This is a genomic window from Alloprevotella rava (assembly GCF_014195585.1).
GTDB lineage: Bacteria > Bacteroidota > Bacteroidia > Bacteroidales > Bacteroidaceae > Alloprevotella > Alloprevotella rava.
In genome coordinates this window covers 115343-173013 of record NZ_JACICA010000004.1, presented here as the reverse complement: position 1 = coordinate 173013, position 57671 = coordinate 115343, and the positions used below count along the sequence as shown (strand labels likewise).

General features: G+C 43.3%; 52 protein-coding genes and 5 tRNA genes (1 of these 57 cut by a window edge). 21 read left to right on the top strand and 36 right to left on the bottom strand.

The window, feature by feature from the left end:
- A protein-coding gene (locus FHS60_RS05535; protein ID WP_183696139.1) for a Gfo/Idh/MocA family protein crosses the window boundary here: on the top strand, positions 1–153 show its 3' end. 966 nt of this gene lie to the left of the window's left edge; the window shows 153 of its 1119 coding nt (coding positions 967–1119); its start codon lies off the left edge, out of view; the stop codon is at positions 151–153.
- A gap of 46 nt (positions 154–199) precedes the next feature.
- Here the strand turns inward: FHS60_RS05535 and FHS60_RS05530 are convergent, their stop codons facing one another.
- From FHS60_RS05530 to FHS60_RS05505, 6 genes are all read right to left on the bottom strand, one after another.
- The gene (locus FHS60_RS05530) at positions 200–1105 is read right to left on the bottom strand and encodes a DMT family transporter (RefSeq protein ID WP_183696135.1); all 906 of its coding nucleotides are present in this window, start codon (positions 1103–1105) and stop codon (positions 200–202) included.
- 5 nt (positions 1106–1110) lie between these two features.
- Positions 1111–1848 (bottom strand): tRNA pseudouridine(38-40) synthase TruA, encoded by a 738-nt coding sequence (gene truA, locus FHS60_RS05525; protein WP_183696131.1) that lies wholly within the window; start codon positions 1846–1848, stop codon positions 1111–1113.
- Between the two features lie 122 nt (positions 1849–1970).
- On the bottom strand, positions 1971–2495 hold the full coding sequence (gene rplI / locus FHS60_RS05520; protein WP_183696127.1) for a 50S ribosomal protein L9: 525 nt from the start codon (positions 2493–2495) through the stop codon (positions 1971–1973).
- A 19-nt stretch (positions 2496–2514) separates the two neighbouring features.
- Positions 2515–2784, bottom strand: a complete 270-nt coding sequence (gene rpsR / locus FHS60_RS05515; protein WP_009346786.1) for a 30S ribosomal protein S18 — start codon at positions 2782–2784, stop codon at positions 2515–2517.
- 19 nt (positions 2785–2803) lie between these two features.
- Entirely contained in the window at positions 2804–3130 is a 327-nt protein-coding gene (gene rpsF / locus FHS60_RS05510; protein ID WP_183696124.1) for a 30S ribosomal protein S6, read from the bottom strand.
- 230 nt (positions 3131–3360) lie between these two features.
- Positions 3361–4329: an ROK family protein gene (locus FHS60_RS05505; protein WP_183696121.1), complete on the bottom strand. Its 969-nt coding sequence runs from the start codon at positions 4327–4329 to the stop codon at positions 3361–3363.
- A gap of 262 nt (positions 4330–4591) precedes the next feature.
- Between FHS60_RS05505 and FHS60_RS05500 the strand changes: the two genes are divergently transcribed.
- From FHS60_RS05500 to FHS60_RS05485, 4 genes are read left to right on the top strand one after another with little or no spacing between them, the layout of a single operon-like run.
- Entirely contained in the window at positions 4592–5263 is a 672-nt protein-coding gene (locus tag FHS60_RS05500; RefSeq protein ID WP_009346789.1) for a LysE family translocator, read from the top strand.
- 11 nt (positions 5264–5274) lie between these two features.
- Positions 5275–5817, top strand: a complete 543-nt coding sequence (locus tag FHS60_RS05495) for a DUF4924 family protein (protein ID WP_183696118.1) — start codon at positions 5275–5277, stop codon at positions 5815–5817.
- A gap of 1 nt (position 5818) precedes the next feature.
- Complete coding sequence (rfbD, locus tag FHS60_RS05490; protein ID WP_183696116.1) at positions 5819–6673, top strand: dTDP-4-dehydrorhamnose reductase; 855 nt, start codon at positions 5819–5821, stop codon at positions 6671–6673.
- 30 nt (positions 6674–6703) lie between these two features.
- Positions 6704–8272: a peptide chain release factor 3 gene (locus FHS60_RS05485; RefSeq protein ID WP_009346792.1), complete on the top strand. Its 1569-nt coding sequence runs from the start codon at positions 6704–6706 to the stop codon at positions 8270–8272.
- A 187-nt stretch (positions 8273–8459) separates the two neighbouring features.
- On the opposite strand, the gene FHS60_RS05480 is transcribed toward FHS60_RS05485, so the two are convergent.
- Positions 8460–10205 (bottom strand): BspA family leucine-rich repeat surface protein, encoded by a 1746-nt coding sequence (locus FHS60_RS05480; RefSeq protein WP_183696113.1) that lies wholly within the window; start codon positions 10203–10205, stop codon positions 8460–8462.
- 1317 nt (positions 10206–11522) lie between these two features.
- On the opposite strand from FHS60_RS05480, the gene FHS60_RS05475 reads away from it, so the two are divergent.
- Genes FHS60_RS05475 through fmt form a run of 3 tightly spaced genes read left to right on the top strand, consistent with a single transcriptional unit; the run spans position 11523 to position 14932 of the window.
- Positions 11523–12164 (top strand): L-threonylcarbamoyladenylate synthase, encoded by a 642-nt coding sequence (locus FHS60_RS05475; RefSeq protein WP_476726926.1) that lies wholly within the window; start codon positions 11523–11525, stop codon positions 12162–12164.
- Positions 12165–12182: 18 nt separating this feature from the next.
- Positions 12183–13964, top strand: coding sequence for a chloride channel protein (locus tag FHS60_RS05470; protein ID WP_183696107.1), 1782 nt, complete (start codon positions 12183–12185; stop codon positions 13962–13964).
- Positions 13965–13966: 2 nt separating this feature from the next.
- Positions 13967–14932, top strand: coding sequence for a methionyl-tRNA formyltransferase (gene fmt / locus FHS60_RS05465; protein WP_183696104.1), 966 nt, complete (start codon positions 13967–13969; stop codon positions 14930–14932).
- A gap of 199 nt (positions 14933–15131) precedes the next feature.
- Here the strand turns inward: fmt and pyrF are convergent, their stop codons facing one another.
- The 6 genes from pyrF to FHS60_RS05435 all read right to left on the bottom strand — a co-directional run bounded on the left by pyrF (position 15132) and on the right by FHS60_RS05435 (position 21746).
- On the bottom strand, positions 15132–15959 hold the full coding sequence (pyrF, locus tag FHS60_RS05460; RefSeq protein WP_183696100.1) for an orotidine-5'-phosphate decarboxylase: 828 nt from the start codon (positions 15957–15959) through the stop codon (positions 15132–15134).
- Positions 15952–17694 (bottom strand): DUF4153 domain-containing protein, encoded by a 1743-nt coding sequence (locus FHS60_RS05455; RefSeq protein WP_183696097.1) that lies wholly within the window; start codon positions 17692–17694, stop codon positions 15952–15954. The genes pyrF and FHS60_RS05455 overlap by 8 nt, the downstream gene beginning before the upstream one ends.
- A gap of 29 nt (positions 17695–17723) precedes the next feature.
- Positions 17724–18833 (bottom strand): peptide chain release factor 1, encoded by a 1110-nt coding sequence (gene prfA / locus FHS60_RS05450; protein ID WP_183696094.1) that lies wholly within the window; start codon positions 18831–18833, stop codon positions 17724–17726.
- A 60-nt stretch (positions 18834–18893) separates the two neighbouring features.
- Complete coding sequence (locus FHS60_RS05445; protein WP_183696091.1) at positions 18894–20057, bottom strand: AIR synthase-related protein; 1164 nt, start codon at positions 20055–20057, stop codon at positions 18894–18896.
- A 24-nt stretch (positions 20058–20081) separates the two neighbouring features.
- Complete coding sequence (locus FHS60_RS05440; RefSeq protein WP_183696088.1) at positions 20082–20690, bottom strand: LemA family protein; 609 nt, start codon at positions 20688–20690, stop codon at positions 20082–20084.
- Between the two features lie 93 nt (positions 20691–20783).
- The gene (locus tag FHS60_RS05435) at positions 20784–21746 is read right to left on the bottom strand and encodes a TPM domain-containing protein (protein WP_183696086.1); all 963 of its coding nucleotides are present in this window, start codon (positions 21744–21746) and stop codon (positions 20784–20786) included.
- A 234-nt stretch (positions 21747–21980) separates the two neighbouring features.
- Here FHS60_RS05435 and FHS60_RS05430 point away from each other — a divergent pair, with 234 nt between their 5' ends.
- On the top strand, positions 21981–23693 hold the full coding sequence (locus tag FHS60_RS05430; protein ID WP_183696082.1) for an endonuclease: 1713 nt from the start codon (positions 21981–21983) through the stop codon (positions 23691–23693).
- Between the two features lie 383 nt (positions 23694–24076).
- Here FHS60_RS05430 and FHS60_RS05425 read toward each other — a convergent pair whose 3' ends face one another.
- From FHS60_RS05425 to FHS60_RS05405, 5 genes are all read right to left on the bottom strand, one after another.
- Positions 24077–26893, bottom strand: coding sequence for an outer membrane beta-barrel protein (locus tag FHS60_RS05425; RefSeq protein WP_183696079.1), 2817 nt, complete (start codon positions 26891–26893; stop codon positions 24077–24079).
- Positions 26894–27025: 132 nt separating this feature from the next.
- On the bottom strand, positions 27026–27769 hold the full coding sequence (locus FHS60_RS05420; RefSeq protein WP_183696076.1) for a shikimate dehydrogenase family protein: 744 nt from the start codon (positions 27767–27769) through the stop codon (positions 27026–27028).
- On the bottom strand, positions 27766–28500 hold the full coding sequence (gene ubiE / locus FHS60_RS05415) for a bifunctional demethylmenaquinone methyltransferase/2-methoxy-6-polyprenyl-1,4-benzoquinol methylase UbiE (protein ID WP_183696073.1): 735 nt from the start codon (positions 28498–28500) through the stop codon (positions 27766–27768). Before ubiE ends, FHS60_RS05420 begins: the two co-directional genes overlap by 4 nt.
- A 133-nt stretch (positions 28501–28633) precedes the next feature.
- The gene (locus tag FHS60_RS05410) at positions 28634–29575 is read right to left on the bottom strand and encodes a phosphoribosylaminoimidazolesuccinocarboxamide synthase (RefSeq protein WP_183696070.1); all 942 of its coding nucleotides are present in this window, start codon (positions 29573–29575) and stop codon (positions 28634–28636) included.
- Between the two features lie 67 nt (positions 29576–29642).
- The gene (locus tag FHS60_RS05405; protein WP_183696067.1) at positions 29643–30638 is read right to left on the bottom strand and encodes a PhoH family protein; all 996 of its coding nucleotides are present in this window, start codon (positions 30636–30638) and stop codon (positions 29643–29645) included.
- A gap of 151 nt (positions 30639–30789) precedes the next feature.
- Between FHS60_RS05405 and FHS60_RS05400 the strand changes: the two genes are divergently transcribed.
- The gene (locus tag FHS60_RS05400; protein ID WP_183696063.1) at positions 30790–31605 is read left to right on the top strand and encodes a DUF5715 family protein; all 816 of its coding nucleotides are present in this window, start codon (positions 30790–30792) and stop codon (positions 31603–31605) included.
- A gap of 513 nt (positions 31606–32118) precedes the next feature.
- On the opposite strand, the gene FHS60_RS05395 is transcribed toward FHS60_RS05400, so the two are convergent.
- Positions 32119–33510 (bottom strand): glycoside hydrolase family 125 protein, encoded by a 1392-nt coding sequence (locus tag FHS60_RS05395; RefSeq protein WP_183696060.1) that lies wholly within the window; start codon positions 33508–33510, stop codon positions 32119–32121.
- A 43-nt stretch (positions 33511–33553) separates the two neighbouring features.
- On the opposite strand from FHS60_RS05395, the gene FHS60_RS05390 reads away from it, so the two are divergent.
- On the top strand, positions 33554–34195 hold the full coding sequence (locus tag FHS60_RS05390) for an HAD family hydrolase (protein WP_183696057.1): 642 nt from the start codon (positions 33554–33556) through the stop codon (positions 34193–34195).
- Positions 34196–34197: 2 nt separating this feature from the next.
- Here FHS60_RS05390 and FHS60_RS05385 read toward each other — a convergent pair whose 3' ends face one another.
- From FHS60_RS05385 to FHS60_RS05360, 6 genes are all read right to left on the bottom strand, one after another.
- On the bottom strand, positions 34198–34935 hold the full coding sequence (locus FHS60_RS05385) for a Crp/Fnr family transcriptional regulator (protein WP_183696054.1): 738 nt from the start codon (positions 34933–34935) through the stop codon (positions 34198–34200).
- Positions 34932–35954, bottom strand: a complete 1023-nt coding sequence (locus FHS60_RS05380) for an FAD:protein FMN transferase (RefSeq protein WP_183696051.1) — start codon at positions 35952–35954, stop codon at positions 34932–34934. Before FHS60_RS05380 ends, FHS60_RS05385 begins: the two co-directional genes overlap by 4 nt.
- 100 nt (positions 35955–36054) lie before the next feature.
- Entirely contained in the window at positions 36055–36756 is a 702-nt protein-coding gene (locus tag FHS60_RS05375; RefSeq protein ID WP_183696048.1) for a DUF6048 family protein, read from the bottom strand.
- Positions 36710–37213, bottom strand: a complete 504-nt coding sequence (locus tag FHS60_RS05370) for a DUF6452 family protein (RefSeq protein WP_183696044.1) — start codon at positions 37211–37213, stop codon at positions 36710–36712. Before FHS60_RS05370 ends, FHS60_RS05375 begins: the two co-directional genes overlap by 47 nt.
- A 40-nt stretch (positions 37214–37253) precedes the next feature.
- Positions 37254–38207, bottom strand: a complete 954-nt coding sequence (locus FHS60_RS05365) for a glycosyltransferase family 2 protein (protein WP_183696041.1) — start codon at positions 38205–38207, stop codon at positions 37254–37256.
- A 34-nt stretch (positions 38208–38241) separates the two neighbouring features.
- Positions 38242–38835: a DUF4199 domain-containing protein gene (locus FHS60_RS05360; RefSeq protein ID WP_183696038.1), complete on the bottom strand. Its 594-nt coding sequence runs from the start codon at positions 38833–38835 to the stop codon at positions 38242–38244.
- A gap of 325 nt (positions 38836–39160) precedes the next feature.
- Here FHS60_RS05360 and FHS60_RS05355 point away from each other — a divergent pair, with 325 nt between their 5' ends.
- On the top strand, positions 39161–41281 hold the full coding sequence (locus tag FHS60_RS05355) for a putative porin (protein ID WP_183696035.1): 2121 nt from the start codon (positions 39161–39163) through the stop codon (positions 41279–41281).
- Between the two features lie 253 nt (positions 41282–41534).
- Here the strand turns inward: FHS60_RS05355 and FHS60_RS05350 are convergent, their stop codons facing one another.
- Genes FHS60_RS05350 through yihA form a run of 3 tightly spaced genes read right to left on the bottom strand, consistent with a single transcriptional unit; the run spans position 41535 to position 44282 of the window.
- The gene (locus FHS60_RS05350) at positions 41535–42416 is read right to left on the bottom strand and encodes a homoserine O-succinyltransferase (protein WP_183696032.1); all 882 of its coding nucleotides are present in this window, start codon (positions 42414–42416) and stop codon (positions 41535–41537) included.
- 14 nt (positions 42417–42430) lie between these two features.
- Positions 42431–43660: a sensor histidine kinase gene (locus tag FHS60_RS05345; RefSeq protein ID WP_183696027.1), complete on the bottom strand. Its 1230-nt coding sequence runs from the start codon at positions 43658–43660 to the stop codon at positions 42431–42433.
- 7 nt (positions 43661–43667) lie between these two features.
- On the bottom strand, positions 43668–44282 hold the full coding sequence (gene yihA / locus FHS60_RS05340; protein ID WP_183696025.1) for a ribosome biogenesis GTP-binding protein YihA/YsxC: 615 nt from the start codon (positions 44280–44282) through the stop codon (positions 43668–43670).
- Positions 44283–44348: 66 nt separating this feature from the next.
- Here yihA and recR point away from each other — a divergent pair, with 66 nt between their 5' ends.
- The 5 genes from recR (at position 44349) to FHS60_RS05315 (ending at position 47165) form a co-directional block, all read left to right on the top strand.
- Positions 44349–44960, top strand: a complete 612-nt coding sequence (gene recR, locus FHS60_RS05335; protein WP_183696023.1) for a recombination mediator RecR — start codon at positions 44349–44351, stop codon at positions 44958–44960.
- Positions 44957–45340 (top strand): hypothetical protein, encoded by a 384-nt coding sequence (locus FHS60_RS05330; protein WP_183696020.1) that lies wholly within the window; start codon positions 44957–44959, stop codon positions 45338–45340. The genes recR and FHS60_RS05330 overlap by 4 nt, the downstream gene beginning before the upstream one ends.
- Positions 45337–46500, top strand: a complete 1164-nt coding sequence (locus tag FHS60_RS05325; RefSeq protein ID WP_183696017.1) for a glycosyltransferase family 2 protein — start codon at positions 45337–45339, stop codon at positions 46498–46500. The genes FHS60_RS05330 and FHS60_RS05325 overlap by 4 nt, the downstream gene beginning before the upstream one ends.
- The gene (locus FHS60_RS05320) at positions 46493–47002 is read left to right on the top strand and encodes a GNAT family N-acetyltransferase (protein ID WP_183696014.1); all 510 of its coding nucleotides are present in this window, start codon (positions 46493–46495) and stop codon (positions 47000–47002) included. The genes FHS60_RS05325 and FHS60_RS05320 overlap by 8 nt, the downstream gene beginning before the upstream one ends.
- Before the next feature lie 89 nt (positions 47003–47091).
- A tRNA-Asp gene (locus FHS60_RS05315) sits at positions 47092–47165 on the top strand.
- Between the two features lie 159 nt (positions 47166–47324).
- Here the strand turns inward: FHS60_RS05315 and FHS60_RS05310 are convergent.
- From FHS60_RS05310 to proS, 3 genes are read right to left on the bottom strand one after another with little or no spacing between them, the layout of a single operon-like run.
- The gene (locus FHS60_RS05310) at positions 47325–49346 is read right to left on the bottom strand and encodes a M13 family metallopeptidase (RefSeq protein WP_183696011.1); all 2022 of its coding nucleotides are present in this window, start codon (positions 49344–49346) and stop codon (positions 47325–47327) included.
- 27 nt (positions 49347–49373) lie between these two features.
- Positions 49374–51305, bottom strand: coding sequence for an ABC-F family ATP-binding cassette domain-containing protein (locus FHS60_RS05305; protein ID WP_183696008.1), 1932 nt, complete (start codon positions 51303–51305; stop codon positions 49374–49376).
- A 4-nt stretch (positions 51306–51309) separates the two neighbouring features.
- Complete coding sequence (proS, locus tag FHS60_RS05300) at positions 51310–52794, bottom strand: proline--tRNA ligase (RefSeq protein ID WP_183696005.1); 1485 nt, start codon at positions 52792–52794, stop codon at positions 51310–51312.
- 102 nt (positions 52795–52896) lie between these two features.
- On the opposite strand from proS, the gene FHS60_RS05295 reads away from it, so the two are divergent.
- Positions 52897–53613, top strand: a complete 717-nt coding sequence (locus tag FHS60_RS05295) for an OmpA family protein (RefSeq protein ID WP_183696002.1) — start codon at positions 52897–52899, stop codon at positions 53611–53613.
- A 156-nt stretch (positions 53614–53769) separates the two neighbouring features.
- On the opposite strand, the gene FHS60_RS05290 is transcribed toward FHS60_RS05295, so the two are convergent.
- From FHS60_RS05290 to FHS60_RS05270, 5 genes are all read right to left on the bottom strand, one after another.
- Positions 53770–53844, bottom strand: a tRNA-Val gene (locus tag FHS60_RS05290).
- Positions 53845–53874: 30 nt separating this feature from the next.
- A tRNA-Val gene (locus FHS60_RS05285) sits at positions 53875–53949 on the bottom strand.
- A 30-nt stretch (positions 53950–53979) separates the two neighbouring features.
- Positions 53980–54054: transfer RNA gene (locus tag FHS60_RS05280), tRNA-Val, on the bottom strand.
- An 18-nt stretch (positions 54055–54072) separates the two neighbouring features.
- Positions 54073–54147, bottom strand: a tRNA-Val gene (locus FHS60_RS05275).
- Between the two features lie 76 nt (positions 54148–54223).
- Positions 54224–54958, bottom strand: a complete 735-nt coding sequence (locus FHS60_RS05270; protein WP_183695999.1) for a copper homeostasis protein CutC — start codon at positions 54956–54958, stop codon at positions 54224–54226.
- Between the two features lie 128 nt (positions 54959–55086).
- Between FHS60_RS05270 and FHS60_RS05265 the strand changes: the two genes are divergently transcribed.
- The 3 genes from FHS60_RS05265 to FHS60_RS05255 all read left to right on the top strand — a co-directional run bounded on the left by FHS60_RS05265 (position 55087) and on the right by FHS60_RS05255 (position 57104).
- On the top strand, positions 55087–55851 hold the full coding sequence (locus tag FHS60_RS05265) for a dihydroorotate dehydrogenase electron transfer subunit (RefSeq protein WP_183695996.1): 765 nt from the start codon (positions 55087–55089) through the stop codon (positions 55849–55851).
- A 4-nt stretch (positions 55852–55855) separates the two neighbouring features.
- Complete coding sequence (locus tag FHS60_RS05260; protein WP_009346832.1) at positions 55856–56761, top strand: dihydroorotate dehydrogenase; 906 nt, start codon at positions 55856–55858, stop codon at positions 56759–56761.
- An 85-nt stretch (positions 56762–56846) separates the two neighbouring features.
- A complete protein-coding gene (locus FHS60_RS05255) occupies positions 56847–57104 on the top strand; it encodes a hypothetical protein (protein WP_040597214.1) in 258 nt (85 codons plus the stop codon).
- The last annotated feature ends 567 nt before the right edge of the window (positions 57105–57671 follow it).

The following is a 57671-nucleotide window of genomic DNA, read 5'->3' as shown; positions in this document are numbered from 1 at the left end:
CTCCCACTAGATATAGACGTATATGATGCGGCCGAATGGTCCTGCATTGCAGAGCTTTCACAAATCTCCGCACAGGAAGAAAGTCGTCCTGTTGAAATTCCAGACTTCACACGTGGTCGCTGGAAAGAAAATCCTCCACACAAATTCTTTTAAGAAGATATTCTAAAAAAGGACTCCAAACTACTCCATTTTATCACCATCAGCGCGTGCCTATATATAAGCATATCATACCAAGAAGAACGAGTAATAAATCAAAGGCTTTGGCTCGTAAATTCTTTTCATGAAAAATAAAAGCACCAAAAAGAAAGCTTACTAACACACTGCTACGACGAACCATTGAAACGATAGATATCATTGCACCAGGCAAGCTAAGTGCATAAAAGTAGGCCAAATCTGCAGCAGTAAGAAAGAGAGAGATGCAAACAATAGACCAACGCCAACGAAACGGCGTTGTACGTTTTCGCTGAGGTAGCCAGAGAAAGGCCATTACCAGCCCCATAAGAAGCATCTGATAGAAATTATACCATCCCTGCACAAAGAGCTTGTCAAGATGTATCGTGCTCATTAAATATTTATCATACATCCCACTAATAGCACCCAGAATTGCTGCTAAAACAAGAAGAAAAATCCAACGATTATGGCTGAAATTTATACCTTCTTTCTTACCACTCCTACTAAGAAGGAAAAAGGATAGAATTGCTAGTAAGACACCAGCCCATTGCCATAAGTTGAGGTTTTCTCCAAATACAAGCAAAGCACCAACAAGTGTCATAATAGGCCGCGTTGCATTTATAGGACCTACGATGGTAAGAGACAGATGTTTAATGGCATAATAACCACAGGTCCAACTGCTAAGCACAACAAACGCCTTTAGGATTACATAAAAATGAGCACGGCTTCCGAGCTCTGGAATGAAGAAAGATTCATCAGGAGTGATCCACCCCACAGCAGAGCTTATAATAAAAGGAAAAAACAGACAGTTGCACACCACTGTATTTATCACCAAAACAGGAATAACAGCATTGTTATGCAAAGAGAGCTTCTTGAAAACATCATAAAATCCTAACAATGCGGCGGAGAGAAATGCCAATAGAATCCAAAGCATTACAATCAGAGATAAGGATATTGAACATCAACAAGAAACAGTGCATTTCCAGGCACAGAATCAGCAGCTGCACAACGATCTTTACGAGCAATTACTTCTTCAAATTGACTCAGCGTCATACGCCCACGTCCCACTTCTATGAGTGTTCCAACAATGGCACGAACCATATTTCGCAAGAAACGATCAGCAGTGATTTCAAAACGCCAAAGATCTTCCCCCACTTGTTCCCATAAAGCTTTTTGAACTCGGCAATTATTCGTTTTAGTATCCGTATTAACTTTACTAAAACTAGTAAAATCAACAACATTGAGAAGCAGAGATGCAGCTTTATTCATTAACTTAAAATCAAGCGGACTAGTAAATCGAGCTGCAAAATCTCGATAAAAAGGATTTTTCTGCTGATAAATAAAATAATGATAGGTACGCGCGGTGGCATCAAAACGTGCATGAGCATTATCGGCAACAAGAACAATGCGTTGAATTGCTATATCTTCTGGCAAAAAACGATTGAGCTTATAAGACAACTGTACACTATCTATCTCACCAGCACAATCAAAATGTGCCCACATCATTTTAGCTGATACGCCAGCATCGGTGCGACCAGCCCCCGTCGTTAAGATTTCTTCCCGTAATATGGTGGATAAAGCATGATTGATTTCTGCCTGCACAGAATGAGCATTAGGCTGTACCTGCCAGCCATGATAATTGCGCCCATCGTATGAAAACTGTATGAAATATCTCATCTGAGAGTTATTGAAGAATAGGTATCGACTTATATTCGAAAGTTCAGCCGATAGTTTCCTAAAAAAGAAAGCCGCACCCGAGGGCACGGCTATTGTATTGGGAAATTTGTTTGGGGTTGAGATTAAGCTTCTGCAGGAGCTTCTGTAGCCTCAACAGTTTCAGCTGCAGGTGCGACATCTTCAACTGCAGGGGCAGCTTGAGCGCCTTCGGCAACTACTGTGAAGTTAACTTCTACTTCTACATCCTTGTGGAGCTTAACAACAGCTGTGTGAACACCAACCGTCTTAGCATCTTTCATAACGATGATCTTACGGTCGATTTCAAAGCCTTGCTTACCAAGTTCCTCAGCAATAGTAGTAGCATTTACGGAACCATAAGTTGAACCATTAGCACTTACCTTCATCTCAATAGAAATAGGCTTAATGTTGTTCAACTGTGCAGCCTGAGCCTCAGCGTCAGCCTTGATCTTAGCTATCTTCTTTGCACGCTGCTTGAGTTCTTCCTCAAGTACCTTCAAAGCAGATTTGCTTGCAATGACAGCCTTACCTGTAGGAATAAGATAATTGCGGCCATAACCATCTTTGACAGTCACAACCTCGTCCTTGTAACCAAGGCCGATAATATTTTCCTTAAGAATTACTTGCATAGTCTTGTTCCTCCTTAAATTATTTCATCAAATCTGTTACGAAGGGGAGCAGAGCCAAGTGGCGAGCTCTCTTAACTGCCTGAGCTACACGACGCTGATACTTCAGAGAAGTTCCAGTAATGCGGCGAGGCAGAATCTTACCTTGTTCGTTCAAGAACTTCTTGAGGAACTCAGGATCCTTGTAGTCAATGTACTTAATACCGCTTTTCTTGAAACGGCAATACTTCTTTTTCTTAACGTCGATTGACGGGGCGTTTAAATAACGGATTTCACTTTGTGCTTGTGCCATTCTTTAGTCCTCCTTTAATTTACTTGTTACGACGCTTTTCTGCGTACTGAGCTGCATACTTGTCAAGTTTCACCGTAAGATAACGGAGAACACGCTCGTCACGACGATAAGCAATTTCCAGTCTCTCAATTACCTCAGGTTCTGCTTTGAACTCGAGGAGAGTGTAGAAACCAGTGGATTTCTTTTGAATGGGATAAGCCATTTTCTTCATACCCCAGTTCTCTTCATTCAAGAGTTCTGCACCCTTCTCGGTGAGCAGTGCCTTGAACTTTTCTACCGTCTCCGTCATCTGCTGTTCAGACAACACGGGAGTCAGGATGAAGACGGTCTCGTACTGATTTGTCATACATTTAATAATTTAGTTAATTGATTTATGCTAAAAAGCGGTGCAAAAGTACAATATTCCTTCGACACTACAAAATATTCCCTTATTATTCCTACTTTTCTTCAAAATCCAAATACCATTTGAGCCAAAATAAAGAATCCCACACATGGACAGAACAAAGCCTGCATGTATGAGATTCTAAAAACTATATGAAAAAACAACTCTAAAAGAGCCAAAACTAAAGTGGGAAATTATTCCCAACCAAGAGCGGAAGCACCCAAAACTGCAGCTTCAGATCCATTCAAGGAACTAACGAGCAGACGAGCCTTACCGCGATAGGTCATCAAGCTATTCTCCTCATAAGCTTTTGCTATTGGATCCATGAGCCAGTGACCAGCTTTTGTTAATCCTCCAAAGAAGACAAAAGCTTCAGGAGCATTAAACAAGGCAAAGTTTGCACAAGCTTGACCTAAAATACGGCCTGTAAAATCAAAGATATCTTTTGCTACTTTCTCGCCAGCTTCTGCAGCTTTGAAGACTTCGAAGCTCGTAATATCCTCAGGTTTTAAATCCCGCAACATACTTGGTTCGTCTGTGCTTTCCAGCATCAAACGTGCTGTGCGAGCCACACCCGTGGCAGAACAGTAAGTTTCCAAACAACCATTACGTCCACAACCACACACACGAGCTTCAACAGAACGATCAACAATTGCATGACCTAATTCTCCCGCAAAGCCATCAGAACCATAAACGACATTCCCATCGACAACAATACCTGAGCCAACTCCTGTACCAAGGGTAATCATAATAAAGTTCTTCATACCACGAGCTACACCATATGTCATTTCACCCAAAGCTGCTGCATTTGCGTCATTTGTTACACGCGCTGGAACACCCAACGCCTCCTCAAAAAGAGAAGCAATAGGAATAACGCCTTTCCAAGCTAAATTAGGAGCATCTTCAATGTTTCCTGTATAAAAATTCGCATTGGGGGCACCAATTCCCATACCTTTCACAAACTCAATACCACCAATAAGATCTAACGCTGGCTGCAATGCTTCAACCGCAGCATTAACGTAATCATTAACATCAGGATAAGCTTTTGAACTAATTACTGTTTGAGCTTTTATAGTACCACGCTGATCAACAACGCCAAAAACAGAATTCGTCCCGCCCATATCAAGACCGATCACATATGGTTTCTCAAATTCCTCTGCCATAATTATCGTAGTATTTGGTTTGTTCAAATAAGAGTTATGTAATATTTACTTTGCAAAAGTACAACTTTTAAATAATCCACAAAATTTTTCTGCTCTTTTTTTAAGTTCTAATTTAAAAAAAATGCGACTCACTCCTTTTTCGATAATCACTATCAGCCACACATCACTTAACACACATCACTTAAAGAGTTAGTCATAATATATTAAGATACAATGATTAAATTTTGTGATCTGACTATATTGGACTAACTTTGCGCCCGCAATGGATATTTTTGCGGATTTCATAGGTATTTTTCAGTTAATGGTGAAGGGGCTACTTATTGGCATCTTCGCCTCTGCTCCTATGGGGCCAGTAGGTATTCTTTGCATCCAACGAACAATGCGAAAAGGAAGGAATTATGGTATTGTAACTGGAGCAGGAGCAGCGGTCAGTGATATTTTTTATGCACTCATGACAGGTTTTGGCATGTCGTTTATGATGGATTTCATTGACGACCAACGCAATCTTTTTTGGCTAAAACTTGTAGGCTCAATAATGTTATTACTTTTTGGCATCTGGACACTCCGATCAGATCCCAAGAAAATTGTTCGCCCACCACAAAGCAGTAAGGGAAAAGGGACGCTTTTCCATAATTTTCTTACAGCCTTCCTACTTACCATCTCAAATCCTCTTATCATCTTCTTGTTTATAGCACTCTACAATATGCTTACGTTTGTCATCCCTGACCAACCTCTAATGATGTGTGTGGGCTACATAAGTATTATGGTAGGGGCTATGATTTGGTGGTATGGACTAACTTATGTTATCACAAAAGCCAAGAAGAGTTTTGGTGTGCGCGGTATTATACGGCTCAATCAAACAATTGGATGGATTGTTGTTGTTGTTGCTGTCAGCTACGCTTGTATGACCATTTTCCATCTGTCGCTCTATTAAAATTCCCCATTATGATTATCGCCAACAAGCTCCGTTCTTCAAATCGTGCGGAATATCTACTTTATATGTGGCAAGTAGAAGACATTCTTCGTGCTTACCAGTGTAATATTGATCGCATCAAGAGCGAATACCTAAATCGCTTTACTCTACCCCCAGAACAAGTAAAAGAAGTTGAAGAATGGTACAGTAATCTTTGCGAAATGATGATTTGTGAAGAAAAACAGGGAAAAGGACATCTTCAAATAAACTGCAACACTCTGGAGGGACTCATAGAGATAAACGCTCAACTATTGCAATCTGAAAATTTTCCGTACTATAAAAGTATGTATTATCGAGTCCTACCGTATGTGATAGAAGTTAGAGCAAAAGGAGAGCAGAATGAAAAGAATGAAATAGAAACTTGTTTTGATATTCTTTACGGTACAATGCTACTGAGACTTCAGCACAAAGAAATTTCTGCAGAAACTCAAAAAGCTGTAACAGATATATCGACGCTACTTGGACAGTTGTCCGACTATTTTCTAAAAAATCAAAAAGAAGCAATAGATTTCTGATATGAACATATTAGTTACTGGAAGCAATGGTCAGCTAGGTAGTGAAATTCAACTTCAAGCACCACTCCACAAAGGCTGGCATTTCTTTTTTACCGATATTGAAGAACTAGACATTACAAAGCCTGAAGATATTCGGACGTTTATTCGGAAAAACAACATCAACTTTATCATCAACTGTGCTGCTTTTACAGCTGTTGACAAAGCAGAAAGTCAGGAGGAACTTTGTGACCGTCTAAACCATAAGGCTCCAGGCTTTTTGGCTGAAGCTATTCAAGAAGCAGGAGGTTCGCTCATCCACATTTCCACGGATTATGTCTTTGATGGAACCAACCAAATTCCATACAAAGAAAATGTCCCAACTTGCCCCAACAGTGTTTATGGACATACCAAACTAAAAGGAGAACAAGCTGTCACGGCAGCTTGCCCAAGTGCGGTCATCATTCGCACTGCATGGCTTTACTCCATTTTTGGTAACAACTTTGTCAAAACGATGATACGCCTAGGTAAAGAGAAAGAAGAACTTGGCGTCATCTTCGATCAAATTGGGACACCTACTTATGCTGCCGATTTAGCAAAAGTCATCTTAGAAATTATAAAAAAAAGTCCCATCCCAGGCATTTATCACTTCTCAAACGAAGGAGTCTGCTCTTGGTACGACTTTACAAAAACAATACATCGCTTAGCCGGTATAAATGATTGCCGTATAAAGCCTCTCCACACAGAAGAATATCCCACGCCTGCAAAACGTCCACATTATTCTGTTTTAGATAAAACTAAGATTAAAAAGACTTTTGACATAGACATTCCCTGGTGGGAGGAATCTCTCAAAATATGTATTGATAAACTAAAAAAATAACAGAGTACACAACGCACCATATATATAATAATGAATCAGGAAATTGAACGCAGGCGAACATTCGCCATTATTTCCCACCCGGATGCGGGTAAAACGACACTAACCGAAAAGCTTCTACTCTTCGGTGGCCAGATTCAAGTGGCTGGCGCTGTCAAGAACAATAAGATTAAGAAGTCTGCCACATCGGACTGGATGGAGATAGAGAAACAACGCGGTATCTCCGTAACCACTTCAGTGATGGAGTTCGACTATGAAGGCTACAAAGTTAATATCCTCGACACGCCGGGACACCAAGACTTTGCTGAAGATACATTCCGCACGCTCACAGCCGTTGATAGTGCAATTATCGTCGTTGATAGTGCAAAAGGTGTAGAAAATCAGACGCGTAAGCTGATGACGGTTTGCCGTATGCGCAAGACGCCAGTAATCATCTATATCAACAAGATGGATCGTGAAGGTCGCGACCCTTTCGATCTCCTTGATGAACTTGAACAAGAGTTGCAAATCAAAGTACGCCCACTTTCTTGGCCTATCAATCAGGGACAGAGGTTCAAGGGTGTCTATAATATCTATGAACAGAAGCTCAATCTCTTCACACCCGACAAGCAGCACATCACTAAAAAGGTAGAAGTAGACATCAATTCTGACGAACTCGAAAATCAGGTTGGAAAAATTGATGCAGAAAAGTTACGCGAAGATCTCGAAATGGTAGATGGTGTTTACGATGATTTCAACCGTACAAACTATCTTGATGCAGAGGTTGCCCCCGTTTTCTTTGGCTCTGCTCTCAACAATTTTGGTGTGAAAGAATTGCTTGACTGCTTTGTAGAGATAGCCCCCAGTCCACGCCCTACACAGGCAGAAGAGAGGCTGATAGTACCTGAAGAATCCAAGTTTACAGGCTTTATCTTCAAGATTACGGCAAATATCGACCCCAACCACCGCTCTTGTATTGCATTTTGCAAAATTTGTAGCGGCAAGTTCACACGAAACACACCTTACTTCCATGTGCGCCAAGGCAAAATGGTACGCTTCTCCTCCCCCACTCAATTCATGGCACAGCGCAAAAGCACCATTGATGAAGCATGGCCAGGCGACATTGTAGGTTTGCCCGATAACGGCATTTTCAAGATTGGCGACACTCTAACCGCAGGTGAAGATCTCCACTTCCGCGGCCTCCCCAGCTTCTCTCCAGAAATGTTTAAGTATATCGAGAATGCAGACCCCATGAAGACCAAGCAGCTCAATCGAGGCATTGAGCAATTGATGGACGAGGGCGTAGCACAGTTATTTGTAAACCAGTTCAATGGTCGAAAAATCATCGGAACAGTGGGACAACTTCAATTTGAGGTTATTCAGTATCGCTTGGAAAACGAATATAACGCAAAATGTCGATGGGAACCTATTTCGCTCTACAAGGCTTGCTGGATAGAAAGCGATGATGAAGCAGAACTTGAGAAGTTCAAACAACGCAAATACCAATATATGGCAAAAGATCGCGAAGGGCGCGATGTATTCCTTGCTGACTCAGGCTATATGCTCACTATGGCGCAACAAGACTTCGAACACATTAAGTTCCACTTTACAAGCGAGTTCTAAAACTTCCATTTTTATAGACAAAACACGGACGCGTCTTTGCATTGCGCCCGTGTTTTGTTTATAATAGAGAACACTTCTTGAATTCGAGCATAATATAAAATCACACACTATCATACAAATAAAAAGATTCCCTACGAATAGGAACTTCCTGCGATGTAAGTTCGTAGGGATTTCTTTGTAGAGAAGGCTATTTGCGCAGAATCTTCTGCGTAGTTCCGTTGCTCATGCGGACGATATTCAGCCCGCGCTGTAGCTCGTTGAGTCTGCGTCCGTTAGTAGAGTAAATCGCCTGGATGTTTGCATCGCCATCGAGGGTAGCGGTGGTAACTCCTGTACTTTCTTTCTTTGTGAAATATCCTGTTTCGGGATTCGCCATGGAGACATCAATCTTACTTGCATTGTAGGGTACAGCTCCTTGGAGATTTGTACAATTATAGAACATCTCACCAGAGTATGAGCATGTCCAAGTATTATTACAATAGATGGTTGTTAGAGAATTGCACTCATAAAACATTTCTCTCATATCTTGCATATTCTCCGTATTGAAGTTGGAAAGGTCGAGAGAACTTAAACTCGAGCAGCCTCTAAACATTGCTTCCATGAGTTTAGTATTCTTCGTATTGAAGTTGGAAAGGTTGAGAGAATTTAAACTCGAGCAGCCATTAAACATTCCGTTCATTGTTTGCACATTCTCTGTATTGAAGTTGGAGAGATTGAGGGAAGTTAAATTCTGGCAGCCATTAAACATTTCACTCATGTTTTGCACGTTCTCCGTCTTGAAGTTGGAGAGATCAAGGGAAGTTAAATTCTGGCAGCTCCTAAACATTTGATACATGCTCTTAACCTTCTCTGTCTTGAAGCTGGAGAGGTCGAGGGTGCTTAAACTTGAGCAGCCAGAAAATATTTTTCCCATTTTTTGAACATTCTTCGTATCGAAGTTGGAGAGGTTGAGAGAGGTTAAACTCTTGCAGCCATTAAACATTTCATACATGTCTTGCACCTTCTCTGTTTTGAAGCTGGAGAGGTCGAGGGATTTCAAACTCCGGCAGTCTCTAAACATTTCTCTCATGTCTTGCACATTTTCTGTCTTGAAGCTGGAGAGGTTGAGTTCAATGAGACTGACACAGTAAATAAACATTTTATGCATGTTTTGCACATTCTCTGTCTTGAAGCTGGAGAGGTCGAGGGAACTTAAACTTGAGCAGCCATAAAACATTTCTCTCATGTCTTGTACATTCTCCGTCTTGAAGCTGGAGAGGTTGATGGATTTCAAACTCTGACAGTCTTTAAACATTTCAGTCATGTCTTGTACATTCTCCGTCTTGAAGCTGGAGAGGTCGAGGGTGCTTAAACTTAAGCAGCCTTTAAACATTTCTCTCATGTCTTGCACCTTCTCTGTATTGAAACTGGAGAGGTTGAGGGCGCTTAAACTTGAGCAGCCTTTAAACATTTCAGTCATGTCTTTCACCTTCTCCGTGTTGAAGTTGAAAAGATCAAGGGAATTTAAGTTTATGCAACTATTAAACATCGAAAACATTGTGGTTGTTTCAGTTGTTTTGAGATTATCTAATCCATTGATATCCTTTAGATTTCTGAAACACTGAAACCATTTAGAAGTTGTGGTAGGGCGAAAATCCTTAAAAGACACATCGAAAAAAACTTTAGTAACCTCTTTTTCTGGTTGCCGGGATGTTCCAGCCCAAATAGGAATAATGTCTCCATTTTTTTTCGTTGTCTCGTTAATACCCCACACATTGCTCCCAGTACGGGATGATTTCTGGGTGTCGTAGTAGAAGGTGAGAGTTGTCTTATCGCTGCTTTTCACTACATAGGCCTCCTTGTCCTGTGCTTGGGCAGACTGCGGAAGGAAGAATAAAGCCGTGAACCATGTGAGGAATACTGCACATAAATTCTTGAGTAATTGTTTTCTCATAATTTTGCTTCCCCTTTATTTCCTTAGCGTCTTTCTGCTTTTTAGGAGTGCCGTATCGGGAAGTTGGGCTATTGTTAATAGTAAACTCAAATCATTCGATTAATATCTTGTACACCTTTCGAGTCTTTTAAAAGCAAAGCGACAAGTTTCTTTTATTAAATCTGTACTTTTTGCAAAGGTATGGAAACTTATTTAATAATGCAAAAAAAATCGTTGAGGGGAGTGGACGGATGAGCGTGGGTGCTGTGCGACGCTTCCTGCGTCGGAGGTTTGTGTCGTTGCCCATCCACGGGTTTCACCCTTCGGGCATCACCCGCGGTTACGCATGGTGTGTCCCCGCCGGGGACAGTGGGTGAGCACGAGGGAAGTCTATCTTACGCCTCCTCACACACATCGTAAAAAGTCTATGCACAGTCCGTGACCAACTCCACCTATAGCTCTGTCAATACTCCATCACTGCTCCGCTTCCACAGCCATAGTCATAGCAGCACAGAGTAACTGACGCCTCCTGCGGAAGCGCACCATGCTTAACCGCGGGTGATGCCCGAACGATAGTGAGGGTGAACCCGTGGACAGACAACGGCACTATCTTCCGACACCGGCGGTGTCGCACTGAAAGCGTTGAGGGAGTATTCTCCCTCTCTCCTCCTATAGAAAAAACTCGATTTTTGTTGTCACGTTGTCACGCGGGAAGAGAAGATGCTGATAGATAAGGACTTATGCGCGTGACAACAACTTTTTTTTGTTGTCACACCGTTGTCACGCGTCGTCACGCTCATAAAGTGTACATTCTCAATTGGTTATGTTCAAAGTGTGACAACGTGACAACGAAAAAATAACATATAGGGAGAAGGGGTATATTCATATCCTCTGCTTCACCGTTCCTATCTGTAGCTACAATAAGTGCCTCGGCTGACGCAATAAGGATGTCAGCTGATAGGCTTATTGTATCTGAAAACGCAATAAGGATATTCACGACTCGCTTTATTACGCTTGCACGCTCCCAAGAAATTTCTAAAAAAGCATCCAAAGCTTCCCATAGAGGATAATCCATTGCTCACTAATTTACTCAAAAGAAGAATACATAGAGAAATGAAGCGTTCTGAAAAATCTGAAGATCTTTTCAACTCCTATACGAGAGAGATATAACAGAAAAGAAGATTCTTAACACCTAATTGCAAAAAGCCTCCGATTGCATCAACTGTTATCTCGCATTTTATCATGCTGTAGAAGCCCTTGATTATGAGCAATAAATAATCATCCTACTTTGTTATATTGCTTTTTTAATGTAATTTCGCGCAACTACTTATGACTTCTATGAGTAACAAGAAATTTCAGAAAAAAACATCAGAAGAGAGAGTTCTTCCTGAACGCCCCAAACCTCTTCCCCGCGAATGGCAGGAAGATATTCGACAAGCCGTTGAAGTAATGAACCGCGGCGGTATCATTCTCTACCCCACTGATACCATTTGGGGATTGGGATGCGATGCCACCAATGAGGAGGCTGTCAAAAAGATATATGAAATTAAGCGCAGAACTGATTCTAAAGCACTCATCACTCTTGTCGACTCCGAAGCAAAAGTACAATTCTATGTTCGTGAGGTGCCTAACGTGGCTTGGGACATCATAGAACTAAGCACTAAACCCACAACGATTATTTACGACGGAGCGCGCAATCTTGCGGCTAATTTGCTAGCCGAAGATGGTAGCGTAGGCATTCGCATCACCAATGAGCCTTTTAGCAAGCAGCTCTGTTTTCGCATGAAACGCGCCATTGTTTCTACTTCTGCTAATATCAGTGGAGAGCCCTCCCCACACAAGTTTCGTGATATTCCTAACGAAATTTTAGAAGCTGTTGATTACATTTGCACCAGTCGCCGTGGCGAAAAAGGTAACCCGCCAGCCTCAAGTATTATCAAATTGGGGGCAGGTGGTCTGGTAGAAGTCATTCGCAGATAATCTTTTGCGCAGCCATTTATGGAAATCATCCTCAAACGCTTTAACATTTGGAGAAAGCAGCACCTCAGTGCTCGCCATTTTCTGCTCCTGCTAGCATTCCTTGCTGGCATAGGTGCGGCTTTGGCTGCGCAGTTCCTCAAGTGGCTTATCAGCGAAATAGAATTTCTACTCACCTATCAATTCGACACCACACGAGCGCAATGGCTCTACCTTGTCTATCCCATTATAGGTATCCTGCTAACGGCGCTTTTCATTAAATATGTCGTCAAAGATAGCATTGGGCACGGCATCACTAAAATACTTTATGCCATCAGTCGACAGCGCGGACACATCAGGCAGCACAACTGTTGGTCGAGTGTCATAGCTTCAAGTATCACCATTGGTTTCGGTGGTTCTGTTGGAGCAGAGTCGCCCATCGTGCTAACAGGTGCAGCGATCGGTTCAACCCTGGGAAACACTTTCAAATTGGATCATCGCACCTTGATGATCCTTGTGGGCTGTGGAGCATCAGCTGCTATCGCTGGAATTTTTAAAGCCCCTATTGCTGGCGTAGTTTTCACGCTCGAAGTCTTGATGTTGGACATGACGATGTCCTCCATTGTTCCGCTTCTTATCGCTGCCTTGACAGCAACTTGCGTCACCTATATTCTAACAGGTACGGAAGCGATGTTCAACTTCCATCTCAATGCTCCGTTTGTGGTAGAGCGCATCCCAACCTCGATATTGCTCGGAATCGTTTGTGGCTTGCTGTCGCTCTATTTCACTAGAGCCATGAGTTCTTTCGAGCAAGTGTTTGGACGCATCAAGAATCTATACTATAAGGTAGCACTCGGAGGTTTCACCTTAGCCATCCTCATTTATTTCTTTCCTTTGCTTTACGGCGAAGGCTATGAAACGATTGGGCACATCATCAATGCCAAGAGCCTAACGGATCTGGACAGATTGATGAACAACTCACTATTTTATGGACATCCGGAGCTATTATTACTTTATCTATCACTCATCATCCTCGTGAAAGTATTTGCCACCACAGCTACAAATGGCGGTGGTGGCTGCGGTGGTACTTTTGCTCCCAGCCTCTTCTTAGGCTGTTTAGTGGGCTTTGTTTTCTCCAGCATTTGGAATGAGTTTCATCTATTTGGCATATATGTACCATTCCAAAACTATGCACTTTTAGGTATGGCGGGACTCATGAGCGGCGTGTTTCATGCTCCTTTGCTGGGCGTGTTCCTTATTGCAGAGCTCACAGGTGGCTACGATATGTTTGTTCCGTTACTCATTGTGAGTGCGGTATCCTTCATCACTATCAACATTTTTGAGAAACATAATATCTATGCCATTCGCCTTGCCCGTAGGGGCGATTTGCTCACACATCATATAGACCAAAGTATCCTAACTTTGATGTCGTTAGAATCTGTTATAGAGAAAGAATGTCCTACGTTTTCTCTTGATACTCGACTGGGGCAAATGGTGCAAACTATCTCAACTACGGGCGGGGAAGATTTTGCTGTGACAGATCGAAAAGGTACACTATTGGGCATTATCAACTTGCGCAAAATCCGAAAATTTATTTTCCGCAGCGAGCTTTATCGCCTCTACACAGCAGAACAACTCATGCAACAACCTGTTGCTGTTCTAAATGTGGACGATACGATGCAAGTCGTTATGGATAAGTTTCAAGAAAATGACGCGGAAGTCCTTCCCGTTCTCCGAGCTAATCACACGTTTGCTGGTTTCGTATCGAAAACTCATGTTTATAGCTCTTACCGACAGCTAATCAAAGATTTCTCACAAGAATAATAATGACAAAAGAAGATTTAAGAATCGTATATATGGGTACTCCCGATTTCGCTGTGGAGAGCTTACGACGCCTTGTGGAAGGAGGCTATAACGTTGTGGGAGTTATCACTATGCCCGACAAACCTATGGGGCGTCATCAGGATCAACTCTCGCAATCGGCTGTTAAGAAATATGCCGTAGAGCACGGACTAAAGCTGCTCCAACCAGTGAAACTGAAAGATCCTGACTTTATTGAAGAACTTCGTTCACTAAAAGCCGACTTGCAAATTGTGGTGGCATTCAGAATGCTACCAGAAGTGGTTTGGGCGATGCCGCGCTTAGGAACGTTCAACCTCCACGCTTCTCTCCTTCCGCAATATCGTGGAGCAGCCCCCATCAACTGGGCTGTTATCAATGGCGACACAGAAACGGGTATCACCACCTTCTTCCTTCAGCAGGAAATTGATACAGGAAATATCATTCAGCAAGTGAAAGTTCCCATCCTTGATACGGACAATGTAGAGAATGTACACAACAAACTTATGATGCTGGGCGGTGATCTCGTGCTAGAAACTGTCGACAATATCATCGCCGATAATGTACGCCCAATTCCTCAAGAGCAATTCGCCTCTGAAGAACCTTTACGCCCTGCTCCAAAAATCTTCAAAGAAACTTGCCAAATTGATTGGGCGTACGGCGTTAAGCGCACCTATGATTTCATTCGTGGTCTCTCTCCCTATCCCGCAGCTTGGACAACTCTTGTGGCTAACGGAAAAGAACAGATGCTAAAAATCTTCAAAACCGAAAAAGAATTCTGCACTCCCACTGCTCCTGTTGGTACAGTCCTTTTGGACGGCAAAAAATCTATGAAAGTTGCCCTCAAAGATGGCTATTTAAATCTTTTAGAAATCCAACTTGCTGGTAAGAAGCGCATGCATATCGAAGATTTCCTCCGCGGATTTCATGCTGAAGAAGTTTGTGTGAGATAGAGTCGTAGTTTGCACAAAGCAAAGAAACAGACAACAAAGAATAATAAAGTCTGCAACCATTTTTCAAATTGCAGCCTTTATCATTTACGATAATGACTATATCAACTTTTTGATAGATATTTATAGCCCTCGAAAGTATTTTCTATCTTTCGAGAGCTATTATTAAGACGCGCACAATGGTGTGCTACTGCCTGATATATTACAATCCTTTTGCAGTTAAGAGTATATCCATTTGTTGCTGGAGCTCTTGAGCTTTTTGAGCTGCCACTTCAGCGTAGTCCTCTTCAGAACTAGCGTAGATGATACCGCGAGAAGAATTGACAAGGAGGCCACATTCGGAAGTCATACCATATTTGCATACTTCTTCGAGACTTCCACCTTGAGCTCCTACGCCAGGAACAAGCAGAAAATTGTTTGGCGCAATACGGCGAATATCCTCAAAGAGGCGACCTTGAGTGGCACCAACAACATACATCATACGATCGGCATCTGCCCATTGTTGACTAACACGGAGCACTTTCTCAAATAAACGTTCGCCATGGCTATCCTCCGTCAGTTGGAAGTCATGACTACCTTTATTACTCGTCAAAGCCAAAAGAACAACCCATTTATCGGGATACTGCAAAAAAGGAGTCACACTGTCCTCTCCCATATAAGGAGCTACAGTTAGGGCATCAACATCCATCTCTTCAAACATCCCACGAGCATACATTGCACTCGTATTACCAATGTCTCCGCGCTTAGCATCAGCAATGATAAAATGGTCGGGATACTCCATCTTGAGATACTTGATAGTTTTCTCCAAAGCCTTCCAACCTTCCAAACCAAAGCATTCATAGAAAGCTAAGTTTGGCTTGTATGCTACACAGTATGGAGCAGTAGCATCAATAATAGCTTTGTTGAAAGTAAAAATGGGATTGTCGCCTTTCAATACGCACGCAGGCATTTTCTTAAGGTCTGTATCCAAACCAACGCAAAGGAAACTACGACGTTCGCGAATCTGGCGAATGAGTTGTTGCTTATTCATTTTTGCCTTTATTTTTATAGAAGAGTAAATAACCATGCACAGATAGGTTCTTATCTTCAGTGTCTAATTTATTCGATCCAGAATAGAAAGAGAAATTAGTAATCAAAAGATCTACATTCTTATCCCGAGTTGGAACGATAAGAGGCTTAACAGGGGTTTGTAACTTCGACCATTTCTTAATGTCCGAAAGACGGAACGACACAAAGTACTCGTGTTCCTTTCCTGCTTCTTCCACTACTGAAGAAACAACCATTATATCTGTGGTACGAACGGAATCAGCAATATCACTACTATACACATCAAATGCAGCTATACGTTCTACCCCCGCAGGAATAGTGAAAACATCGTCCTCTACCTGGAAAACATAATTGAGACTCAAAGTATCGGCAACTTCTTTATCCCATAAAGTAACATCCTTCGTGATAAACTCTTTTACTGCCGAAGAACCAATATTATAATGAAGATAGCTCAGTTTATTCACCAATATACTATGTTGCTCATAAGGAAGCGTTTTCACATAGGTATCAAAGGTTTCATCATCCATTGGTAACTTTGGCTTCTTCACACTATTCTCTATGATTCCTCTCACCTGATTCGCCAATACACGCTGTGTTACGTTAACAAAATTCCAGGGGCCAACAGAGGAGAGCACAAAAAGAATGCTGAAGGATAGCAAAATGGCCTTGATTTTCAGCGAGCGCGTAAAGATGAGATACACACAGATGCCATAGCACCAAAAATTGAAAAGCAGGAGATAAAGGCGCATGTAAGTAATGCCGTAATCGTTTAGACGCTTCGCTATTCCCACCGTCATCAAAATAAGCAAAGGCAAGATAAGAAGTGGCATCCAACGACAGGACAACTTATCAAACTTATTTGGAGTTTCTTGCATCCGCGCTGGATAAAGCAATATGATGAGCAAGATTACGCCTACCACCAAAATGCTAACGGGAACGGAAACCCATCCAATAGGCAAAGTCCACGCCACAAGAATGCGAGCAGCATAAACATAAAGCACAACTGCGTAGACCATTAATAGTGGAGCCAACAAAAAGCGTGCAAAAATGTTCAGAATTTGAACGGAGTGCAACGTATAATTGTGCTTCTTCTCTCCATAAGGTTGTTGCAAGAGAAAAAGGAATACTGACAATAGCAGTGCTGTAATAATGGACGTATCAATATATACCTTCCAAGAGACATCTATATTGAATAGAATATCTAGCATCCAATAGAGCAAAGATACTCCTCCCTGAAGTACGCCACCAATAATTATAGATACGATAGCTGTAGCAAGCGTGTAAAGCGAGAAGTTCCAATATGGCAAATCATTCTTTGAACGAAAGAATGAACATACCAAAACGCTCAAGCCAAAAGATGTAACTAGTGAGAGATTACTCACAAAATGTTCTATGCTGAAGTCAGACACATAGTAGAGGTAGATAGCATTAACTACCCAAAGTGCTTGAAGAACTCCAAATACTGTCCAACGCAACCACTTGCGTCGTACCTCTTCGCCCCACAATTGTAGGGAAAGCGATAATATAGCTCCACTACTCAAGAAATAGACAGCAACCTGCCACCAACGCTGTGCGTCCAAATTTTCAATGTGAATTCCACATAAGAGTAGGACTGCCAACACACAAACTTCGAGTAATGGTAACCAGAAACGGTGCCACAAACGCAGAAGAGATTCGCCCGACAGCATATCCAAGTATTTGTTGATAAACTTAAACATTCCTGTATTTTTTATGGTTAATAATAAATTTACATTTCTGTTTCTTTCAAACGTTCTGCATTCTCCGCCACGATGAGATGATCAATGCAATCTTGAATATCTCCATCCATAAAAGCAGAAAGATTATATATGGTGTAGTTGATACGATGATCCGTGATGCGCCCTTGAGGATAATTATAGGTACGAATCTTGGCAGAGCGGTCACCCGTAGAAACAAGCGACTTACGACGATTGGCAATATCATCAACATACTTCTGATGCTCGTGATCGTAGATATAGGTACGCAAACGAGCCAATGCGCGTTCCTTATTCTTAGGTTGATCGCGCGTTTCTGTACACTCAATCAGTATCTCCTCCACTTCACCCGTGTTGGGATTCTTCCAGTTGTAGCGCAGGCGCACACCTGATTCCACCTTGTTCACGTTCTGGCCACCAGCTCCCGAACTGCGGAACGTGTCCCACTTGATTTCGCCTTCGTGAATCTCCACATCGAAAGGCTCTGCTTCTGGCAACACGGCTACCGTAGCCGCAGAGGTATGAACACGTCCTTGTGTCTCTGTGGCGGGTACGCGCTGAACGCGGTGCACACCGCTTTCGTATTTCAAAACTCCGTAGACATCTGCGCCCGTTACCGAAATAACAATTTCTTTGAAACCACCGACAGCTCCTTCTGAGGCAGAACTGACTTCAAAAGTCCATCCCTTTGTCTCGCAGTACTTAGAATACATACGGAAAAGGTCACCTGCAAAAAGTGCAGCTTCATCACCACCAGTACCAGCACGGATTTCGAGAATAGCATTTTTACCATCTTCTGGATCTTTTGGTACAAGCATCAGCTTTATTTGTTCTTCCAGCTCGGGTATCTGGGCTTCGCAGGTAGCCACCTCCTCTCGAGCCATTTCTTTCATCTCTGGATCGCTCTCATTGAGCAAGATATCCTTACTTTCTTCCAGATTCTCCAACAAATGCGCATACTTCTCACGTGCATTCATCAGATCTTCCAAATCCTTATATTCCTTTGTCAAACGAACATAGCGTTGCTGATCGGCAATGACATTAGGGTCGGTAATGAGTGTTGAGACTTCATCGAAGCGGCCACGCAGGCCGTCGAGTTTCTCAAGTATAGAATTATTTGACATAAGCTGTTATTAGAAAATCTCGGAAATCTAAATGCTCAGCCCCTCCGAGATGTTCGATAATCAATAGTTGAATGTGCCGAATTCGCTCTGAATAGTCAAGCTTCGTTTGCCTTCTTCGATGCGACCAACAACTTGGGCATCGATATTGAAGCTTTTGGAGATAGCAATAACCTTATCGGCATCCTCTGGAGCAAGATAAACTTCGAGGCGATGTCCCATATTGAACACTTTATACATCTCCTGCCATTCCGTTTGACTTTGCTGCTGAATAGCACGGAAGAGAGGTGGAACAGGGAACATATTATCCTTGATAACGCGACAATTTTCACCAACGAAATGCAACACTTTAGTTTGCGCACCTCCCGTACAATGCACCATACCATGAATACGCGGACGAAGCTCATCAAGCAAACGCTTCACAACAGGCGCATAAGTTCGCGTAGGACTCAGTACGAGTTTGCCAGCATTAACGGGTGCACCGTCCACTTCATCCTCCAAACGGAATTTCCCGCTGTAAACAAGTTCTTCAGGCACAGCATGGTCGTAGCTCTCGGGATATTTTGCAGCCAGATACTTAGCAAAAACATCATGACGAGCACTCGTCAAACCATTAGAGCCCATTCCGCCATTATATTCTTTCTCGTAAGTGGCTTGTCCGCAACTGCTCAAGCCCACAATAACATTGCCTGGACGAATGTTGGCATTGTCGATAACATCGCTGCGCTTCATTCGGCACGTTACCGTACTGTCCACAATGATCGTACGAACCAAGTCGCCCACATCTGCCGTTTCACCTCCGGTAGCATAAATACCTACGCCCATATCACGCATTTGTTGGAGAAGTTCATCAGTACCATTTATAATAGCACTTATTACCTCGCCAGGAATGAGCATTTTGTTGCGACCAATCGTACTGGAAACAAGTATATTGTCTACCGCGCCCACACAGAGCAAGTCATCCGTGTTCATTATGAGTGCATCTTGCGCAATACCTTTCCATACGCTCACATCGCCAGTTTCTTTCCAATACAGATAAGCCAAAGATGATTTGGTACCAGCACCATCAGCGTGCATGATGTTACAGTAGTCTGGATCGCCTCCTAAAATATCTGGAATGATTTTACAAAAGGCTTGAGGGAAAAGTCCCTTGTCGATATTCTTAATAGCATTATGTACGTCTTCTTTCATAGCCGAGACGCCACGAGCCATATAACGATTGTTCATATAATAAATGAAAACTTAGGAAAATTAGAACTCTACTTTCGGTGCATTTTGTGCAGCAGCATCTGCTTCAAACTTATTCTTTGTTTGGAAGCCACAAATATTAGCAATGAGGTTAGAAGGGAATGTACGAACCTTCACATTGTAGGATTGAACGGACTCATTATAACGTTTCCGGCTCTCATTGATACGATTCTCTGTTCCCTCCAATTGTGCTTGTAATTCCATAAAATTTTCGTTAGCCTTGAGTTGGGGATAGTTCTCGCTAACGGCAATGAGTTTACCGAGTGCACTTCCCAATTCGCCTTGCGCAGCCTGATACTCTTTGAGCTTCTCAGGCGTCAAGTTTTCTGGATTAACCGTGATTTGAGTTGCCTTTGCACGTGCTTCAACCACTTCTTTGAAAGTCTGCTCCTCATGCTTGGCATAACCTTTCACGGTGTTGACAAGATTAGGAATCAAGTCTGCACGACGTTGATACTGTGTCTGCACATTGGCCCAAGCAGTAGAGACATTTTCATCTTCTTGAACCAATCCGTTGCGCACTATGACTCCCCAAAGCAGGCCAAGGCCGATAATAGCTAAGAAAGAGAGCAAAACAATCATGCTCTTTGGTAAAACGCTTATACTTTTCATTTTTGTAATATTTATTTATCGAGTTAATAATTCTTTTGACACATCGGAAAGTTATGCTTTCGTGCAAGAAGGTGAAACTTTGCAGCAATCCTATCAGAAAGAGCCGCCAGCACCGCCTCCACCGAAAGAGCCACCACCAAAGGAACCGCCAGAAAAACCTCCGCCGCCTCTACTTCCTCCCCCTAAACCGCCGCTAAATAACGGAGGATAGGCTGAAGTGTTGCGGCCAATTCCGCCACCATTATTCGGTTCATCGTGTGTATATTTAGAATATCCACAAACAGAACAACGCCACAATGTGCGTATGCACCATTTTCCATTGACCTTTACATACGTTTGTTGAATCTTACGCAGCTGTCGTTTGCCGCATTTTGGACATCGCCGTTTAGGCTGAACTGCCGCAATGAAAGCAAACACAATAATCCCAACGAAAATGGCGATAAACGCTACAACAAGCGGATCTTCCTCTTCTTCTTTTTCCGCTTCAAGGCTCTCATCGCCATTCATATACCCCACTAAAGCGTCAACACTCTTCAGCATCGCATTGTCCCAGTCCCCTTGTTTCAAGAAAGGTTTCATTATGCGATTCTCAACGCGCGAGCAGATAGCGTCGGGTAGAGTACCTTCCAGCCCCTCACCAGTGAGGATATAGTATTTTCTATCTTTCGTTGCCAAAACGATAACAAGTCCCGTATTTTGCTTTTTACTACCAATGCCATATTTACGCGCTAAGTCCATACCAAACTGATAAGCATTGGCATCTTCAACACGTTCTACAGCCACGACTATAGCTTGCACGCCACGCGTTTGCTCAAGATCCACCAACTTTTGATTGATAGAATCTTCTATAGCGGGCGAAAGCACTCCATCAGGATTGCACACATGATGAAAAGCGTTCTGCAAATAAGGCATAGGGAGGTTTTCGGGCGTCCACACTTCAGCCCGACAGAAAAAAGGTATCAACAAAAAAAGTAAGAGAAGCCTACTTTTTATAGTTGCATAAAAGCGCAAGAAATGAAAAGTCCCTTGCGTTGTCGGTAGCTTTTGATAATCCATAAAATGGAATCTATTCTTTTTACGAGTGCTAAGATACGGGAAAATGCAAATACCACCAAATTTTTTTCGGCGAGCAGAGAGCTTTAGCAGGCGAAAAGAGGCGTTTAACAATACAACAATCATAGAAAGATATTGCGGTCTCTACTATTTTGCCTACCTTTGCGCCCCACTCACCTGTTTCGCTCTTGAAAACTTGGATGACTAATTTACAATTCATTACAAACATCATTATACATGAAAAAAACGTTTCTTTTTGCCCTACTATTAAGTATGGCAACAACGCTTTTGGCGCAAATCCCCAACGGCTACTACAATGCAGCCTCTGGAAAGTCGGGGCAAGAACTCAAAACAGCTCTCTTCAAAATTATTGGGCCACACACCGATGTAGGCTATAGTGGACTCTTCACTGTCTACCAGAAGTCTGACATTCGCCCTGATGGTAAAATCTGGGATATGTATTCTGGCACTACCAACTATTCCATCAACGACCACAATGGAGGTTATAGCAAAGAGGGAGATATGTACAATCGTGAACACAGCGTACCTCAAAGTTGGTTCAAAAAAGCTTCCCCCATGAAGAGCGACGCGTTCCATGTCGTTCCAACGGATGGATACGTCAATAATCGCCGCGGAAGTTTCCCCTTCGGTAATGTTTCTACACCTACCTACACCTCAAACGGAGGTTTCTCAAAGGTGGGTAGCTGCGCCAACCCTGGCTACTCAGGCACGGTGTTTGAGCCCAACGATGAATACAAAGGTGACTTTGCTCGTATCTATTTCTATATGGCAACATGCTATGAGAATCGTATCGGCTCTTGGGGCGGCGTTTTCGGAAAAGGCACTTATCCTGGCATTGCTCAGTGGGAGCTTGATGTTCTTATGAAATGGGCTAAGGAAGATCCTGTGAGCAAAAAGGAAATTGACCGCAACAACGCTGTTTATACGTTCCAGCACAACCGCAATCCTTATGTGGACTTCCCTGGACTTGAACAATATGTGTGGGGAGAAAAGATGGGCACAAACTTCGACCCTGCCAACTATAACGAATCAACTACGCCTTCTGATACAAATGCACCAGCTGCTCCAATCTTCAGTTTAGCAAGTGGCGAAGTAGCTGCAAACACAGTTGTGACTATATCTATTCCAACAGCAGGCTCTACACTCGTCTACACCATTAACGGAGGCAGCGAACAAACAACCACATCAACTGTTACACTAACCATCACCCAAGCTACAACGGTTTCTGCTTACACCGTAAAGGACGAGCATAAGAGTAATACCATCACGCGCAGTTGGACTATTGAGAGCACTACTCCTCCACCTACTGGCGAGAACCTTTGGGTACGCGTAAACAGTGCTTCTCAGCTCAAAGCAGGCAGCCGCTACCTCATTATTTGTGAGGGCGAAAGCCGAGCGATGAGTGCACAGAGTTCTAGAGACTATCGCACAGAGACAAACATCTCCATTGTTGATGGTACGATTCAGACAGAAGTAAATGCTTCGGGCAAGCCCTATGCCATCAAATTGGGAGGCCAGAACGATGCTTGGACACTCCTTGACGAAGTGGAAAATGTGTACCTCTCACTCGAAGTTAACAAGAACAAAATTAACACGAGCCAAAATGCAACAACCGCTTCAGCTCAGTGGACCATCACCTTCACTGGTGGCGACACGCGCATTGCCAACGTAGGCAACAATCGTCGCGAGATTCGGTACAATTCTTCATTTTCTCGCTTCTCCACCTACACGCAAGGTCAGCATCCCATTACGCTCTATGTTGAAAGCCCCACAACAGGCGTCAATACAATGAGCCTCAACACGAAAGAAGTAAATGTCTACGATACGACTGGCCGTTTGATTCTCCGCAACGTGAATCCTACACAAACCAACTTTAATCTCCCCGCTGGTATTTATATCATTGGTGGTCGCAAGATTATAGTTCGATAAACAGCGTTCTAAATTTTTCTCAAAAACAATCCCCACATCTTTCAGCCGCATAGGCTTTGGATGTGGGGATTTTCATTCTACAGAAAAGGGGAATACTCTCAATCAGAAAATCATATAACACTGATATACAACAACATAAGTAATGCTAAAAATATCCTTATTGCGTCAGCTGACACAATAAGGATGTCAGCTGATTTCCTTATTGTATTTTCAAATACAATAAGGATATTTTTAGTCAGAATAGAAGTATTGAAATTCCGCTTTCACCTGGTGAAAAAATAATCGGAAAAATCAGATTTAAACCTTGAGAAAAACGACTTTGATAGGCACACTTTCTTTCGCCTCACTAAAAAGTTCTTTAACAAAGTCTACTATATCTTCATCTATCTCAACGAACGATTGTACTTCTCACGTTCTCTCCCCTCTTTTGTTTTGTGCGCATCAAAATGATACGTAAATGTCAACGAAGCAAAATGGTGCATGGTTCCATAGATGGTTTCAGTACGACTATAAGCAGATATATCTGTAAAGAATCGACGTTGCTGATTGAGAATATCATCGACAGAGAGTTTGAGATGTGCCTTTCCATGCAAGAAGCCCCAATCTACGTTGGAATTCCAGATAAAGCGCGGACGATTCATAGCAGGAACAACATAGCCATGGTAACCTTGAACTCGGAAATTGGTCTGAAATGTCCAGTTGGGTATTTTATAGCGGGCTATAACGTTTGCAAAATAGGAATCTAAGCGATTGTTGTAGTTGAATGTCTCGCTATTGTTACGATAGCTAAAAGTATAAGCTCCGGCCAACTCTAAGAGCAATTTTTGGCCTTCATAAACCAAATTGGGATGGATGGTAAACTGCGTTTGCTGAGAACGATTCAAAGCAGGGGTAGGTGTCAGAGGAGTAGCCGTTAGGTAACCATAGCTACGAATCAGAGAAACACTGCTTCTTCCGCCCATTGTGAAATAGTCAGACAATGCACGCTGATAGCTACCGCTGAAAGTCCAGTTATAGCCTCCGCGCACATTGATGGGACAAGAGCGATAGACTCCCGTTGTAGAGTTGTAAGAAAAGAGAGTTCCGATAGGATTCACAAAGCGTCGGTAATCAGCCGTGAACTGAAAACTCTGTACAGAACGGGCAATATTTCCTAAAAACGAAAGCGAAACATGATGAGTGTAACTATCTTTCAAGTTCGGGTTGCCTTCCGTGATATACAGCGGATTTGTATTGTCTACCCAAGCTATTTGGCTAAGTTGGTCTGCGGGAGTAGCAGAGTATTCATAGCCTCCCTTCAACGTGACTCCTTTTCGAATTTTCCAATGTACGAAAAATTCTGGTCTAACATACCAATCACGACGTGTGGCAGTAGTATCCACTCTCCCGCGCAAATAGCTAAGTTGGCGGTGCAGATTCTGTACTTCGAGAGATGGAAAGAATTGGAATTTGGCCACATTCCACGTTGCGTCAAGACTGATTTTCTGCGAATTGCTGACATCGCGACGACGATAAGAATTGTTCACGTCACGAACCCGATTAAGAGAATCCTGAGGAAAGGGAGACAAACCATCATAAGAGGGCAAATCGCTCAGCCGATAAAGATCCTTACGAGCAAAACTGCGACCACGGTCGTACTCATATTTCGCCGAAAGTCTACAATTACGCCCAAACCAACGATCATAGCTCACAAATGTCTCTAAGTTTGAAGAATGGGACGGAGCGCGCCCATATTGTACCTCGCTAATAGGAGCACGTGACACATAGGATATGTCGCGATTGAGCGACTGACGAAGAACTCCGCTCTTACCTCCTGCATTCATACCGATTTCCAGCTTACTCTTGTCAGCGAAAAAATGTGTCCATTTGAGTTTTCCCTGTACGTTTGACGCATCCTCACATGTAGTTTGCCGTGTATCAGAGTTAACAGTTCTTATTGCCAATAGTGCTGGAAGATTGGAATGCAAAGGATTGTCGACAACTGCATAAGGGTCGGCACTATAAACGCCATAAAGCGTATTATCTATATGAGTTTCTTTACTATATCCTGCTTCAAACGAATAAGACAAAGAGTTGGCGGAATCTGGCTGCCACTCACCTTCCAGCATAAACTTAGGGTTAAATACATTCTTACGCACATAGTGATCTGTTAGCTGGAAAGTTCTATCTTGGTTAGGAAAGAATGTTTCTTCTGTTTCATGCGTATTCTGCCAAGTATCTGTCCGGCCGATATTCAGAAAAGGAGAAATATAACTGGCCTGCGAGTCCTCTCCTTTTTGATGTTTATAGCCCAAAGCACCAAAGAGCTGTCGGCCAAAAGGAGAATAAGAACCTATTGACGAATATCTGAAACTTCTTTCCAACACATGATTTGCCAAATTATCCCAGTTGAACACTGCTAAAACAGGGTCATGGATTGAAAGATAAGTGGCATCAAGATTCACCTGCGCCCGTTTGGGCGTTTGCCCTGTTAAAGAAGCCGTGCCATACCACTTATCAAGGAAACCAGGCTTAATAGTAATATCAAGAACATGATCTTCCGCTCCATCGTCCTTACCTGTGCGTTCCTTCATTTTTGAGGCTTTGTTATAAGCCTTGATATTCTCAACAGCTTCTGCAGGCAACTGTTGCGTCAGCAAATCATTGTTGGCCATCATAGGTTGCCCATTCATCAAAATGCGGATGGGCTTATCCATCCAATAGAGTTGCCCATCTTTGATGGTAACTCCCGGTAGTTTCTTTATGAGTTCCTCTAAGCGAGCTCCTTCACTTAGATTGAAAGCCGCGGGATTGAAGACAACTGTATCTCCACGCATTGTAAAACGCTTTGCATGGCCTTGAACCACAGCACTCTTCAATAAAATATCGGAAGGCTCTATGGCAATATCGCCTATATGTATGGTATCATTTCCTCCCAAATCTCCCGCCACAAATCGCCGAATAGTAGTTTTATACCCCACCATTGTAGCGCGGAGCGTGGCCATACCCATTGCATCAGAAGAGAAGTTCCCTAAACTATCAGTTAGCGCATTAATCACAAAAGATATTCTATCGACGTGTGATTCAACAGCTACAACTGCATCCTCCAAAGGCTGCTTCGTCAAGGCATCAATCACCCGGCCGACTACAACATCTGCTGCGGCAGACACAGATAGCATGGCCAACAGCATTACCATAAAGATTTTCCGTAAAGTTTTCATAGACTTTTATTTTGCGCAAAAGTAAGTTTTTTTTAAGAGAACAAGAAATCTGACAAAATAAAGACAGAATAGATTTATATTTTACTAAATAAGCAGATAAACATAAGCTCCAAAGGACAGCTAAAAGAGAAACTATCTTTCATGCCAGAAATCCCATGCCACAAGGGCTTGAATGTGGAGCATCTCAAGGCCATTCTTCACCATAGCTCCACGGGCTGATCCGCGAGTCATAAACTGTGTTTGCTCGGGATTATAAACCAAATCGTAAAGAAGGTGTTGAGGAGTAAGTGATGCGTAAGGAATGGCAGGCGCCTCATCTATGTGCGGAAACATTCCAACGGGAGAGCAGTTGACAATAACGGTATGCGCGGCCATAATAGCTGGAGAAAGTTCTTCATAAGTCAGTTGCCCAGATTTCTTACTCCGGCTAACGAAAGTAGAGGCAATGCCGAGTTGTTGAAGCCCATACACAACAGCTTTAGAAGCCCCGCCCGTTCCAAGAATCAGCGCCTGTTTATGGGAGGGATTGAGCAGCGGAGTAATTGATCGACTAAAACCCACGACATCACTATTATAGCCATAAAGATGAACACCATCGGCATCATGACTTACACGAATGACATTGACCGCCCCTATGGCTTTGGCTTCTTCTGATATTCTGTCGAGCATTGGCAGGACGGATTGCTTGTAAGGGATAGTGACATTCAAGCCTCGCAACTGCGGATCTTGAATAATGTCTAACAACTGCTCTGCCCTGAGTATTTCATAGTTTTTATAAATAGCTGCAATGCCCTCTTGCTCAAATTTCTCAGAAAAGAAACGAGCAGAAAAGGAATGCTCCAAAGGATAACCAATCAATCCGTAGTGCTCCTTCATTTCGTTGCAATATAGAGAGTGCTCAAACCAAAGGTAAAACGCTTAAACTGAACGTCTTTGAAGCCAGCCTTTTGCAGAATCTTTTGCATTTCCTCGCCTTGCGGGAATGCCTCCATAGAAGCGGGGAGATAGTTATATGCCTTTGTATCTTTCGATATGAACCGCCCAACCAGCGGCATGAGTACATGAGAATACAACCCAAATACTTGCTTCATCGGGAAAGAACGCGGTGTGGTAAGTTCGATGATAACAAGGCGACCACCTTCTCTAAGAACACGGCGCATCTCACAAAGTCCGCGGTCGAGATCCTCAAAGTTCCGGACGCCATAAGCCACTGTAACTGCATCAAAAGCATTATCGGGAAAAGATAATTGCAGACAATCTTCCTTTTGAAACTTTATGACATCAGACAGTCCTGCTTCCGCAACTTTACGACGTCCCACCTCCAACATTCCTTCACTAAGATCCACACCCAAGAGCTGCTCTGGCTTCAACCGGCGAGTAGCTAGCAAAGCAAAATCGCCTGTTCCCGTAGCCACGTCAAGAATCTGCTTGGGAGCATAAGGCAAAAGAGTGTCAATAGCTGTATTGCGCCAATAGCGATCAAGACCGAATGATAAGGAGTGATTAAGGAGGTCATAAGTAGGAGCTATATTATCGAACATTTTCTCAACTTGCTCACCTTTTCGGCCCTCTTCGCCGTAGGGTTTTATCTTCTCTTGCTTGTACATCTTCTTTAGAATGCGTTTTAGAATGGAGACAATAAAAATTAGAAAAGATTACGAGATGCGAGTAAAGGGTGTATGAGAACACTTTTCTTGCCTCGCACCTCGTAACCTTATGAATATGATTGAAGAAAGGGACTTACTTCAAGTAGGTCGCAACATTCTGCTCAATGCGTTCTGCAAGACCTTCGCTCTCGTCACCTTCGAACTTCTCACCTGTAATGTGTTCGTAAAGCTCTATATAGCGTTCACTAATACTACGAACAATTTCATCCGTCATTTCGGGAACTTGTTGTCCTTCCTTACCCTGGAAACCATTTTCCATCAACCATTCGCGAACAAATTCCTTAGAGAGTTGCTTCTGAGGCTGACCTACTTCAAAACGCTCTTCATAGCCTTCATTATAGAAATAGCGAGAAGAGTCGGGAGTATGGATTTCATCCATCAAATAAATCTCTCCATCATGAAGTCCGAACTCATATTTCGTATCTACCAGAATCAGACCGCGCTTTGCAGCAATTTCGCTGCCACGCTTAAACAATGCCATAGTGTACTTCTCCAAGATAGCGTATTCTTCTGGCATTGCCAGACCACGAGCCAGAATCTCTTCCTTAGAAATATCCGCATCGTGCTCACCTATCTCGGCTTTGGTAGTAGGAGTAATAATGGGCTCAGGGAATTTTTGGTTTTCTTTCATACCATCAGGTAGACGAACACCACAAATCTCGCGAACGCCACTCTTATAGGTACGCCAAGCACTACCGCAAAGATAACCACGAACAATCATTTCAACGGGAAAGCCTTTACAAAGAACGCCAGCCGTAACCATAGGATCGGGAGTGGCTAACTTCCAGTTTGGACAAATATCCTTAGTGGCATCTAAAAACTTTGCCGCAATCTGATTGAGAACTTGCCCCTTAAAAGGAATACCTTTGGGAAGTACAACATCGAAAGCAGAGATGCGATCCGTTGCAATCATTACCAACAGCTCGTCGTTAATGTTATAAACGTCACGAACCTTTCCGTGGTAAACTCCCTTCTGACCTGGGAAATTAAAATCCGTTTTTGTTAAAGCACTCATTTTGTTTATAGATTTTTTTGTTGACTTTCCTGCTGTCGGCAGCAAAGCCAACAGCAAAATTGCCTTGTTAGCTTTTTGGGATTAAAGATGAAGCAGATTGAGACTTTATTTCACGCTTTATTTTCCGTTCTTTTTCGTCGGACTCGTAGGCTTCAACTATACGCGTGACAAGCTTGTGACGCACAATGTCCTTCTTCGTCAACTCTACAAAGGCGATACCAGGAATTCCTTTCAAGATGCGCTGCGCTTCTTTCAGACCGCTTTTCTGACTCAACGGTAAATCTATCTGCGTTAAATCGCCTGTAACAATCATCTTTGTATCTTTACCCATACGGGTGAGAAACATTTTTATTTGAGCAGTAGTTGTGTTCTGCGCTTCATCAAGAATAACGATGGCATCATTCAGCGTTCGTCCACGCATAAAGGCTAGAGGAGCAATTTGAATGATTTTCGTATCCATATATTCTTGCAGCTTTGCTGCGGGAATCATCTCTTGCAGTGCATCATAAAGCGGTTGGAGATATGGATCTATCTTTTCTTTCATATCTCCAGGTAAGAACCCCAACTTTTCTCCAGCCTCCACAGCAGGACGGCTCAAGATGATTTTACGAATCAACTTATTCTTAAGCGCACGCACAGCCAAGGCTATAGCCGTATATGTCTTTCCTGAGCCAGCAGGCCCTATGGCGAAGAGCAAATCGTTCTTACCAAAATTTTCAACAAGTTTGCGTTGATTTTCAGAACGAGCCGTAATGGGACGTCCGCCTGTACTGTAAACTATGACATCCTCTGCAATCTCATTCTTTGTAGTTTCACCACGAGTTATATCAATGATATTTTCTTCAGTGAGTGTGTTGAACTTAACACAATGTTCAACAAGCGCTTGAAAAGTCTCTTCAAAGGCAACCATTTCTACTTCATCCCCCATCACTTTTAGGATGTTGTCACGCCCTATTATGCGAAGCTTGGGATTAAGTGCCCTTATCAAGCGTAAATTAGCATTCCCTGCACCATAGAACACTACAGGGTCTGCTTCTTCAATAACGTAATGTTTCTCTATCAAATTGGTAGTGAATAAATAATGGCTCCACGGCTAGAAGGCTTATAGGAGCAGATGTTATTTTCCTGCAAAAATAATGAAAGCAAAGGATAATCTCGCGTTTTTTAGTACTTTTGTTAACGACAAATTCAAAAGCTATTAGCAAATAAAATATATGCGATTCACTCGACTTCACTTTCTAGGTTTATTCTTTACTATCGTCTTCATACTACTCATTATAAAATGCACAAATCCGAACCTTACGCTCTCACATAGCCTTAATGCTGTGGATTCCGTTCTTACGCCCAACCAAAAATGGAATACGGATTCTATCTTAGTGCAAAGTGCAAAAGTCGACTCCATATTCCTTCGTACACGCGCAAGTATAAAACTAGTAACGAATGATGGGCAACCTGTGAAAAACCGCGTAGTCAGTGTACCCACTTTTGCTGATGCGTTTCCAGACATGAATGATGTACAGCTAGCTACAGCTCAACGGCTGGGATTGGCAAGTGTGATTGCTAACCGCTCAGAGGCCATAAAACACTCAGACAAGCTTGTTTATATTGGCGACAATCCGTTCTACAAAGTTGAACGCCTGCACCAATCTATCCCCTATCTTGTTCCCCGCGCAGCGACCTTACTCAATGAAATCGCTCGCTCCTTTATAGATTCTTGTGCAAGTAAGGGCGTAGGATTCCACAAGATTGTTATCACCTCCGTCACCAGAACACAAGAAGACGTAGAAAAACTACGCCGCTTCAACTCTAATGCATCCGAACAAAGTTGCCATCTATATGGAACTACTTTTGACATTGGCTACAACAAATTTGAGCGAGTTAATGATCCAGATGGAACACAACGTCCCACAGAATGGGGAACGCGCTTGAAAAGTATCTTAGCTGAGGTTCTAAACGATCAACGCAGGTTAGGAACCTGCTATATCAAATATGAATACCGCAAACCGTGTTTTCACATAACGTGCCGATAAGCCTTGATTGGTAATTTCTCAAAACATTTATAAGAATTTTACTGTAAAGTACTATTAGCTAAAAAGAAAGCTCTCATTTATTCAAGTATAAATGAGAGCTTTCGTGATTTATATCCGCGTCTATACACCTTATTCATAGCCCTAACAAAAAAAATCTCCCTAAAATTTTTCATTTCATGAAGCATTTCAACTTTTTAATATGTTAGAAATGAAACTTCAGAAGCTTTTTTACAACATTTCCTATAGAGAAGTACAAAGAGCATAAAGGGAATCGCAAATATCCTTATTGCGTTTGAAAATACAATAAGACTGTCAGCTCACATCCTTATTCTGCCAGCCGATTCCCTTATTCTATTTTCAAACGCAATAAGGGTATTTGAGAGCTTCAAAAAGGGAAAGCACAAAGCTGTTTGTCCATATAAATACAAGACTACCTGCAAGCTCTCTTTACTTTATAGCAGAGTGAAATGCTTGCAGGTAGCCAATAAGTCAAACGATTGTTCGCTCAAAAATTTATTGGAGCGAATTTAAAAGTTCTAGTTGATTGTTATCAATAAGATGTAAAACTAATTCGCCAAAGAGCGTATTAGCCCAGGCAAACCAAGTGCGTGTAAACTTCGAAGCATCTTCTTGGCGGTAAGCTTCATGAATAAAATTCGTTCCAGCATCTGTGGTAATGAGGCGCTGTAGAGCTGCTTTAATTTCAGTAGAGTTGGTAGAAGTCATAGCCAGCATAATGTCAGACATTGGCCAGATATAGCCAATTCCTTCATGAGGCCCACCAATGCCTTCGCCGGCTTTTCCCGAGAAGAAATAAGGATTGGATTTACTCCATACGAAGCGACGCGTATTTTGATAAATGGGATCATCAACAGAAACGTCAGCAATGTAGGGAAGAGAAAGCAAAGAGGGGATATTTGCATCATCCATCAGTAGATGAGAGCCAAAGCCATCTACTTCAAAAGCATAAACCTCACCAAAATCAGCCGTTTTCACCACCGCATATTGCTTGAGAGCAGCTTGCACCTGTTCGGCCAACGCTTGGCAACTATCTGCCAAAGCCCATTCTTTGTTCACATCACGAAGAATAGTAGCCGCCTTGCGAAGACAACTCACTGCAAAAAAGTTTCCGGGAATGTTATAAGGAAATACTGTACAGTCGTCGGAAGGGCGAAAAGAAGAAGCTATAAGGCCGCAAGGTTTCCCTGGATGCCCGTAGCCACTATTAGATTGCGTGTCGTGCATTGCGTGTGTACGACGCATAAAAAGATACGGAGAAGTGCCATCCATACGCTGCTGAGCATGCAGAGTGGTAAGCACTTCTCGGATGCAGTCTACCCAAAGTTTATCGAAAACTGTTTTATCTCCCGTTGCTTTCCAATAGCCATAAGCCAGACGAATGGGATAGCAGGGAGAATCAAGCTCATACTTACGTTCAAAGACGCCCTTCTTCATTTCGGTGATGTCGCCCGTCCAGTTGGTGCTCATCGAATCAGGAGATTCCATGAAAGCATTGGCATAAGGATCGATAAGCAAACTTCGGAACTGGCGGCGCAATACACCTCGAATCAAACGAGCCAACTTTGGATCTTTTGAAACCAAACGTAGGTAAGGCCACACTTGAGCACTACTATCACGCAACCACATAGCAGGAATATCTCCCGTGATAACAAACGTGTCGTCGTCACCATCTGATGTTTTTCCATAACGAACCGTGGTATCCAAGGTGTTGGGAAAACACTGCGCAAACATCTCACGCACTTTGGGCTGAGTGATACGTGCAGAAACAGTTTCAATACACTTCTCCACGGCAGGAGAACTAAAATTACGCTGTGAAAGTTCTGGGCGCTGGGCTGAAACCGACAGCGACAAAAAGGCTGCAAGGCCAAACAAGTGATATTTCATAAGAGATTCTTTATCTTTGCATTTGCAAATATAAATAGAAATAATGATAACAACAGTCATATTTGATTTAGATGGAACTTTGCTTAACACGCTACAGGACTTAGCGGACAGTGTGAACTTTTCCCTTTGCGCTCACAACTTCCCCAAGCGCTCCCTTTCTGAGATTCGTATGTTTTTGGGCAATGGCTATAAATATCTCATCTCACACGCCGTGCCAGAGAATACGTCAGAAAGCAAAATTGCTGAAGTTTTAGACACTTTTAAGTCGTATTATCAAGAGCACTGTTTTGACACAACCAAACCTTATGCAGGCATTTGGGAAATGCTCCAAGAGTTAAAAAAGAAAGGTATAAAGATGGCCATCGTTTCCAATAAGGGGAACGATGCTGTGCAAGAATTGACCCAGCGCTTCTTTGAAGAGCTCATTCCCATTGCCGTAGGCGAAAGTGCAAAAGTGCGGAGAAAACCCAGCCCTGATACCGTATGGGCAGCCATGCAACAATTAGGGAGTGAAAAAAGCGAGAGCGTCTACGTTGGCGATAGCGAAGTAGATTTTGAAACAGCAAAAAATGCGGGCATTCCTTGTATTTCCTGCTCATGGGGCTTTCGCGACGAAACCTTTCTGCAAGAGATTGGAGTCACCACGATTATTCACCAGCCCGCCGAACTACTAACATCGTTATAGCTCTAGCTATTAACGAGTTGTTCAAAAGCAGGAATCGTGATTCTCTGCCTGTTGCTTTCCAAGAGTCCTTTTGTTTCTAATTTGCGCAACATAAAGGAAACACTTAGGCGCGTTTCTCCGAGTTCTTCGGCCAAACGCGTCATTTTTATTTTCAGCTCTTTTTTGCCAGCAGGGCGTTGTGAGCGATGCAGCACAAACTGAATGAAGCGTGCTTCTATAGTTGTAGCATAATTTTCCCAAAGCCTACGCATATATTGCTGCGACTGCCAGCAGGAAATATTTAGAAAGTTGATGCGAAACGTTGGGTAGTCGAACAGAAAATCACGCACCGCAGATTTTGCAATCTCAAGCAGTTGAACCTTTCCCGCAGCATAAACGCTACGAAGATAACGCGTCTGAACGCCAAAAAGACATTCTGGTTGAATTACATGAGGAAGATTTATCCATTCCGTTAGCTGATAGCTACGATCTGCACTCGATGTAAGAGTGCAAACCTCCCCTTCTACTACAAAAATAAGACTTTGACAAACGCTCCCTTGCTCCACAATGCAAGAGCCTTTCTCTTTTTTCACAAAGCCAATCTTGGCCTGTCCTGCAATGGTCAACACATCAGCGCGTCCCATTCCTTGCAAGAGAGGAAGTTGTAAAAGTTTGTCGAAAATAAAACTCTCCGAAGGCGAAGAGGACGAGTCTTTCCTATGAGGTTGCGACTCTTTGCCTGTTTGTTTTTCCATCATCATTCTACTATATTTTTTTCCAAGCCTGGCGACATCCAGACTTGTAGTTTCCCGTTCTGCTCATAAATCAAATAGGCCTTCAGTTCTGGATGCTTACTCAGCACTTCCTTTGCTCCATCCAGACCTAAGACCATAAAACTTGTGGCGTAGGCATCGGCTGTGGCACAATCGGATGCGATAATAGAAGCCGACAGCAAACTATGCTGTACAGGATAGCCCGTGCGAGGGTCTATCGTGTGGGCATAACGACGCCCGTTCTTCACATAAAAGTTACGATAGTTTCCACTCGTTGCCAATGCCTTTTCTTGAAGATGCATCACCGACAGAACCTCATCTTCTCCTGCTACTGGACGTTGAATGCCGATCGTCCATTGCTTTCCTTCAAAGTTTTTCCCATGCGTCCGTACCTCTCCGCCAATCTCTATCATATAGTCCCGGATTCCCAAACGATCAAATAAGCGTGCCACACAATCCACGCCGAAGCCCTTAGCAATAGCTCCGCAATCGAGCATCACGCGCGGGTCTGTTTTCTTCACGGTTGTTCCATCTAGGTTCACCTTGCTAAAACCTACCAACGAGCGCAAACTATCCACTTGCGACTTTGTGGGCAACTGCTGAGTTTTGAAGCCAAATCCCCACGCATTCACCAAAGGCGCCACAGTAATATCAAAAGCTCCGTTTGTTTCCTTCGATATATTTTTTGCCAAGGAAAAGACCTCTCGGAAAAGCTCATCGGTCTTTGAGTCTGTCCCCGCATTGATTTTCGAGATTGTAGAAGTGGGATTAAAAAAGGACATAGAATTATCCACGCGGTTCAGTTCCGCAAGAATCTCTTTATTAAGATTGCGTTCGTATTTATACTTAATATGGTACACTGTCCCAAAAATAGGGCCTTCGTCGTACTGCGGAACAGCTGAGTTCGACTTTCTAAGAATAAAAATCGTTGCTACAGCGAGTGCCAGAAAAAGGACAACGCCCCATTTGCTATGCCAAAACTTACCTAAGGGAAAAGGACCAATCATTATCTCAAATATTAAAATAAAAGTTCTTTTACCGTTGCAAAACACCTCTTCTGCACACATCGCAACCGTAAGAAAAATGCTGTGCAGAAACTTTTGTACCCTAAATATCAAAGACTACATTGAAACTACCTCCCAAGCCATTGGATCCATATCTACCATAGCCAGGGACATACCATGCATTATCTACTTCCGTCTTACTTTCATGGAGCCGCAACTTATAGCGAACCGACCAGCCCACATGAAAAAACTTCCAAATCTTAGCCTCTACGCCAAACATCACCTCACTCCACAGCATATTTCCTTTAATGCCTGTCAGATTGAAAGGAACAGTTGTCCCATAAATAGGGTCTTTCAAATCAGGAGCTGAGAGATCAAACTTGTAAGAAGTATAAGCAAAACGAATACCTCCAAAGAGACGATTTTCAGAATGGCGATCTTTCAAAAAATTATAGTCTACTCCTAAGCGGAGATAAGGAGAAGCGGTCTTATACTTAATGTTTGATGTTTCATCCGTATGATTGCTAACGCCTAGACCTAATTCAGCCGTTGGGAAGAAGCGCTTTTTGAGATTTACCCGAAACATTCCCTCGTATTGCCCAAAGGGAGTGGCCAAGGCCATCACAGTTCCGCACACATCGAAGCCTACACTGCATCCAGCCAAAAGAGGCTCTTTTTTCGTGGCAGGCTCCAACGCAATCGGGCGTGGCTGTGTCTGAATCGTATCACGAACCATTGCTGCCGCCGAAAGGGCACAACTACTGAGCAGTACGCAAGAAAATACGAAGATTCTCAATATTCTCATAATTCACTATAGGTCTAACTAAGCTCACACTATCTATCGTCACAGGCATCACAGAGATATCGTGCGATGACCAGCGCACCGTTTGCAGCGTATGGAAGATACTTAACGGACAATCTGAGCTTTCAAAATGCTTTTGGTTTGTCTTCCCAATCCAGAGAGTGTCTGTTGCACTCTGCCCTTCTGCATTCGAGAAGCGGAACAACAATGTGTCCACATCTCCAGCATAGCTCAACGGAAGAACAAAGGAACTAACATTTTGCGCCCTATTGAGCAGTACACTATCACTATGAAGCGGCATAACTGTCAGCGTATCAGTCAGCTTTAATGACGTTTTCTTCTCGGCAGAATACAAGCCGCACGTCATTTCCACTACGTTATCCAATGGACAATCTATATTGCTACACGCTCCTAATATAAACAAGGAAGCGATGAAAGGAAAAATCTTACCTATGGTCATCGTTTGAAATATTTAGAGCAGTAAGGTGTCCCAAACCTTACTACATTTCTTTCTCTATCTGATAGTTGTTGCGGCCTTCTGCATTGCGAGAGATGAGTTCGCCCAAGAAACCGGCCACAAAGAGCTGTGTTCCAAGAATCATCATAGTCAGAGCAATGTAAAAGTAAGGAGAATTTGTCACCAAAGGAGCAGGAACGTTCTGGCAAATAGCCACCAATTTCACGCCACCTACAACTAACACTGCAATAAAACCAAAAATAAACATCAGACTACCTAAGAAGCCAAAGACGTGCATAGGTTTCAAACCGAAACTATTGAGGAACCACAGACTCAGCAAATCAAGATAACCATTAAAGAAGCGATTCCAACCACCAAATTTAGTTTGTCCAAACTTACGAGCTTGATGCTGTACCACCTTCTCTGCAATCTTATCGAAACCAGCATTCTTTGCCAGCCAAGGAATATAACGATGCATCTCGCCATACACCTCAATATTCTTCACCACATCCCGACGATAGGCTTTTAAACCGCAGTTAAAATCGTGAAGGTTCTTAATGCCACTCACTTTTCTTGCGGTAGCGTTGAAAAGCTTTGTAGGAAGCGTCTTAGAGAGGGGATCGTAGCGTTTCTGCTTATAGCCAGAAACGAGATCATATCCATCCTCTGTAATCATCCGATACAATTCTGGGAGCTCATCTGGCGAATCTTGGAGATCAGCATCCATCGTGATAACAACATCTCCTTGCGCCTTGCGGAAACCACAAAATAATGCGGGCGACTTACCATAGTTTCGGCGAAACTTAATACCATGGACGTTGGCATCTTCCTTCGAGAAATTCTCAATTATATTCCATGACTCGTCCGTACTACCATCGCTAACGAAGATAATCTCGTACGTGAAATTATGTTCTTTCATTACCCTGACAATCCAAGAATATAAGTCGGGCAAACTTTCAGCCTCGTTAAAGAGAGGTACTACTACTGATATATCCATTATTATAATATGTGTTACGTTAGGATTTTATGAACTACACCTCCATACCGCGACGCATGGTGAATAGTCCAATAAAAATAGAAATTACGGGATCAACAAAGAATGTTAGAGAAAGCACCGACGAAGCCCAAACTGAAGCCGGCAAGATGCGGAAAGCATCAGCCAACTGCTGTGGAGTTGTAGCGCCAGTAAGTTCGTAGAGATTTACCAATCCGCCTTGTTGTTGCATTTCTTGCAAAAATAGTTGGCTCTGAGGCTGACTAACAGCACACAAAAAGGCATCAGCAAATGCGCCATTATCAAGAAATGCAAACCAGATGTACAGACACATTGCTATCAGTATACCAGCATAAATACCCATTAACAAACAATGAACATAGCCTTTTCCAAACGAAAACGAAGCATTACGCTCAGTGATTGTCTCCCTGAATCTGATACAAAGAAAAGCAGCAACGAAAGGACTGGAAAGAACAAGCAAGAGTCCCAACATAGAAACTTGCGAATAGCGTAGACCAACGGCATAAATCACCAAACTAAGGAATCCATAGATTCCTAACAGCGCCCCATTTTGAGCAGCAAAGGCATTTATTTGCCGCCAATCCCAGTCGTTTTGCTTATCTTCTAACATGATTTTGCAAATTTAATGCAACAACTGTGAACTACAAAATTTTACTCTGTGAAGGAAAAAGATAAAAACACCAAGGAAAACCAAGCATTGAAGCAATTATATTCAAAATGAATAGTTCATAAAATATCATGCGCTATTAAAAATCAGCAGCACATCTTATGCTCCTTTTCAAAAGGTGCAGCCTTTAGAGGAAATCTTCAAAAAGCAGGAAGAAATATGACAATCCGTTCTCACAAGAGGGCCATTGGACAGCACAAAATCTTTGGCCGCTATTATTTCATGAAAAATGTATAACTTCGCACCTCAATAGAAAAGGCTTATTAGAATGTATATCAAATATTTTTTCGTTATTGCCCTATGTCTGCTGCTGAAGCCTCTTGGCGCTCAGAACCTCCAGCAAAACACTGACACACGCGAAAATCATTTTGCAACCGACTCTGTCGAAAAAGAGGACGTCCCCGAAGGCATTTATGCTTGGACCATTGATAGCCGCTTCGGTTCTGTACGCCCCGCAAACTATGACACCATCCCCCATCTCTTTCCAAATGAAGCTTTCACAGAGGGGATAAGAGGACACTATAATTTTACGGGTAATTTAGGAGCTCCACGCTTGAGCCGCATCTTCACAGATCGCACGGAGAATAGTTTTCGCGATGGACAATTTCTATTTTCTCAGCCTTTTGATTTCTTTCTTCGTCGTCCCGATCAACTCTTATTCACGAATACCAAGTCGCCTTTCACCAACCTGACTTATCACGAATGTGGCAATAAGCAGAATGGTGAAGACCGCATCCGTGCTCTTTTTTCAACCAATGTAAATAAGCGTTTGGGGTTAGGCTTCAAGCTCGACTATCTCTATGGGCGTGGCTACTACGACAGCCAAGCCACGTCAGCATTCAATGGTACACTCTTCGGCTCATATCGTTCCGACCGCTATTCACTCCATTCTTTCTTTGCTGCCAACCACCTGAAAAATCGCGAAAATGGAGGTATTGAGACGGACGAATATGTGACAAGTCCAGAATCGTTTCCCACTCGTTACGACACTGATGATATGCCTGTTAATCTAAGTCGCACTAACAGCAAACAGCAAGACAATATACTTTTCTTCACGCACCGATATAGTATTGGTCTTACACGGTGGACGGACAAAAATGGAAAAATTGTTTCAACACAAGCCGACCGAGCGGCAACAAAGGTTTCGACGGTAACAGACTCTACCCAGATGAGCGCGAGTACTGACTCGCTAAAACTTACTCCGCATTTTGTACCCGTGACAAGCCTTATCCACACGCTGCGAATGGATTTCAACAACCGCCGCTTTATCAGCAGTGCTGCCAATGGTGGACGTAATTTTTTCAACGACTATTATCTAAACAATGATTCGGCTCGCGATAAGACAGACTATACTCATGTGGAGAATTTAGTGGCATTAGAAATCAACGAAGGCTTCAATCGCTGGGTCAAAACTGGTATGCGTCTCTTTGCAAAACATGAATACTATCGTTTTACCCTGCCCGACACCACGGCAAGCGGCACGCAGTATGAACAAAAATACTCGAATCATTACCTCACTTTGGGCGCGCAACTGATGAAAAAGCAAGGCCGCGTGTTCCACTATGATGTATTGGGCGAAATCCGCAGTAATGGTTCTAATTGGGGAGAATTTAACATTGAGGGCACAGCAGATGTCGACTTGCCGCTCTGGAAAGACACGGTGTCTGTACGCTTGGATGGTTTTATTCGCAATGAGCAACCCAATTTCTACTTACGCCATTTCCACGCACGCAATGCCTGGTGGGACAAAGATCTCGACAATCAGCTGACAGTACGCCTTGGCGGTAGTCTTTCTTGGAAGAATACACATCTTTCCTTCCACCTCCAAAACATTCAGAAGTTGGCCTACTTCGCTGAAACCTTAACTCCGTCGAACTTTACCAACAATGTGCAACACTACACTCACAGCGTTGGTGTGCGTCAAAATAGTGGTAGCGTGCAACTCCTTACGGCTTCCTTACGCCAAGACTTTCACCTGGGCATTCTGCATTGGGAGAATGAACTTATCTATCAGGCCACAACCGACAAGGACAGTTATCCTCTCCCTGCCTTTTCCGTTTGGACCAATCTCTATTTGAAATTCCGCCTAGCTCGTGTTCTGCAAACAGCATTAGGCGCGGACATGCGCTATTTTACCAAGTATTACGCACCAGCCTACTCGCCCATCATTGGGCAATACGCCATGCAGGATCCAAACTACCGCATACAGTTGGGCAACTATCCGGTGATTAACGCCTACGTTAATTTTCATCTCAAGCGCACGCGCTTCTATGTAATGGCAAGTCACGTGAATTATTCTAGCGGTACGGGCAACCCATTCCTTGTGCCTCACTATCCACTCAACCGCTTGGTTCTGCGCCTCGGAATTAGCTGGAATTTTATCAACTAACGGCACTTCCAGCTCAACAAACAAAGAAAAAAAAGGCGACCGACGCCCTGCTTTATGACTCAGCAACTCGCTGTTTATGAACGTCATAAAGCGGGGCGTCGGCTTCCTTATTGTATTTCAAAATTCCCTTATTGCGTCAGCTGACACAATAAGGCTGTCAGCTGACGCGCTTATTGTATTTTCAGACAGATTAAAGCCCCTATTAAAGCAGCTTTAAATGGCATAAAAAAGAAAGAGAAAAGAGAGGACTAGATTAAAGATCCAACCAATTCCGATAGAACTGACGAGCTTTTTCTTTCCATTGCCATAGGATTGGCCCACTAGGGTCATCAGCTTCATAATAATGTTCTGGCGGCAGGATTGACAGACCTTTGGTCAAGTCCCGCTTGTATTCATTTTCCAACGTATGAGGCTCATATTCCAAATGACCAACAATGAACGTGCTCTTATGTGCCGCATCATAGACCACCCCCACCCCACTCTCTTGACTTTCCGCTACAATCTGCAACTGAGGTGCAGAAAAATCAGAACATCTCACTTCTGTGTGTCTACTATTGGGCATGAAGAACGCAGGCGAAAGTCCGTGCATGAGAGGGCACTTATCATCGAGTACTTTTTGACTAAAAATACCGAAACACTTTGCAGACTTATCATACTTTGGAATACCATAATGATGATAAAGGCCAGCTTGTGCGCCCCAACAGATATATAAAGTATTAAGCCGCTGGCGGAAAGCCCAGTCCATAATCTCACAAAGTTGTGGCCAATACCGCACTTCCTCAAAAGGTATCTGCTCAACAGGAGCACCTGTAATGATGAGTGAAGGAGCAGAAGAAAACTGAAGTTTATCGGACAAAATCGTTTCTATATCAACATAATACGCCAGGATATGTTCAATCGGCGTAGTCTTATAGGTCTGTCCGGCTATACGCACAGGCAGCAAAAGCACGTCAGTATCAGGAAACGACAGCGCACGAGCAATGTCCAGCTCCGTCACAGCCTTTTGCGGCATGAGATTGAGGAGCAAAACCACTCGGGCATCCGTTGGAACAGCACAGAGGTCATATTCTGCCACTGCGTGTCCTTCGGCTCGCAACACTTCTGCAGCAGGCAATCCTTGAGGAAGTCTCAGCATTTTCTATTTAGTTTTTATGTATCCTGTAAATCCGCTTTCAACTGAAGGCAGAAGGTAGTCCCGTGGTTGATTTCGCTTGCTTTCACAAAGATATGTCCTTCGTGATATTCTTCCACAATACGCTTGGCAAGCGACAATCCCAATCCCCATCCTCGCTGTTTCGTAGTGAAACCAGGCTTGAATACACGTTTCCAACGCTTCTTGGATATCCCCTTTCCCGTGTCTGAAACCTCTATGTTTACCATGGCTCCACGCTGACGCACACATATATTTATATGTCCGACACCTGCCATGGCGTCGATGGCATTCTTACACAAGTTTTCAATGACCCATTCAAAAAGTGGAGCATTAACACGAACGAAAACAGAAGAAGAAGGGAAATCGGTGGTTATCTGTACTTTATCGGAAGTTCTGCGCCCTATATATTCTACTACACGCGGTATGATTAGGCGCAAATCCTCACTGTCCAAGGCTGGAGCAGAACCAATTTTTGAAAATCGTTCAGCAATCAGTTGTAAGCGTTGTATATCTTTGTCCATCTCTGGCACTAAAGCCTCATCTGGATAAAGATCTTTGAGCATTTCCACACCTGCCATGAGCGAAGATATGGGAGTGCCCAACTGATGGGCTGTTTCGCGAGAAAGTCCCACCCACACCTTATTTTGTTCAGCCCGCTTACTGCTCAACAAGGCTAACAGAGCCACAACGATAAACAGGGCCACAACGCCCAACTGTATATAAGGATAGAGCGCCAAACGGCGTAGCATTAAAGAGGGTTCGTAGAATATCGAGAGCGTGGTTTGTACGCCCGCACCATCCAAATTCATCTTCATCGTGTAGCCCTCTTGCTGCATCTGCTCCACCTTCTGTTGCAACTTCAAGAGTAGCTGTTTGTGGGAAGCAGTATGCGGTTCGATGATGGCTATGTCTATGGAATCCTGCACCAATCGATTTTTCCAAAACACAAAGCCTCCATCGTCTTCTACATTTCGGGCAGCCAAGATTTCGCCCCGACTGTCCTGTACTATCACGGGGATGGTATTGTTTCCATTAATGACTTTCAGCACCAAGTTTAGGTCCGTATTTTCATCAGCTCGCGTTAACGAACTCATAGCTTCGGCCCAAACTTCCATGCGCGACTGCTCCTCACGCGTTAAGTCGCGCACGAGCAAATTGCTCACCAGCAACGACACGGCAGCAATGAGAACGGCAGCAACAACAAGAGCCACTTTGACATGGCTCATGGATAAATTATTTAGTACTGGTATCTTCAATGGATTTATTGATATTGTCTATATAGTTCAGAAGTTCTTCGCGCCCCAAGCGACTCTCACTACTCGTGATAAAATGAGGAGGCAATTCTTCCCATTGCTCACGCAAAGTATCTAAAAAGGTATCGACATTTTTTCTCAGTTCCCCCTTCTTATTCTTATCAGCTTTGGTAAAAATTATACTAAAGGGAACGCCATTTTCGCCCAGCCACTCGATAAATTCCAAATCGATCTTCTGCGGTTTCAAGCGAGAATCGATCAGCACAAACAGATTTGTGAGTTGCTCGCGTTCAAGAACATAGAAAGAAATGATATTCTGCAATTTTTCTTGATCCTTCTTGCTACGCTTCGCATAGCCGTAGCCAGGTAAGTCCACAAGGTACCATTCATCGTTAATACGAAAATGATTGATAAGCATTGTCTTGCCTGGAGTGGAAGAAGTCATAGCAAGCCCTTTGCGCTGTGTCAACATATTTATAAGAGAACTTTTCCCCACATTACTACGTCCTATAAAAGCATATTCGGGAATATCGCTCTTGGGGCATTGGTCTGCACGACTGTTACTAATCTCAAATTCAGCGGAATTTATCTTCATAAAAGCACTACTATATTTGCGGCAAAGATACTAATTCCAAATTGTTTTTTTAACTTCGCAGTGAAAATGAATGAAATATACCCCTCGAAACTTTTAGAACGGACAGTAGGAGAATTCTCTAAACTACCTGGCATCGGACGGCGTACAGCCCTCCGACTTGTTCTGCATTTGCTCCGACAGAAGCCAGAAACAGGACATGCACTTTCGGAAAGTCTCAGCCAACTCATTGATGGCGTGAAATACTGTAAAGTTTGTCACAACATTTCCGATACGGACATTTGCGACATCTGCTCTAATCCGCTGCGCGACCAATCAACAGTTTGCGTAGTGGAGAATATACGCAACGTCCTGAGCATTGAGAATACGGGTATCTATCGTGGACTCTACCATGTGCTAGGTGGTATCATATCCCCCATTGATGGCATTGGACCTAATAATCTCGAGATAGACAGCTTAGTAAAGCGCATGGAAGAAGGCGGCATTCAAGAAATAATCTTCGCCTTGAGTCCAACAATGGAAGGCGATACAACAAACTTTTTCATTTCTCGCAAACTCGCTCCTTTCAATGTACGCCTGACAACTTTGGCGCGTGGTATCAGCGTAGGCGACGAATTGGAATATACTGACGAAATCACATTGGGACGTTCCATCATAAATCGTGTAGAATTAAAACAATGAACATTTTACGACTTTTATTTTTCGGTATGTGGTTGCTGGTGGCCCTTTGGTGTCTTGCCTGCGAAATGGACTTTATTACAGAAGGATTTTTGGGGCATAGCCCGATGCTCAACTATGCGTTTTCCACGCTCTGCGTTATTACAGCAGTAGGAGGCTCTTGGCTGGCATGCCGACTTTTGGCTTTTCCGCGCATCAAGCAAGAAGTGGAAACAGACAAGACTGGAAGAGCTTTGAAAAAATGGAGTGCTATTCGCCTCTCCATCAACTCCTTGGCTATTTTCCCTAGTGCCATTTGCTATTATGGCTTGACAGATACAACAGCTCTCTATTGTATGCTTCTTGCCCTCACTGCTTCACTCTTGTGTGTTCCTAAAGCATGAAACTTTCCATCATCATAGTGAGCTATAACGTTAAGCATTATTTAGCACAATGCCTAATGCCTGTTTGGCGCTCCGATGAAAAAGATGTGGAAGTATTCGTGGTAGACAATGCTTCAAAAGATGATTCCATTGGCTTCTTGAGAAAATCTTTTCCAGAAAGTGAGTATCCGCAGTTGCACCTTATAGAAAGTAAGAAAAACTTAGGGTTTGGAAGAGCCAATAACCTTGCACTCAAACAAGCAACAGGGGATTATATTCTTTTTCTAAATCCCGATACGGTTCTCACTGAACATACGCTATCCGACTGCTTACAATTTGCCACGACACACCCAGAGATGGGTTGCCTTGGAGTGCGTATGCTCAAAGATGCTGGAGGCTTTGCTTTTGAATCACGCCGAGGCTTACCCACTCCGTGGGTTTCATTCTGCAAAATGACGGGACTGGCAGCGCTTTTCCCAAAGAGCCGCATTTTTGGAAAGTACTACATGAGATACCAAGATGAGAAAAGTGCACAAGAGATTGATGTAGTTTCAGGTGCCTTCATGATGATGAGCAAAAAAGTGGCAAAAGAAACTGAAGGCTTTGATGAACAATTCTTCATGTACGGAGAAGATATTGACTTGTCCTATCGCGCACTCAAAAGCGGGTATAAGAACTTCTATCTTCCCACAGAAATCCTCCATTACAAAGGCGAGAGTACACAAAAGAACTCATATAGATATGTCCATGTCTTTTATGAGGCTATGCTCATCTTCTTCCGCAAGCATTATCCCCAAGCGCGGCTTTGGCTTAGCATTCCTATCAAAGCGGCCATCATGATAAAAGCTATCATAACTTTACTCCAACAACAAATCCGACTCTTTCGGAAATTTTTATTTCCCGCATCTGGAGCATCCTCTAATAGCTATCTCTATATTGGCAACCATGCCAAAGAAATAAAAGCATTGGCTGAACGAAACGGACTTGAACTTATCTGCACAGATAAAGTTCCTGAAAAAATTGAAACAAAATATACCATCGTCTGTTTCGACACAAGCGACTACTCCTTTAGTTCTATTCTAAACTTTTTCAGCAAGAGTTCACATCAGCAATACATTGGTCTCTTCTATCCTGAAGAAAAGAAACTAATCACAGGCGGAGAAATTTTCCTATATGAATGACGCTATCCATTTGAGAGCTATCGAGCCTGAAGACTTGGGCTTTCTCTACGAAATAGAAAACGACCCGAGCATCTGGAGCGTTGGAACTCCCACTGCTCCCTATTCTCACTACGCCCTCAAGCAGTACTTAGAAAATCAACCTCAAGACCTTTTCCAAACTAAGCAGCTAAGAATGATCATCGAACAGAACGGGAAAAGTGTAGGCATCCTTGACTTGTTTAATTATAATGCAAATGACGGACGGGCTGAAGTGGGTATTTCCATACTAAAGTCTGAGCGCGGAAAAGGTATCGCTACGCAAGCCCTTAAGAAAATAGAACAACACGCTCGACGATTACTGAATTTACACCAACTCTATGCCCTCGTTTCTACAAGTGCTAATCCAGGTTCGAGTAGAGTGTTTGAAAAGAGCGGATATAAGAACATAGCCACACTTCCACAGTGGCATTTTACCAATGGGACTTTTGAAGACATCAGCGTATTTCAACTTTTTTTAGATTAACTCTATTTTTTCTAAAAAACATTTGGCAGTTTCAAACATTCCTCTTACCTTTGCACTCGCAATCAGGAAATGAGAGCAAAACACTAAAAGGTGCGTTAGTTCAGCTGGTTAGAATGCCTGCCTGTCACGCAGGAGGTCACGGGTTCGAGTCCCGTACGCACCGCAAAAGAGTTGAAGTCAAAAACTTCAACTCTTTTTGTTTATAGAGCGAAAAAGAATATCAAACTATAAAAGATATGTAAATAAAAACTGATGCAGCAGACTTGCAAGTCGCTGCATCAGTTTTGTTATCAATAAAAGGATGTAATCCAAAGAATCTGGATTACCAAATATCTACACGATTCTTCTTGGGAACAAAGAGCGGATCTTTGCTGGTGATATTAAAAGCCTTGTACCAAGAATCGATATGCGGGAGAGCACCATTCACTCGCCAACGAGCAGGAGAATGCGGGTCGACTTTGTTAAGAACGCGCAACTGCTCATCACGGATATTTGAAGCCCAGATAAAAGCAAAGCTCAAGAAATAACGTTGCTCAGGAGTGAAACCATCAACCGTTTTAAGAGGATTCTTCTTCATTGCATTCTGAAGTGCTTGATAAGCGATATTAAGACCTCCGTGGTCGGCAATATTTTCACCCAAAGTCAGCTTACCATTAGCTTTCAGTCCAGGCAATACCTCAATCTTATCGAAGAAATCGGCCATTACTTTGGTACGTGCCTCAAAATTTTTCTTATCAGCCTCTGTCCACCAATTGCGCAGATTACCATCTTTGTCGAACTGGCTACCTTGGTCATCGAAACCGTGCGTCATCTCATGACCAATAACGACGCCAATCGCACCATAGTTAACAGCATCATCAGCTTCAGGATTGAAGAACGGAGGCTGAAGGATACCTGCGGGGAAGCAAATCTCATTGGTGGTTGGATTATAATAGGCATTGATTGTCTGCGGAGTCATCAGCCATTCAGTTTTATCTGTAGGTTTATTGACCTTACGCTGAATCATATCAGCCATCATAAACTCACCCGCACGAAGCAAATTTTCATAATAAGAAAGGTTCTCATCTATTTGCAAATTACTATAGTCACGCCATTTGTCAGGATAACCAATCTTTACATAGAAATGGTTCAATTTATCGTGGGCTTGCGTCTTCGTGGCAGGGCTCATCCAGTTTTGTTGATCAATACGTTGCGCCAAAGCAACCTTAAGATTGTTGACAAGTTCAAGCATACGCTGCTTGCTACTTTCGGGGAAATACTTCTCAACATAGAGTTTACCTACAGCCATTCCTAATACGCCATTCACAGCATCAACACCACGTTTCCAACGAGCGCGATCCTGCATAACGCCACTCATTGTGTGGCTATAGAAATCAAAAAAGGCGGCGCGGAAAGAATCGTCGAGCGCATTGGCAGCATCGTTCACAACTTTGAACTCTGCATACGCTTTCCAATCTTCAAGACTCTTTTCTGCCAACAGCTTTTCTACAGCATGAATCGGCTCTGGCTGATTCACTGTCACCTCAGCAAAAGCGGGGAATCCTAATTGCAAGAATAGGCTTCCCCAATCAATGCCGGGATAATCACGAAGCAACTGAGCATAAGTCATCTTATGATAGTTGCCTTCAACATCGCGTTGCTTAGTGGCACTATAACTTTCTTTCGCTATAGCTGTTTCAATATCGAGAACTGCTTTCATCTTGCGCTCAGCAGTGGCAGCATCGTTACCTGCCATCTCCAAGATTTTCTTCACATATTCCTTATAGGCATTTCGAATCTTGAGAGTCGCCTCATCATCATTGAGATAATAATCACGGTCGCCCAAAGACAAGCCGCCTTGATTTATCCCCACCAAATTCATTTTTGCATTCCGCAAATCAGCATCTGCATAAATGGAGAACGGCAAAACATCAATTCCGCGATGTCCTAATTGTCCAAACATGAGAAGCAATTCCGTCTTATTTGTAGGTGCTGCAACCTTTGCCAAAATAGGTTTGATAGGCTCATACCCCTCTTTATTACGGCGTACACTATCCATGGCCAGCTTATAAAGGCTACCGATTTTCTGCGCCAAAGTGCCTTGCTGTTGTGGATGAGAAGCAAGACCTTCAATCAGTTCGTGAATCTGCTTCTCGTTCACATCACTCAAATAATTAAACTGACCATAACGAGCATACTCAGGAGTCAGCGGATGATTTTTCATCCATGTACCACAAGAATACTCATAAAAGTCCGTACCAGGTTTCTTCGATAAGTCCATATTGGCCTTATCAAGCCCCGACGATTGAGCAAAGGCTGAACAAGCCGCCATACTCAATACAGGCATCAATGCTTTTAATTTCATACTATTATATTTTAAAGAAATGATTTGTTATTCTTCATCTAAAGCCGACAAACGGTCGACGGCTGCTTCCCACTCCTCTTCGGCCGTGGCTTGCTGCTTTTTTACTTCAGCATACTGTGTAGCTAAAGAAAGATCCGAAGCTCCTTCAGGCGTAGACATTTGTTGTTCCAATTCAGAAATACGTTGTTCTATCTCCTCAACCTTTTGCTCCCAATCGGCCACTTCCTTCTCGGCCTTACGTTTCAGCTTGGCTTGCTCTTTCTGCTGCTCATAACTAAGCTTTCCTGCATTCGGTTCTTCCTTAACTACAATTTCTTCGGCCACCTCTCTCTTAGGAAGTTGATCAAGGGTATCTATATCCTTTGTCCGCAAGAAATCGTAAATACCGCCTATATGCTCTCGAACATTTCCACCTCCGAATTCATAGACCTTAGAGACCAAGCCATCCAAAAAGTCGCGGTCGTGACTGACAAGAATGACTGTTCCATCAAATGCAAGAATAGCTTCTTTGAGAACATCTTTCGTACGCATATCCAAGTGATTCGTGGGCTCATCCAAAATTAGGAGGTTCACAGGTTCGAGTAAAAGACGAATCATTGCTAACCGACTTCTCTCGCCACCACTCAGCACTTTCACTTTCTTGTCTGAGGCTTCACCACCAAACATAAAAGCACCAAGGATGTCTCTAATCTTCAGACGAATGTCTCCCTTTGCCACATCGTCAATTGTTTGGAACACTGTTTTGTTCTCATCCAGCAACTGCGCTTGATTCTGAGCATAATATCCAAGTTCCACATTATGCCCCAACTTCAAGTGACCGTCGAAGGGAATCTCATCCATGATACATTTCACCAGAGTTGATTTTCCTTCGCCGTTCTTTCCCACAAACGCCACCTTTTCTCCTCTCTTTATCGTGAGATTTACGTCGTGAAAAACAGTATGTTCACCATAACGCTTCGTAACGTCCTCGCAGATGATTGGATAATCACCGCAACGATTGCAAGGAGGGAACTTCAGATGAAGAAAACTATTGTCCACCTCGTCTACTTCAATCGGCACAATCTTTTCCAGTTGCTTGATGCGGCTTTGTACCTGCACTGATTTCGTAGGTTTATAACGGAAACGTTCAATAAAATCTTGTATATCGGCAATCTCTTTCTGCTGATTCTCATAGGCCCTTAGTTGCTGTTCACGCCTCTCTTGGCGAAGCTCCATAAACTCGTTGTACTTCACCTTATAGTCCGTTATCTTCCCACAAGAAATCTCCATCGTACGATTCGTTACATTATTGATGAAGGCGCGGTCGTGACTTACAAGCACAACAGCACTTGGACTTTTAGCCAAAAACTGTTCTAACCAGCGGATACTTTCAATATCTAGATGATTGGTTGGCTCATCGAGGAGAAGAACATCTGGCTGACGCATTAAGAGTTTGGCCAGTTCAATACGCATACGCCAACCACCACTAAACTCACGCGTAGGGCGATTAAAGTCCGAACGTTGAAAACCTAAGCCCTGCAACGTACGCTCTAATTCGGCATGATAATTGAGACCACCCATCATCGTGAAGCGTTCATTATCATGAGCGAACGAATCTACTAGCTTTAGGTATTCCTCACTTTCATAATCCGTACGCTCTGCCAACTCTTGATTCTCTCTAGCTATACGTTCTTGCAACTGATTTATATCCGCAAAAGCTTTCTCTGCTTCTTCTAGCACAGTGTGCTCATCGCTAAGCACCATGACTTGGGGAAGATATCCCAAGGTAGAACCTTTCTGCAAAGCCACTATGCCCGCCGTAGGTTGTTGCTCTCCAGCCAAGATTTTGAGCAAGGTCGACTTCCCTGCTCCGTTCTTGCCAACCAGCGCAACACGGTCTTTGGGGTTAATAACAAAGGACACGTCCGTAAAAAGCGGACGTGCTCCAAATTCTATTGTTAGATTATTAACTGAAATCAAAATACTAGTAAGATCTTGCTATTAAGACTTTATATTTTGCAGGCTTGCCGCTCACCATATCAACTCCAGGGTTAGATTGGTCTACACCTAAGGGAACGCAACGAATCGTAGCTTGTGTTTCTTCTTTAATTCGTGCTTCCGTCTCCGTAGTTCCATCCCACGGACAAAGGAAGAAACCACCGTCCTTCACACGCGTTTTGAAATCTTCATAGTTGTCACATTCAAAGATGTGCTCATCGCGATACTTCTTAGCTTTCTCAAAGATATTTGTTTGGATTTCCTCCAGCAGCGTATTTACATATTCGTCAATACCCTCAAACTGGCGTGTTTCTTTCTCCAACGTATCACGGCGCATAACCTCTACCGTTCCATTTTCCATATCTTTCGGTCCCATAACAAGACGTACGGGAACTCCCTTTAACTCATAGTCGGCAAATTTAAAGCCTGGACGTTTGTTTTCAGAGTTGTCATATTTCACTCGGATACCAAGCTGGCGAAGACGCTGAGCCAATGCCTCAAACTTTTCATTGAGAGCTTCTAATTCTTCATCCTTTCGGTAAATAGGCACCATTACAACCTGAATCGGAGCAAGATGCGGAGGCAATACCAGACCGTTATCGTCAGAGTGTACCATAATTAAAGCCCCCATCAAACGTGTACTAACGCCCCAGCTAGTAGCCCAAGCGTATTGCATCTTGTTTTCTTTGTCAACAAACTGCACATTAAATGCCTTACCAAAGTTTTGTCCCAAGAAGTGACTAGTACCACTTTGCAGCGCCTTACCATCCTGCATCATCGCTTCTATAGTATAGGTGTCAAGCGCACCAGCAAAACGTTCAGTTTCACTCTTCACGCCCTGCACCACAGGCACTGCCATATACTTTTCAACGAAATCTGCATAAACTTTCAGCATCTGCTGTGCGCGCTCTTCAGCCTCTTCACGTGTAGCATGTGCAGTGTGACCTTCTTGCCAAAGGAACTCGCTGGTACGAAGAAAAAGACGTGTACGCATTTCCCAGCGCATCACATTACACCACTGGTTGCACAAAAGTGGCAGGTCGCGCCAGCTCTGAATCCATTTTCTATATGTATTCCAAATAGTCGTTTCACTCGTTGGACGAATAATAAGTTCTTCTTCTAGCTTTGCAGCAGGATCTACTACTACGCCATCGCCCGTTTCATTGGTTTTCAAACGATAATGTGTTACTACGGCACACTCCTTTGCAAAACCTTCCACGTGCTCTGCTTCTTTCGATAAGAAAGACTTGGGAATCAACATTGGGAAATATACATTCTGTACACCTGTTTCCTTAAACATTCCGTCCAGCGTTTGCTGAAGTTTTTCCCAAATTGCGTAACCATAAGGTTTGATCACCATACAGCCGCGAACATCAGCCTGCTCAGCCAAATCGGCTTTTACAACTAATTCATTATACCATTTAGAGTAGTCTACACTACGTTTAGTCAGATTTTTTAATTCTGCTGCCATATCCTTTTTTAGTTATTTTTGCCTACAAAATTAACTAATATAATTGGAAAGTTCGTAGCTTTGCAACCAATTATAATATCCAACACTCAAAAACAAAACATTATGAGAACGAAACTATCAGTTATGCTGCTATGCGTTCTAACGCTATTCAGCGGCTGTGACACATCCAGTATGTCAAACAAAGCAAAAGGTGGAGCAATTGGCGGTACAGCAGGCGCTGCCCTCGGTGCACTGATTGGAGCCTTTGCAGGTAAAGGAAAAGGTGCAGCTATTGGAGCTGCCGTTGGCGCAGCTGTCGGCGGTGGAGCTGGCGTTCTGATTGGAAACAAGATGGACAAAGCTAAGAAGGCAGCCGAGATGGCCAATGCACAAGCTGAGGTAATCAAAGATTCACAAACAGGCCTTACTTATGTAAAGGTTACATTCGACTCTGGCTTGCTTTTCGCAACTGGTCAGAATACTCTGAGCGCAGCTGCACAAAGAGACCTCAGCACTTTCGCCAAGAACCTGACCTCTGACATGAACTTGCAGATTTATGGCTATACAGATAATCAAGGCTGGAAAAACTCTACAGCAGAACAGAGTACGGCTAAAAATCTCACACTCTCTGAGCAGCGTGCCAACAGTGTAAGTTCTTTCATGATTAAGAATGGTATTCATTCTTATCAGGTGAAAGAAGTGAGAGGATACGGCGAAGCTAACCCCGTGGCTAGCAACTCTACAGCCGCAGGTCAGCAGCAGAATCGCCGCGTAGAAGTTTATGTCATCCCAAGCGACCAAATGATTAAAGAAGCCAAGCGTCAAGCTGGCGAGCAATAAAAAACATCTGTAAAATTCCAACGGCACTTATTCCACAACGAATAAGTGCCGTTTCTTTTTCTCTTCTCTGTACACGCTACCGTACAAAGGTTTTTCTATCACAAGTATATAAACAAGAAAAGGACCTCCCAAAAGGAAGTCCTTTTAAACTTTCGGTGGGCGCTGACGGATTCGAACCGCCGACCCTCTGCTTGTAAGGCAGACGCTCTAAACCAGCTGAGCTAAGCGCCCATGAGATTAAATCCCATGTTAATATATCGGTGGGCGCTGACGGATTCGAACCGCCGACCCTCTGCTTGTAAGGCAGACGCTCTAAACCAGCTGAGCTAAGCGCCCATGAGATTAAATCCCATGTTAATATATCGGTGGGCGCTGACGGATTCGAACCGCCGACCCTCTGCTTGTAAGGCAGACGCTCTAAACCAGCTGAGCTAAGCGCCCGATATTTGAAATGAAGTGTGGGCGCTGACGGATTCGAACCGCCGACCCTCTGCTTGTAAGGCAGACGCTCTAAACCAGCTGAGCTAAGCGCCCTCATTTCTGAATTGCGAGTGCAAAAGTAGAGGAAATTATTATAACCACCAAACATTTGCGCTTTTTTTTCTTTCCCCTACAAAATTTCCCGCTTAATGGCCCGAACTACTTCTTCAGTAGTCTCTTTCCAGACATATTCATCTGCATCCTTTCGTCCCATACCTACCCCGCCGTGGCGATACTCCATTTTACTATAAACAGCCGAACGCGCAGAAGCATGGATCTCTGTAGCTCCAGTTTGCTGAAGAATTGTTGCTGCATTTTTTGGACCAACTCCGCTACCAGGCATAATTGTGATACGCCCTGCGGCCTGCTGAACCAATTGGCGAAGAATGGGAATTCCAGCTTCAGCCGTTGCAGCTTGCCCTGAAGTAAGAAGGCGCGCACACCCTAAATCTATAATTTGTTCAAGGGCGAGAGACGCGTCTCGGCAAACATCGAAAGCCCGATGAAAAGTAACACTTAAAGAACCAGCAGCTTCCACCAGTTTCCGACAGAAAGCCATATCTATATCGCCAGCAGCAGTAAGTCCACCAATAACAACACCATCCACTCCTGCTTCGCGCGCAGCGAAAACATCGTCTATCATAATTTCCTGCTCAGCAGGCGTATAAAGGAAGTCGCCACCTCGAGGACGAATAAGAACGTGCCTACGAATTCCTTGTAACTTACAAACCGCGCGAACAAGCCCTAGTGATGGAGTGATGCCCCCCTCCTCAAGTCCAGAACAAAGTTCTACTCTATCAGCCCCTCCACGAAGAGCTGCCAATGCGCTTTCATAACTTCCTGTACATATTTCTAATTGTGCCATAGGGCAAAAGTACATATTTTTATCGTTCTCAAAGGCCAAAACACGCGCCTCTTCCTTATTTATATAGCTTTTACAATAAAAACATGTAATTTTGCAGCACACTCTCTTTATTGTATTAATCATCACCGATGAAACATCTAAAAGACTTACAGGTGCGTGCCGTTGAACTTCTTCGCCCTGGCTACGCAGTACTCCGTCTGACTGACGAAGAAGTTTTTCCAGAAATGCAACCCGGACAATTTGTGGAGATTCGCGTTGACGGTTCGCCAGAAACATTTCTTCGCCGCCCTATCTCTATCAATTTTGTAGACCGCGACACCAACGAACTATGGCTATTGGTTCATGCCGTGGGCAAGGGCACTGAAATTCTCACAAAGATGCGTGCGGGCGATAAGCTAAATTGCCTTTATCCTTTAGGCCAAGGTTTCTCCATGCCTTCTGAACCGAACCAACGCCTACTTCTCATCGGAGGTGGCGTGGGAACTGCTCCACTTCTCTATTTTGGCAAACTCTTGCGCGATGCGGGCCACGAGCCGGTATTCTTGCTGGGAGGAAAGACAGAAGGCGATATTCTGCAACGCGAACTTTTTGAAAAATACGGTCGCCTTTGCTGCACGACAGAAGACGGAAGTCTCGACACAAAAGGTTTTGTCACGAATCACAGTATATTAGAAGAGGATTTTCATGCCATATACACTTGTGGCCCGAAACCTATGATGAAGGCAGTGGCAGCATTTGCTAAAAAGCACAAAATATATTGCGAAGCATCACTTGAGAACATGATGGCTTGCGGCTTAGGTGTGTGTCTTTGCTGCGTTGAGAAAACCGTACAAGGCAATCGCTGTGTTTGTATGGAAGGCCCTGTGTTTGATGTTAACGACTTAGATTGGTAAGATTATGGCACAGCTACAAGTAAATATAGGGAATCTCCAACTCCAGAATCCTGTCATGACAGCCAGCGGAACCTTTGGCTATGGTTTTGAATTTGCAGATCTTGTCGATTTAGACCGCTTAGGAGGAATTATTGTAAAAGGAACTACGCTAAATCCTCGAGAGGGCAACGACTATCCGCGTATGGCTGAAACAGCACAAGGGATGCTCAACTGCGTTGGACTGCAAAACAAGGGCGTAGACTACTTTTGCACGTATATCTATAACGCGGTAAAGAATCTGAAAACAAACGTACTGGTCAATGTGAGCGGTTCTTCGCCTGAAGATTATGCTGAATGCGCTGCACGCATAGCCGAATTGGACAACATCCCAGGCATTGAGCTCAACATCTCTTGCCCCAATGTGAAAGATGGCGGAATGTCGTTTGGCACATCCTGTACGGCTGCCGCCAGTGTTGTGAAAGCGGTGCGCCAAAGATACCCCAAGACTCTCATCGTAAAGCTATCGCCCAACGTGACCGACATCACAGAGATTGCGCGAGCTGTAGAAGCCGAAGGAGCCGATAGCGTTTCGCTCATCAATACTTTGATGGGAATGAGCATTGACATCGAGCGCCGTTGCTCCCGTCTGAGCATCGGGACGGGCGGTTTGAGCGGCCCGTGCATCAAACCTGTTGCGCTGCGCATGGTGTGGCAAGTGGCAAAAGCTGTAAAAATCCCCGTCATTGGTTTGGGAGGAATTAGCAACGCCACGGATGCGCTGGAATTTCTCATGGCAGGGGCTACGGCCATCCAAATTGGAACGGCCAACTTCCTCGATCCCGCAGTTACGATGAAAGTAATCGATGGCATCAACACTTGGCTCGATGCTCACGGAGTAAAGGATATTCACGACATTATAGGAACCATATAAGAAAGATACGCAGATACTGAATAAAAGAAATGTGCTAATGTAGGATTTCGTTTTAGCGAAAGCAGATACATTAGCACATTTTCGTATGGTTCAACCACTTACTGAAGCATATCTATACTTTATCAATATGCCCCAAAGGGCAAATATACAAAAAGTATTATCAAACGAAACGAAAAACAAAAATAATTGCAAGAAGCCAAAATTTTCTCATTTTCCATTTGGAGATAAGAAAAGAAAAAACATATATTTGCAACAACAAGTAAAGGGAGCAACGGAATATCTCCAAGCCCCACAACTTAGACATATTTGGCTGCATCGGTTTGATCGGGATACTCATCAATAATTACTAGAAATACCGAGAATGCTTCCTTCGTCAATGGCGGGCCGACACGTTTCGGCGGGGTCGGATTACAGAGACGGAGTGGCGCTCAAATCCTTATTTTAGCTCGGAGTTTCATCACATCATCGATGCAGCCTTCTTTGTATCCTTTCCTCAAGGCCTCTCCCCTTTTCTTTCGCCAAGACAAGCCCGTATTCTATCGATTCTTTGCTAAAAGTTTTGTGCAACCAGAGTCCCCTATTGTGTAAACGACCAACCAATTCTTATCTTTCGGTACAATTATTTGATAAACATATTCCTTACTCTAGCCCGCAAACAGATCTTTCTCCTTCATTTTTTGAAGCCACCCTATCTTTTTTCTCTTTGCGAACTACCCCGACAGCTTAGAAAAGCTCACCTTTCTCTCCTAAAAGGCCGTATTTTTCCTTATTCTGTTCAAAAATACAATAAGGACGTCGGCTAATATCCTTATTGCGTTTGAAATTTCCCTTATTGTATTTTCAATTTCTCAAGGAGAAAATAAAATTTGTAGTATAGAAAATAAAATTTCCCCTTGAGAAATTGAAAATA

What these genes read in the sequence shown, in the direction of transcription:
- rplI (WP_183696127.1), bottom strand. Translation starts at nt 2,495, where the DNA reads ATGCAAGTAATTCTTAAGGAAAATATTATCGGCCTTGGTTACAAGGAC.
- FHS60_RS05350 (WP_183696032.1), bottom strand. Translation starts at nt 42,416, where the DNA reads ATGCTGAGACTTCCTCAAGGATTGCCTGCTGCAGAAGTGTTGCGAGCC.
- FHS60_RS05260 (WP_009346832.1), top strand. Translation starts at nt 55,856, where the DNA reads ATGGCACAGCTACAAGTAAATATAGGGAATCTCCAACTCCAGAATCCT.
- FHS60_RS05265 (WP_183695996.1), top strand. Translation starts at nt 55,087, where the DNA reads ATGAAACATCTAAAAGACTTACAGGTGCGTGCCGTTGAACTTCTTCGC.
- pyrF (WP_183696100.1), bottom strand. Translation starts at nt 15,959, where the DNA reads ATGAATAAGCAACAACTCATTCGCCAGATTCGCGAACGTCGTAGTTTC.
- FHS60_RS05480 (WP_183696113.1), bottom strand. Translation starts at nt 10,205, where the DNA reads ATGAGAAAACAATTACTCAAGAATTTATGTGCAGTATTCCTCACATGG.
- rpsF (WP_183696124.1), bottom strand. Translation starts at nt 3,130, where the DNA reads ATGACAAATCAGTACGAGACCGTCTTCATCCTGACTCCCGTGTTGTCT.
- prfA (WP_183696094.1), bottom strand. Translation starts at nt 18,833, where the DNA reads ATGTCAAATAATTCTATACTTGAGAAACTCGACGGCCTGCGTGGCCGC.
- FHS60_RS05400 (WP_183696063.1), top strand. Translation starts at nt 30,790, where the DNA reads ATGCGATTCACTCGACTTCACTTTCTAGGTTTATTCTTTACTATCGTC.
- FHS60_RS05420 (WP_183696076.1), bottom strand. Translation starts at nt 27,769, where the DNA reads ATGAAGGAGCACTACGGATTGATTGGTTATCCTTTGGAGCATTCCTTT.
- FHS60_RS05505 (WP_183696121.1), bottom strand. Translation starts at nt 4,329, where the DNA reads ATGGCAGAGGAATTTGAGAAACCATATGTGATCGGTCTTGATATGGGC.
- FHS60_RS05485 (WP_009346792.1), top strand. Translation starts at nt 6,704, where the DNA reads ATGAATCAGGAAATTGAACGCAGGCGAACATTCGCCATTATTTCCCAC.
- yihA (WP_183696025.1), bottom strand. Translation starts at nt 44,282, where the DNA reads ATGAAGATAAATTCCGCTGAATTTGAGATTAGTAACAGTCGTGCAGAC.
- FHS60_RS05500 (WP_009346789.1), top strand. Translation starts at nt 4,592, where the DNA reads ATGGATATTTTTGCGGATTTCATAGGTATTTTTCAGTTAATGGTGAAG.
- FHS60_RS05475 (WP_476726926.1), top strand. Translation starts at nt 11,523, where the DNA reads ATGAGTAACAAGAAATTTCAGAAAAAAACATCAGAAGAGAGAGTTCTT.
- FHS60_RS05385 (WP_183696054.1), bottom strand. Translation starts at nt 34,935, where the DNA reads ATGATGATGGAAAAACAAACAGGCAAAGAGTCGCAACCTCATAGGAAA.
- ubiE (WP_183696073.1), bottom strand. Translation starts at nt 28,500, where the DNA reads ATGTACAAGCAAGAGAAGATAAAACCCTACGGCGAAGAGGGCCGAAAA.
- FHS60_RS05440 (WP_183696088.1), bottom strand. Translation starts at nt 20,690, where the DNA reads ATGAAAAGTATAAGCGTTTTACCAAAGAGCATGATTGTTTTGCTCTCT.
- FHS60_RS05360 (WP_183696038.1), bottom strand. Translation starts at nt 38,835, where the DNA reads ATGTTAGAAGATAAGCAAAACGACTGGGATTGGCGGCAAATAAATGCC.
- FHS60_RS05295 (WP_183696002.1), top strand. Translation starts at nt 52,897, where the DNA reads ATGAGAACGAAACTATCAGTTATGCTGCTATGCGTTCTAACGCTATTC.
- FHS60_RS05370 (WP_183696044.1), bottom strand. Translation starts at nt 37,213, where the DNA reads ATGACCATAGGTAAGATTTTTCCTTTCATCGCTTCCTTGTTTATATTA.
- FHS60_RS05435 (WP_183696086.1), bottom strand. Translation starts at nt 21,746, where the DNA reads ATGGATTATCAAAAGCTACCGACAACGCAAGGGACTTTTCATTTCTTG.
- FHS60_RS05270 (WP_183695999.1), bottom strand. Translation starts at nt 54,958, where the DNA reads ATGGCACAATTAGAAATATGTACAGGAAGTTATGAAAGCGCATTGGCA.
- FHS60_RS05530 (WP_183696135.1), bottom strand. Translation starts at nt 1,105, where the DNA reads ATGCTTTGGATTCTATTGGCATTTCTCTCCGCCGCATTGTTAGGATTT.
- recR (WP_183696023.1), top strand. Translation starts at nt 44,349, where the DNA reads ATGAATGAAATATACCCCTCGAAACTTTTAGAACGGACAGTAGGAGAA.
- FHS60_RS05325 (WP_183696017.1), top strand. Translation starts at nt 45,337, where the DNA reads ATGAAACTTTCCATCATCATAGTGAGCTATAACGTTAAGCATTATTTA.
- FHS60_RS05310 (WP_183696011.1), bottom strand. Translation starts at nt 49,346, where the DNA reads ATGAAATTAAAAGCATTGATGCCTGTATTGAGTATGGCGGCTTGTTCA.
- FHS60_RS05345 (WP_183696027.1), bottom strand. Translation starts at nt 43,660, where the DNA reads ATGAGCCATGTCAAAGTGGCTCTTGTTGTTGCTGCCGTTCTCATTGCT.
- FHS60_RS05390 (WP_183696057.1), top strand. Translation starts at nt 33,554, where the DNA reads ATGATAACAACAGTCATATTTGATTTAGATGGAACTTTGCTTAACACG.
- FHS60_RS05445 (WP_183696091.1), bottom strand. Translation starts at nt 20,057, where the DNA reads ATGAACAATCGTTATATGGCTCGTGGCGTCTCGGCTATGAAAGAAGAC.
- fmt (WP_183696104.1), top strand. Translation starts at nt 13,967, where the DNA reads ATGACAAAAGAAGATTTAAGAATCGTATATATGGGTACTCCCGATTTC.
- truA (WP_183696131.1), bottom strand. Translation starts at nt 1,848, where the DNA reads ATGAGATATTTCATACAGTTTTCATACGATGGGCGCAATTATCATGGC.
- FHS60_RS05395 (WP_183696060.1), bottom strand. Translation starts at nt 33,510, where the DNA reads ATGAAATATCACTTGTTTGGCCTTGCAGCCTTTTTGTCGCTGTCGGTT.
- FHS60_RS05330 (WP_183696020.1), top strand. Translation starts at nt 44,957, where the DNA reads ATGAACATTTTACGACTTTTATTTTTCGGTATGTGGTTGCTGGTGGCC.
- FHS60_RS05380 (WP_183696051.1), bottom strand. Translation starts at nt 35,954, where the DNA reads ATGATTGGTCCTTTTCCCTTAGGTAAGTTTTGGCATAGCAAATGGGGC.
- FHS60_RS05495 (WP_183696118.1), top strand. Translation starts at nt 5,275, where the DNA reads ATGATTATCGCCAACAAGCTCCGTTCTTCAAATCGTGCGGAATATCTA.
- rpsR (WP_009346786.1), bottom strand. Translation starts at nt 2,784, where the DNA reads ATGGCACAAGCACAAAGTGAAATCCGTTATTTAAACGCCCCGTCAATC.
- FHS60_RS05430 (WP_183696082.1), top strand. Translation starts at nt 21,981, where the DNA reads ATGAAAAAAACGTTTCTTTTTGCCCTACTATTAAGTATGGCAACAACG.
- FHS60_RS05255 (WP_040597214.1), top strand. Translation starts at nt 56,847, where the DNA reads ATGGTTCAACCACTTACTGAAGCATATCTATACTTTATCAATATGCCC.
- FHS60_RS05425 (WP_183696079.1), bottom strand. Translation starts at nt 26,893, where the DNA reads ATGAAAACTTTACGGAAAATCTTTATGGTAATGCTGTTGGCCATGCTA.
- FHS60_RS05355 (WP_183696035.1), top strand. Translation starts at nt 39,161, where the DNA reads ATGTATATCAAATATTTTTTCGTTATTGCCCTATGTCTGCTGCTGAAG.
- FHS60_RS05410 (WP_183696070.1), bottom strand. Translation starts at nt 29,575, where the DNA reads ATGAGTGCTTTAACAAAAACGGATTTTAATTTCCCAGGTCAGAAGGGA.
- proS (WP_183696005.1), bottom strand. Translation starts at nt 52,794, where the DNA reads ATGGCAGCAGAATTAAAAAATCTGACTAAACGTAGTGTAGACTACTCT.
- FHS60_RS05375 (WP_183696048.1), bottom strand. Translation starts at nt 36,756, where the DNA reads ATGAGAATATTGAGAATCTTCGTATTTTCTTGCGTACTGCTCAGTAGT.
- FHS60_RS05320 (WP_183696014.1), top strand. Translation starts at nt 46,493, where the DNA reads ATGAATGACGCTATCCATTTGAGAGCTATCGAGCCTGAAGACTTGGGC.
- rfbD (WP_183696116.1), top strand. Translation starts at nt 5,819, where the DNA reads ATGAACATATTAGTTACTGGAAGCAATGGTCAGCTAGGTAGTGAAATT.
- FHS60_RS05365 (WP_183696041.1), bottom strand. Translation starts at nt 38,207, where the DNA reads ATGGATATATCAGTAGTAGTACCTCTCTTTAACGAGGCTGAAAGTTTG.
- FHS60_RS05455 (WP_183696097.1), bottom strand. Translation starts at nt 17,694, where the DNA reads ATGTTTAAGTTTATCAACAAATACTTGGATATGCTGTCGGGCGAATCT.
- FHS60_RS05470 (WP_183696107.1), top strand. Translation starts at nt 12,183, where the DNA reads ATGGAAATCATCCTCAAACGCTTTAACATTTGGAGAAAGCAGCACCTC.